The sequence below is a fragment of the Lacinutrix sp. genome, from assembly GCF_029238095.1.
Classification (GTDB): domain Bacteria; phylum Bacteroidota; class Bacteroidia; order Flavobacteriales; family Flavobacteriaceae; genus Lacinutrix.
Map to the genome: position 1 here is coordinate 1 of NZ_JAQWGS010000014.1, position 42,124 is coordinate 42,124.

A 42,124-nucleotide genomic window follows, 5' to 3' on the forward strand; every position below is an offset into this window, starting at 1 on the left:
GTACTTTACTAAATCATAATTGTTTGAAAATCAAATAATTATGATTTTTTTATTTATTTTTTTGCCGAAAAATTGCCGAATATCTCACAAATATTTTCCTATTTTCACTTTCAATAATAGCTTTTCTATTCTCTTACTTCAAGTAAATAACATTTAAACTTTAATGTGAGAAACAGTAAAGCAAAACCAAAATATATTTCTATTTTAGGCTTATTAAAAAATTACAGTTATTAATGTCATTATTTCAAACCTCAGTATTAAAGCAACATTTAAGTTTACAAGACAACGATGTTATAACCAAAGCTTATAAAAAATATACTAAGTATTTTTTAAATCCAACCATACAAGATAATATTCGCAGTTCTAAGGAAGAAGAATATCAAGGTATATTTCTAACCGAGTTGTTTGTAAATATTTTAGATTACACGCTTAAACCTAAAGCAGATTTTAATTTAGTAGCAGAATATAAAAACCAAAACAACGCACGTAAAGCAGATGGTGCAATATTAAAAAACGATATTGTTATTGGTGTAATAGAATTAAAGGCACAAATACAAAAGACTTAGAGAGCATACGCAAACAAGCATTCGACTATAAAGCAAACCAAAAAGGATGCGTGTATGTAATAACCTCTAACTTCGAGAAACTACGCTTTTATATTAATGATGCGACAGAGTTTTTAGAGTTTAACCTATTCGAGTTATCTCCAGAGCGTTTCGCTTTATTTTACTTATGCCTACAAAAGGATAATGTAATAAATAATAAACCTTTAAAAATTAAAGAAGCATCTGTAGTAGAAAAAGAGCAAATTACTAAACAATTTTATAAAGACTATTCTTTATTTAAGCGTGAACTATATAGAGATTTAGTAAAACGAAATGCCAAACAACTAAAAGCACAAGCATCTAACAATACAAATGATGCACAAACCGAAGAACAAAAAGCCGAACAACTAAAACTAGAAAAAAACGTTAAGCTTACACTCTTTAAAAAATCACAAAAACTAATAGACCGTTACCTCTTTATTTTCTTTGCAGAAGATCGTGGTTTATTACCACCAAACAGTACGCAACAAATATTAGATAAATGGAAGGCAGATGTAGATTTTGGAGACGATAGACCACTATACAACCTCTTTAAACAATATTTTAAGTTTCTAGACCAAGGAAGACAAGGCACAACCAATAGAGCCGAAATTTATGCCTATAATGGTGGTTTGTTTAAAGAAGATAAACTACTAGATAGTTTAGATATTGACAACGAATTACTATATAAATACACACAACAATTAGCAGCCTACGATTTTGAAAGCCAAGTAGATGTTAATATTTTAGGACACATTTTTGAAAACTCTTTAAACGAAATTGAAAGCGTTAATGCAGAAATTGAAGGTGGTGATTTTGATAAGCAAACATCCAAGCGTAAAAAAGATGGTGTATTCTACACACCAAAATACATTACTAAATATATAGTTGAAAATACTATTGGTAAATTGTGCGACCAAAAGAAAACCGAACTAGGCTTTAAAGAAGAAGAATATTTTAAAGGCAGAAAGAATAGAAATAAAGCAACCATTACAAAATTAGTAACCATTCTAGATGAATATAGAGATTGGTTACTACAACTCACTATATGCGACCCAGCATGTGGCTCTGGTGCATTTTTAAACCAAGCGTTAGATTTTTTAATAAAAGAACACACCTATATAGATGAGTTGAAGACTAAAGTTTTAGGTGGAGGTTTACAATTTCCAGATATAGAAAACACCATTCTTGAAAACAATATTTATGGTGTAGACCTTAACGAAGAATCTGTAGAGATAGCAAAATTATCGCTTTGGCTACGTACAGCACAACCAAGACGTAAATTAAACAATTTAAATAGTAATATTAAATGTGGAAACTCTTTAATAGATAGTAAAGCAGTTGCAGGAGATAAAGCCTTTAACTGGGAGGAGCAATTTCCTAAAGTGTTTAATCCAACAACAGAAACGTCATTGCGAGGTACGAAGCAATCTCTTGAAAAGAAAGGTGGTTTTGATGTAATTATTGGGAATCCGCCTTATGTTTTGTGTCAGCCTTCAAATACAGACGAAAAGACTTTAAGTTTTTACAAAAAATTTAAAGTTGCTAGTTATAAAATAGATTTGTTTCACTTGTTTTATGAAAACTCAATAAATTTGATTACTCAAAATGGCAAATTAGGATTTATTACACCAAATACTTTTTTAACAAACAAATATATAAAACCTCTTAGAGCCTTTATTTTAAACAATAGTTTTATTGATGAATTAATAAATTATGAAGATTCAGTTTTTATTGACGCAGGTGTAGATGTAGCTACTTTAATTCTATCAAAAAATAATTCTAAAAATGAGGCAATAAATATTTATTCAAGTAATAAAGGTCACCTAATGAGTTTGGGTAGTAAATCTCAATTAAAATGGATTGATGATCCTGAACATTCTTTCAATATTAATTTATCCACCAGTTTTACCATTAATATAGATGAATGTAAAAAGATTGAAGAGTTCTGTAGTGTTACGTTTGGTTTACAAACTAAAGACAAATCAACATATGTATCTGAATTAAAAGAAGGAGATGATTGGGAGCATTGTTATACAGGAAAAGATATAGGTAGATATTATTTAGACATATCCATATGAGTCAAATGCAGCTATTGGCTCTGGATTACCTACTTGTCTTACCACAATTTTGTTAGAATGATGTATATCCATATGCTGATGGGAAGCAGTTGTTTCAAAAAATTAAAGGTTATCAGTTAAAATCTTTACCTATTAAAGTTGCCAGTTCTCTTGAACAAAATACATACGTCGAGACTTAAAGGTCCTTCTAAATCAATAACTTCACTTGCTGCTCCTACTGAGTTTAGCACGAAATTAAAATAGTTGAAAATTCTTAAAAAATAAACAAAAACTTCTATTGATTTTGATTCACGAACACTTAAAACAATAGAAGCGATGTAAGTAAATTGCAATTGTAGAGCAGCGTTAATTGTTGTTAGCAATAGGTTTTATATACAGTAAAGCGTTTAGTTCGCCTACAATAATTACAAATAGAAAAGCATGAACTGTAAAGTTGATGCTTTTCACTTTTTATTATATCTTTACAACATCCTAAATATAATCTACAATGCTCGAGGAACTTTGGTTTAACGTACACTATGGTATTAATCATGTTTTAGATATTAATGCCTACGATCATGTTTTATTTTTAATTGTTTTAACGGTTCCGTTTATGTTTAAAGACTGGAAGCGTGTATTTCTATTAGTATCCATGTTTACTTTAGGGCATACATTGTCTCTAATTTTAGCCACTTATGGAGCTGTTAAAGTGTCTGCAGATATTGTAGAATTTCTTATACCAGCGTCTATTTTAATTGCGGCACTTTTTAATGTTTTTACTTCTGGAAAAGGCGCACAGAAAGAAAAAATAGGTTTGTTATTTATCACAACATTGTTTTTTGGTTTAATTCATGGTTTGGGTTTTGCCAGAGAGTTTAAATTATTAGTTGGTGGAGACGATAACAAATTACTAGCATTATTAGAGTTTGCTTTAGGTATTGAAATAGCGCAAATTATTATTGTGTTTATCGTACTATTTTTAGGTTACTTAACACAAACGCTTTTTAGATTTACTAAACGCGATTGGATTATGGTTGTTTCTGCAATTGTAGTTGGTTTAGTAATACCAATGTTGCTAAATAGTCCGCTATTACAATAGACTTAGCCTAAAATTATCTTAAAACTTCATTAATAGCATTGTAATTAAAATACGAACACGCTATCTTCGTTAAATTAACAGCTTAAAATGCGTGAAGGATTGAGACATTTGTTGAAGCTCTTTTTTATTTTTTTTAAAAAAAGCGACTGCCGAAAGCCTGGTTTTTAATTTTTTAAATTAAAAATACGCCCAAATTGTAAAAATTATAAATGACTAAAATTAAACAGAATAAATATGATAAAGCCTATTTAAGGATTGCAGAAGAGTGGGGAAAACTATCTCACTGTAAGCGTAGGCAGGTAGGTGCTATTATTGTAAAAGGACGTATGATTATTAGTGATGGTTTTAATGGTACTCCAACAGGTTTCGAGAATTATTGCGAAGATGATGAGGGTTATACAAAATGGTTCGTTTTACATGCAGAAGCAAATGCTATTTTAAAAGTAGCAGCTTCTACACAATCTTGTAAAGGTGCAACATTATATATTACTTTGTCTCCATGTAAGGAGTGCAGCAAATTGATACATCAAGCTGGTATAGTTCGTGTAGTATATAAAGAAGGCTATAAAGACGATTCTGGATTGCGCTTTTTAGAAAAAGCAGGAATCGTGTTAGAAAAAATAGAAGATTTAACGGCTTAAACATTTAGATTATAGAGATGAAATTAAACAAAAAATACTTGCCATTGCTTTTAGGAACTGCTATTGCTTTGGGTATTTTTATTGGAGGCTCTTTAGATTTTAATGATACTGCAGATAGTCTTTTTACCTCTAACAGTAAAAAAGACAAACTAAACAGGCTTATAGATTATATAGACCACGACTATGTAGAGGAGGTTAATACAGATAGTATTGTAGATGTTACAGTTAACGGAATATTAGAAAACTTAGATCCACATTCTGTTTATATTCCTAAAGAAAATATGCAAAGTGTTACCGAAAACATGAAAGGAGACTTTGTTGGTATTGGCATTAGTTTTTACACCCATAAAGATACTATTACTGTAATTAGAACCATAGAAAAAGGCCCAAGCGAACGTGCTGGTTTAAAGGGAGGAGACCGAATAATTACTGCAGATGGAGATTCGCTTTTTGGTAGAGATCTCACCAATGGAGATTTAGTAAAAAAGCTAAAAGGCCCAAAAAACACAGATGTTGTTTTAGAAGTTATTAGAAAAGGAGAACCAAAACCACTAAAATTTAATGTTACTCGTGGTGTCATTCCAATTGTAAGTGTAGATGCGGCTTATATGCTAACCGAAACACTTGGTTACATTAAAATAAATCGTTTTGCAGAATCCACGTATAAAGAATTTAAAAAAGAATTAACAAAGCTTAAAAAAGAAGGTGCTACAGAAATAGCTTTGGATTTAAGAGGTAATCCAGGAGGTTTTTTAGGTGTTGCTGAAAAAATTATTGACGAATTTTTAGAAAATAATAAGCTTATTCTATTTACAAAAAATAAAAAAGGAAAAATAGAAAATAGTTACGCAACACGCAGAGGTTCTTTTGAGAAAGGTCATGTTTATGTTTTAATCGACGAAAATTCGGCATCTGCTAGTGAAATTGTTGCAGGAGCATTACAAGATAACGATAAAGGTACTATTGTTGGACGTCGTTCTTATGGCAAAGGCTTAGTGCAAAGAGAAATGCAATTAGGAGATGGCAGTGCAGTTAGATTAACCGTTTCTAGGTATTATACACCAACAGGACGTTCTATACAACGCGCTTACGAAAATGGAAATAGAGATTATTTTGACGACTATTATTCTAGAATAAATAGTGGAGAGTTGTTAGATGCTGAAAAAATAGAGGTTGCAGATTCTCTAAAATTTACAACACCAAAAGGTAAAATAGTATATGGAGGAGGAGGTATTATTCCTGATGTTTTTGTTCCCTTAGATTTAGGCATGCAAAACGAAACTATAACCTTTTTACAACGTCGAGGTTATTTTAATAATTTTGCTTTCGAACAATTAGAAAAAGACAGAGCTGTTTTTAAAGACTTCTCTAAAGCAGACTATTTAATTAATTTTGAAATAACAGATCAAGTTGTAGAAGAGTTTCAAAAGTATTTAAATGTAAAAAGAAAAACGAGTATTGTTTTTATTACCTACAAAGAAGAAGTAAAACAATATATAAAAGCTGCACTTGCCAATCAGCTTTTTGGCACTGGAGCTTTTGAAGAGGTCATTAACCAAAAAGATACAATGGTAAATGAAGTGATACATTTGAGTTTAAATAAAGACTTTACAAATTAAATTTTATCGTGTACTTTAGTATGCGTTCCGTTATTCCATAACGTTAAAATATCTGTAGCTACGTGTGCTCCACTTCCAGAAGCGATAGCAAATTGACTGCGCCAACCAGCTAAAGTACCAGCAACGTATAAATTATGTGTAATTAAATGGTTTGTATTTTCTAACCAAATTCTATCCTTTTCTATGGCAGCTCTTGGGTGTGGTTTAACATAATCTTCTAGACCTTTTATTGTTAAAAGGTTAGTGTACCCAACGGCAACAACAACAAGCTTAGTTTTGTATTGGCTTTTATTTGTAGACACTAAAAAATAGTCTCCAATTTTAGTGATTTCAGAGACCTTTTCCTTTTCTATTTGGGTAATTTCAGGATATAAACGCTCTAATTGTAGTTTCCCATCACTTAAAAGATCTTTACCTAAAGTGCCAGGCTTCAAGCCTAAAACATTATTAAATAAAGCATTTTGTAGATGAGATGCTTTTTGGTGCGTAATTATTGCTACTTTTTTATCCTTTGCAAAAGGTTTTTTAAGGCCTGAACCTAAAACTAAAGCACAAGATAATCCAGCAGCTCCTCCACCAATAATTAAGGCATCTAACATTTAATTTTTGCTCTTTTCTTCAATTTTTTTTGAAATTCTTAAAATTTGAAGTAATAATATTGCGCAAAGTGCAGAAACTATTGTAATAATTGCTATCATGCTCTCGCCTTCAAGAAGACCTTCAAAATCAAGTTTTCTAGCGTTATAAATTATTAAACCAATTGCTATAATGTTAAGTATTAGTGTAAAAATTTTCATGTTGTTATATCTATTTTATCAACCGTTAGTTAATAATTATAGTAACCTATAAGTTTAACAGTTTTGTTAATTGTTGCAAAGTTAAGCAAAAAGAATTTTAACGTTATGTGCAAATAACTTGATAGCTATTGCAAGTAGTATTACACCAAATACTTTTCTAATAATACTAATACCGTTTTGTCCTATTAAACGCTCGATTCTACGAGATGTTTTTAAAACAATATAAATAACTATAACATTCATTAAAACAGCTAAAATGATGTTTTCTATTTCGTATTCTGCTCTTAATGAAAGCAAAGTAGTTAAACTTCCAGGACCAGCAATTAAAGGAAATGCCAGCGGAAAAACAGAGGCAGTTAATGGGCTGTTATCGTCATCTTTATATAATGTAATGCCTAAAATCATTTCTAAAGCTATAAAGAATAATATAAAAGAGCCAGCTACAGCAAAAGAACTCACATCTATACCAATAAGGTTTAAAATACTTTTACCTAGAAACAAGAAAGCAATTAAAATAATTCCAGCAATAATAGAAGCTTTTTCACTTTGTATGTGTCCCGCTTTTTTACGTAAATCTATAATAATTGGGATATTACCAACAATATCTATTACGGCAAACAGTACCATAAATACTGTAAATATCTCTTTAAAATCAAAATGCATAACTATTGTTTTTAAATTTTCGGCAAAAGTACTTCTTAATAAGAGATTTTCAATATTAATTTAAGATTAAATTATCTCGAAAATTTACAATACGTAAATTGAAGATTTTCGTCTTATATTTGTCCTTTATTTAGAGATTTAATTACGTATGTTTCAATTAGGAAAAACAATAGTTTCGGAAGCTATTATAGAAAACGATTTTGTGTGTAACCTATCTGCATGTAAAGGCGCATGTTGTATAGATGGAGATGCTGGAGCTCCCTTAACTAAAGACGAAACACAAATACTTGAAGATATTTATCCAAAAGTGAAACCTTTTTTAAGACAAGAAAGTATAGCTGCTATTGAGGCTCAAGGTACATCTATAACTACTGCTTTAGGTGAGTTAGAAACACCTTTAATTAATGGAGCAGATTGTGCTTATGTTATTTTTGATGAAAAAAATACAGCATTATGTGCCATTGAAGAAGCTTATAATCAAGGAGAAGTAAGCTGGAAAAAGCCCGTTTCATGCCATTTGTATCCAATACGAGTAAAAGAGTATACTGAGTTTTCTGCAGTTAATTATGATAAATGGGAAATCTGCGATGATGCTTGTAGTTTAGGAAAAGAATTACAGGTACCAGTTTATAAATTTGTTAAAGAGGCGCTTATTAGAAAGTTTGGTGAAGATTGGTATTCCGAATTAGAAAAAGTGGCTAGAACAATGCAATAATTGCTAAGCTGTTTTTAATGTGTAGGTTTCTTTTATTGGAATATCTATGGTAACTTTAGTACCAATAGCTACATTTTCATTATACAAATCCTCAATAGTTAGCCTATAACAATTGGTGTAATTTTTAGAAAAATTCTCTAGACGCTGTTTTGTTAAATCTATACCAACAGACTTTCTTTTAAGTAGTTTGTTTTCTTTAATTTTTGCAGAAGCTAACCAATTATACATTTTTATGTTTCGTTTTTAAATTTAGTATCTATCTTTATAGAAGATAAGTTTTAGTTAGTTTAAAACGGTTAAGCGATTTATAATATCAATCGCTTTTAAAGATTACGCTATTAGTCTACCACATAAAATGAGCAACGCACTGCGTTGCTCATTTTTGTTTTTTAGCATTTCTTTTTGCTCTAAATCAAGGTTTTAAATAGTAATGCTAATAAAAAGACTTAGTGTTTATTTTATGTCTTACCTAAAAAAAAGCACTAAAAATTTTTATGAAAAAAGTAATAATCCAAAAGCCCAATAAAACCCACTTGTAGACATACATTTCAACAATCAATGTTAAAAACTTTGAAAAGATTTACGTCAAACCACCTATTAAAATTATAGATTTATTTCAATCTTTGTTAGTCCCAAGAATAACCAATTTTTCGTTTAAATTTTATAATAAAAACCACAATATTATGTCTCAAGCTGTAGAGCCAATTTTACAAGAAAATAAAGATAGATTTGTAATTTTTCCTATTCAACACCATGATTTATGGGAATGGTATAAAAAATCGGAAGCTAGTATGTGGACTGCAGAAGAGATAGATTTGCATCAAGATCTTACAGATTGGACACAAAAACTTAATGATGATGAACGTTATTTTATTAAGCATGTGTTAGCATTCTTTGCTGCAAGTGATGGTATTGTAAACGAGAATTTGGCAGAAAATTTTGTAAGTGAAGTACAATATACCGAAGCTAAATTTTTCTATGGTTTCCAAATTATGATGGAAAACATACATAGTGAAACCTATTCTCTTTTAATAGATACTTATGTAAAAGATGAAAAAGAAAAAGCAGGACTATTTAATGCTATAGAAACATTTCCAGCAATTAAAAAGAAAGCAGATTGGGCTCTTAAATGGATTGAGTCTCCTAGTTTTGCCGAGCGTCTTATTGCATTTGCAGCTGTAGAAGGTATTTTCTTTTCAGGTTCGTTTTGTTCAATATTTTGGTTAAAAAAACGTGGCTTAATGCCAGGATTAACATTTTCTAACGAGTTAATTTCTCGTGATGAAGGCATGCACTGTGATTTTGCAGTTCACTTACACGAGCATCACTTAGTAAACAAAGTGTCTAAAGAGCGTATAAGAGAAATAATTGTAGATGCTCTTAATATTGAAAGAGAGTTTATTACAGAGTCTCTTCCTGCAAGTTTAATTGGGATGAATTCTAAATTAATGTCACAATATCTTGAGTTTGTAACCGATGGTTTACTTCAGGATTTAGGATGTGAAAAAGAGTATGGTACAGCAAATCCTTTCGATTTCATGGATATGATTTCGCTTCAAGGTAAAACTAACTTCTTCGAAAAACGTGTTTCCGAATACCAAAAAGCTGGTGTTCTCAACAAAGAAGAAGAAGGAAATAAATACGATTTTGGTTCAGATGATTTCTAGAATCAAATTATAAAGAAAGAATAAAGTTATTTTAATTGGTTTTATGTTTTCAGTCGCAACTAGTGCTTCAGAGTAGACAAAAACTGCCAATTTTAATATCACAATAAAAAGTTAAAAAAATAATGCGCTATTAATCAGTTTGTTACTGATTTTTAAGTAATCAATTAATTTCTTTTTCTGAGAAATGGTGTTTTCAGAAAAAACCTAAAAAAAGTGTAAAGTATGTTTGTATTAAAAAGAGACGGTAGAAAAGAGCCAATAATGTTCGACAAAATTACAGCTAGAGTGCGTAAATTATGTTACGGACTAAATGAACTTGTAGATCCAATTAAAGTAGCAATGCGAGTAATCGACGGCTTGTATGATGGTGTAACTACTAGCGAATTAGATAATTTGGCAGCAGAACAAGCCGCAACCATGACCACTGCTCACCCAGATTATGCGCGTCTAGCAGCACGTATTTCGGTCTCAAACTTACACAAAAACACCAAGAAAACGTTTAGTGAAGTCATGACAGATTTATACACTTACGTTAATCCTAGAACAGGAAAAAAAGCACCTTTATTAAGTGATGAGGTATACAACGTTATCATGGATAATAAAGAGAAGTTAGACTCTGCAATTATTTATAATCGTGATTTTGGTTACGATTATTTTGGCTTTAAAACTTTAGAACGTTCATACCTTTTAAAATTGAATGGGCAAATTGCAGAACGTCCACAGCATATGTTAATGAGAGTATCTATTGGTATTCATGCTAACGATTTAGAAGCTGCTCTCGAAACATACGAGTTAATGTCTAAAAAGTATTTTACACACGCAACACCAACACTTTTTAATTCTGGTACACCAAAGCCACAAATGTCATCTTGTTTTTTATTAACAATGAAAGACGATAGTATAGATGGTATATATGATACATTAAAGCAAACAGCTAAAATTTCGCAATCTGCAGGAGGAATAGGTTTATCTATACATAATGTGCGTGCAACAGGAAGTTATATTGCAGGAACAAACGGAACAAGTAATGGTATTGTACCAATGCTAAAAGTATTTAATGATACAGCAAGATATGTAGATCAAGGAGGCGGAAAACGTAAAGGAAGTTTTGCTATGTACATAGAGCCTTGGCATGCAGATATTTTTCATTTTTTAGATTTAAAAAAGAATCATGGAGCCGAAGAGTTACGAGCTCGTGATTTATTCTATGCCATGTGGATGCCAGATTTATTCATGGAACGCGTACAAGAAGATGGAGATTGGACACTAATGTGCCCTAACGAATGTCCTGGTTTATGCGATGTGCACTCTGAAGAGTTTAACGCACTTTACACTAAATATGAAGCTGAAGGTAAAGGACGTAAAACGATTAAAGCACGTGAACTTTGGGAGAAAATTGCAGAATCTCAAATAGAAACAGGTACACCATATATGTTGTACAAAGATGCAGCAAACCGTAAATCTAATCAGAAAAATTTAGGGACTATTCGTTCTTCAAATTTATGTACAGAGATTATGGAGTACACATCAGCAGACGAAGTTGCTGTTTGTAATTTAGCCTCTATAGCATTACCAATGTTTGTTAAGAATGGAGAATTTGATCACAAAGAATTATTCAGAATTACAAAACGTGTAACAAAGAATTTAAATAAAGTTATCGATAGAAATTACTATCCAGTAAAAGAAGCAGAAAATTCTAATTTTAGACACAGACCAGTAGGTTTAGGAGTACAAGGTTTAGCAGATACATTCATTAAATTAAGATTACCTTTTACAAGCGATGAAGCAAAACAATTAAATCAAGATATTTTTGAAACACTTTACTATGCAGCAGTAACAGCAAGTATGGAAGAGGCAAAAATAGATGGACCATACCAAACGTATGAAGGTTCTCCAATAAGTAGAGGAGAATTCCAACATAATTTATGGAATATTGAAGAAGACACTTTAAGTGGTCGTTGGGATTGGGACAAATTGCGTAAAGAAGTACTTAAAAATGGTGTTCGTAACTCGTTACTAGTTGCACCAATGCCTACAGCTTCTACGTCTCAAATATTAGGAAACAACGAATGTTTCGAGCCCTATACATCTAACATTTATACACGTCGTGTATTATCGGGAGAGTTTATTGTTGTAAACAAACATTTACTGGAAGACTTAGTAGATTTAGGTCTTTGGAACGAGGATTTAAAGAACGAAATTATGCGTGCTAATGGTTCTATACAAGATGTAGAGAATATTCCTCAAGATATTAAAGAGCTATATAAAACAGTATGGGAGCTTTCTATGAAAGATATTATAGATATGTCTCGCCAACGTGGTTATTTTATAGACCAGTCGCAATCCCTTAACCTATTTATGGAAGGTGCAACTATGGCGAAATTAACCTCTATGCATTTTTATGCTTGGAAAAGTGGCCTAAAAACTGGAATGTACTACTTACGTACTAAGAGTGCTGTAGATGCCAAAAAAGTCACTATTTCTAGAGTTGCAAAAGCAGAGCCAATTGCAGAAGTGGTTGCAGAAGAGTCTGTAGCACCTGAAAACGTTGTGCAAAAACAACAGCAAGCACTAAAAACAGCTGATAAGTTTGCTAAACAAACTGCTGAAAAACCAGAAGGCACACCAATGTCTGCCGAAGAAATGAAAGCTCTAATTGCACAAGCAAAAGAAGCTGAAGGTGATGACTGCTTAATGTGTGGTTCATAAAAGTTACAAATAACCAATCAAGTGTTAAAAAAGTACTCTGAAAAGAGTACTTTTTTTTTATTTAAGTATATTCTAAGTAAAAAAAATGCAAGCAAAAAAGCTAAAAGAAGTAGCATTAGTCTTTTTTAAACTAGGCTGTTTTGCCTTTGGAGGTCCAGCAGCACACATTGCAATGATGGAAGTTGAGGTCGTCACTAAGCGTAAATGGATGACGCGTGACTATTTTTTAGATCTCATTGGCACAACAAATTTAATTCCTGGTCCAAATTCTACCGAAATGACCATGCATTGTGGCTATGAATGTGCAGGTAAAACAGGCCTTTTTGTAGCTGGAATTGCTTTTATTATTCCTGCTACACTTATAACAGCAGTTTTAGCCTATTTGTATGTAAAATACGGAACGTTGCCACAAGTAGAGCCATTTGTATTTGGAATAAAACCAGCTGTTTTAGCGATTATAGCATCTGCTGTATTAAAGTTAGGAAAGAAGGCAGTAAAAACAATAGAGCTTACCATAATAGGAATACTAGTTTTAACTGCAAGTTTGTTGGGTGTAAATGAGGTTGTAGCACTTTTATCGGCTGGTGTATTAGGCATGTTATATTTTTATTTTAAAGGTAAGGCTAGAGGTTCTTTAAATGGTTTTTCGCCTTTATTGTTAAGCTCTACATTAGGCTTTACTTTAACTAAAATAACGGCTTTAAATGTATTCTGGGTGTTTTTAAAAGTAGGTGCTATTTTATATGGTAGTGGTTATGTGTTATTTGCCTATTTAGATGCCGAACTTGTAACCAGAGGTTGGTTAACTAGAGTAGAACTAATAGATGCCATTGCAGTGGGTCAATTTACACCAGGACCAGTTTTATCAACCTCTACATTTATTGGGTATCAATTATCTGGATTTCCAGGCGCTTTGGCTGCAACTTCTGGTATTTTTTTACCGTCGTTTTTATTTGTGTTAATATTAAATCCATTCATCCCAAAAATGCGCAATTCTAAGTTGTTACGTTACTTTCTAGATGCTGTTAATGTAGCTGCAGTTGCAGTTATGCTAGCGGTATTAATTGTTATGACCAAAGAAACAGTTTTAGGTTGGAAAGCTGTTGTTATTGCCTTAGGCGCAGCTTTATTGGTTTTTAAAACAAAAATAAGTCCTATTTGGGTTATTATTATAGGCTCAATTTTAGGCTATATTTTACTAGAATTCTTATAATTAAAAAATAAAAAAGCCACCAGATGTTTGGTGGCTTTTTTTAAATATATAAAGATGTGATTTATTATTCTGTTTCAGAAATAGTTGCAGGTTCTACAGAGCTGTCATGAGAGCCATAATACTCTTCTAAAAGGTTCATTGTAGCAGATAGTAAATCTTTAGTTTCTAATAATAAACTAAAGTATAATGTTGTATTTTTTGGACTAGATTCTTCTGTTCTTGTTCTCTCAACTTGTCTAGTAATTTTAGAAGTAACTAAATCTAACATCTCCTTTTTACGGTTAATTATGCCTCCAATTTGTTCAAAAGAGCGGGAATCGAAAGCTATTTTAGTATCATTGAATAAAATTTCTAATGCATCATCAACTTCTTTTAGCTCTTTTATTTGACTAAACTTAAGATTTTTATGGTTGTTATTGATATGTTTATGACTCGTTCTTGAGATATATTCTAAAGATTGTATCATGTCTTGCAGGTAACCTAATATATTTATATAAAAGTTACTAGCCTCCAGACTAGATTCGTCTAAGTTTTTAATGAAATAGAAAATATTATCTCTAAGTTCATCTACTTCTTCAGATAATTTTGCTACCTGTTTTTTATTCTTTTTAAGTGAACTTAAGTCTTGTTTAGCCAGACCATTTATGGCATTAGTATAAATTCGATTACCACGTTTTATTACATTGGCAATATTTGATGCGCTTTCATGAATTACACCTTGTACAGAACTGCTTTCAGCTTTAACCAAACGATCTTCTGCAATAAACGCTTTGGATTTATTATTATGGGCTATATAATTTCTTACTAATAATCCAAATGCCAATAACAAAAGCAAAGGAAACATTATTGTTAAATTTAGGTTTAGTAAAAAAGCTATTAATCCAGCAGCAGTAAATGCAATAAAAGCGGTAAAGAACCAACCTCCAATAACATTAATAACACCTGCTACACGGTAAACGGCACTTTCTGCTCCCCAAGCTCGATCTGCTAGTGAGGTTCCCATGGCAACCATAAAAGTCACATAAGTTGTAGAAAGTGGTAAACCCATTGAAGTAGCAATTGAAATTAAAACAGCGGCAACCATTAAATTTATTGCTGCGCGAAGCATGTCAAAAGCAGGAATATCTTCTTCTTTAACAGATAAAGCAATCTCAGGTTGTATAAATTGTTTTTCAATTTTAGCTTGCCACAAATCTGGCAGTAGATAAGCAGTAGCTTGGGAAGCTAAAACGGCAACACGAACAAAGATGCGTGACAAAAAATTAGGCTTAAATCGTTCTTTAGTACTCGACTGGCTTGATAAATCTATAGATGTTTTTACAACATCTTTTGCTTTACTAGAAAACCAAAGTGTAGCTACCATAATCATGCCAGCAATAAATAGTAGGATAGAAGGAGTTTCTACTTTGCCTTCTAAAAAATCCATTCGTAATGCATCTGCTGCAATACCAGAGTTTTGCCAAAATTCATAAGTTTTAAGTGCAGTTATAGGTACACCAATAAAGTTAACCAAATCATTACCTGCGAAAGCTAAGGCTAGAGCAAAGGTTCCAACAAGTATAATAATCTTGTAAATATTAATTTTAAAAACAGCAGTAAACAAGTAAGATAGTAATGTGCAAATAATTAAACTAATACTAACAATATTAACTACACTTGTTTCTAAATAATTTTTAATGGTCAATCCATTAGTGAAAGAAAAAGTTTCGTCGGCATATGGTGTGCCTTTTATGCCTTTTATAAAAATAAAATAAGTTAAACCAGTTAAAGCAATACCTCCGAATAATGCGCCTACCCAACTTGATTTGTTTTGAAAATTATAAGACAAAAGTAAACGTGTTATCCATTGTACAAAGGCTCCAATACTAAACGCTATTACTACAGAGAGTAATATACCTACTATTATTTTGGTAGCGGTATCTGTGTTAATATAATTTACTAAAGTAGAAAGGCTATCGTGGTTAGATAATATTTTAATTACAGCCATTGCAACAGCTGCTCCTAGTAATTCAAAAACAATAGAAACTGTAGTAGAAGTTGGCATTCCAACTGAGTTAAAGAAATCTAGTAGCAAAATATCTGTAATCATGACAGCCATAAAAATGATCATGATTTCACTGAACATAAACTCACTAGGATTAAAAATACCCTTTCGAGCAACTTCCATTAAGCCACTTGAGAATATTGCGCCTGTTGCTACACCTATACTAGCAACAATCATTATTGTTTTAAAGGAAACTGCCTTTGAGCCAATAGCCGAATTAAGAAAATTTACAGCATCATTACTAACACCTACAACAAGATCTGCAATGGCTAAAAGAGCCAAAGCAATAATCATATACAAATAAATATTATCCATTAGTTATGTCTAATTAGAAGAACAAATTTCATCTTTTAATTTGAACGTAGTGTTAATTTAATGTTATGTTCTATTACTTCTTTTCCCTTTTTAATAGTTACTACTTTTTAAATAATTAACAAGTTATGTTTTTAAAACTTTTTTTTATTTTTTTTAAAAATAACACTCTGTAAATCAGGGCTTTGAATAGTCAATGTTAATTTAATGTTATGTAAACGTTTGTTTAATGTAAATAAATTTATATATTTGTTATGTAAATATTAAGTAAAACCCAAAACAAATGAAAAAGATACTATCAATTTTAATGTTACTAGCAGTTGCAGTGACATTTGCACAAGAAATTAAGCCTAAATTCGAAAAACAAGGTAACCAAACAGAAGCTACTTTCTACCATGATAATGGAGAAATATCCCAAAAAGGTATGTTTAATAAAGCCAATAAATTACAAGGCACTTGGACGAGCTATGATAACCAAGGAAATAAAGTTACAGTAGGAAATTACGACAATGGTGTTAAAGTGGGTAAATGGTTTTTTTGGAATGCTAATTCTTTAAAAGAAGTTGATTATAGCAATAATGCAGTTGCTAGTATAAATGAATGGCAAAATAAAAACAGTATTGCAGATAGCAACTAGTTATACAGATACAAAAAAATAAAAAAACGCTTAGAAATTTTCTAAGCGTTTTTTGTTAAATAAATATGAGACTAAATCAAAATTTATAACTATATCCTAAAGAAAATTCTGTTCCTGGGTTTCTTAAAGAGAATGTTTGGTCTTGAGCACCAAAAGCTTCATAAAAGCTTTCTCTTTCGTCTCCCAAAATATTATTAACTTTTATATCGATAGCAGACTTTTTGTTCTCACCAAAGGTTTTATTTAATGTGAAATTTAGACTATGGAAAGGTTGTGTATAAACATCTGGTACAAAACCGTTACCAACAACTTCTAATGTTTTTCCTTGTACATTGTAAAATAAACCAGCTCTAAAACCTTTCTCATCATTTGAGTAGTCTAAACCAGCATTAATTAAAAATGGCGATTGTCCTTGGAGTTGACGTGTATCGTCAACAGATTCACCAACTCTAGCATTTGCAGTTCTTAAATTGAATTCTTGTTCGGTCATTGTTAATTTAGAATCTATAACCGAAACATTAGCATTAAATTTAAAGTTTTCTAATGAATTTAATAAGAAACCTAAGTTTTGTCTAAATTCAACCTCGCCACCAATAACTTGAGCATTTCCTAAGTTTGCAACTGTTAATTGTCTTGATGCTTGCGGAAAGAATGTTAACTCTAAGGGATCTTTAAAATCTTTATAAAAGCCACTAACTGCTATCATCTGGCCTTTCTCTCTAAAGATTTCATATCGTACGTCAAAGTTATTAATATAAGTTGGTCTTACCGTTTCGAATGTATTATTATTTAAACCACCAATAAAAAATCGGTTAGTTAAAGGATCAAAAATTTGTGCATTGGAAGCTTCTTTAAAAGAAGGTCTTGCAGTAGTACGAGAGTAGGATGCTCTTAAATTAGTCTTTTCCTTTAAAGCATAAATTAAGTTTGCAGAAGGAAAGAAATCGAATTTATCAATAGTTTTTTCTCCAATTACAGCTTCACCAGCGCTTATTCCAGTATAGAACATAGAAAATTGTTCTGTTCTTAATCCTAATACAACTTTAAGCTTTTCACTAGCATTAAATTCGTTTGAAACAAACATTGATGCCACATTAGATTCTCCTTCGTAAGAGTTTTCTGGTTGGAAGATGTTATTTGAGTCTAAGTAAGTACCATCACCAGTTGTAGTTGTCCATATATTTTCTTCAGCTAAAATAGTATTTACATCTCCATTAGTAACAATAGGAGAAGTTGTTTCAAATAAGTATTGATCTGTATTAAAATCACGATATTTAAAAGTAAAACCACCACCAAATTTTAATTTAGCGGGCTTATTAAATAGCTCATATTTTTTTTCAATTTTAGCATTTGCTACCCAGCTTTCTTCAGATAAATTTCTCCATATACGTGTTGGGTTACCAACTGAGCTAGGATCTATTTCATATTGAATATCTGCTCCATTTTCTACAATTCTTAAAGCAGTTGTTCTATGATCTTTATCTAAAACTTGGGAGAAAGAAGGAGAGAAAACCCAATCTAAATTTATATCAGAATTATTGTCTAAAGTATGACTACCAGATAAAGATAAATTAGTTATGGCTCTTTGAGTATATAAAAGCTCATCAGCAGTAGCATCTAGAAGACCAGATCCAGCACCAGCTTCGCTAATTAATAAATTAAATTTCCCAGCTGAAGATTCACCATTTTGAATGTGTAAACCTGTTAATTTGTATTTGGATTTTTCAGTTTTGAAAGTTAATCCTACAAGACCATTCATTAACACTTCATTGTGTCCAGAAGCGCCTTCTACAACACGTTGTATTGCTAAATCATTAATTAAATTACTATTAGTGTTATTACGTTCATAATTACCATCAACTCTATCTTCGTAAAAAGTAGTGTTGTTTTTGTATGAAAATGATGCTTGATATCCAATTTTGTTAGTTTCGCCTAGGTCATATTGGTTTCCTAATGTAAATCCTATATTGAAGTTGTTATTACTGTTTTCTATATCAGCTCCTAATTGTGATTCAAAACGTTTTGTAAGAGATGTTAAAAGCTGTTTGTTTTCAAAGGTAGCAGGTATAGATTGGTACCTATTTATTTTTCTGTTACGCATACCGTTGTCGTAACCAAAAACATCTGTTTTACTACCTTCGTAACTTAAGTAGTTATCTTTAAAGTGCATATTAGGGTTATAGCCTGTTCCTAAAGAAATTGAATATTCTGCCTTTGTAGGAAAATCTTTTGTTACTACATTTACAATTCCACCAGTAAAGTCTGCTGGATATTCGGCCGATGCAGATTTTAATACAATTACATTATCTATAATATTAGTTGGAAAAATGTCCATTGGGATAGTGTTTCTATCTGGATCTAAACCAGGAATGTCAACACCATTTAAAATAGATTTAGTATAACGATCACCAAGACCTCTAACATATACATATTTACCACCTTGAACAGATACACCAGGAACACTTTTTACAGCAGCAGCAATATCGCCAGCACCAATTTTTTTTATGCTTTGTGAAGAAAGCCCATCTAACATGGTTACAGATTTCATTTGTACGTTTAATAAAGCATTTTCAGTATTACGTCTAGTAGTAGTTGTTAAAACTACTTCTTCTAGTGCGTTTTCTGATGCATTTAAAGTTACTTCTAGATCTGTAACGTTATCTACTGTAATGATAACATCACTAATTTCGATAGTTTGATAGCCAACGAAAGAAAATACTAGTGTATAGGTCCCAGGATCTAATTCAAGCTCATACTTTCCATCAAAATCTGAAGTTGTACCACTAGTAGTTCCTTTTACTAAAATATTGGCAAAAGGTAATACATCATTATATTCACCATCGATTACCTTTCCAGCTACTATTCCTGTTTGAGAAAATCCAATTGCAGTTATAAAGAATACAATTAATGAAAGTATTTTTGTTATTTTTTTCATTTTTAGTAATTAATTAATACAAAGACTGCTCAAACCCATAGTTATAGGTTATGAGCAGTCTTTGTTTTTATGGGTTGTGTTTTTAGAATCCTAATCCGCCAGCAACATTAGAATATGTCCAGCTTAAGTTTGATGTTGTAGCACCTACAGTTTGTGCTCCAGCAGTTACAGCGGTAGCTTCAGAACCAAAACCAGTAACAGTAACTGTTGTTGCTTTGTTTACAAATATATCTTCTACGGCAGTTACACCTGTAGGTAATACTATTTCCCAATTACTAAATGATACTAAACCGTTATTATAGTTTGTTGCAACACCATCATTATCTAATTCAACATCTGCAGAATCTCCAAATCCGTATGCATAAACATTATTAGTAATTGCTTGGGCATTACTTCTGTAATCTGCATACTCAGAGTTTACATCTCCATTACCTATTAAAGTTAAGTTCTGTAAAGTACAAGTTCCGTTTAAAGTTCCTTCTGGTCCATCAATCTCTAATGCGTGATCAGATATAGCGTTTAATACTACAACTGCATTGTCTATAGTTCCAGAGTATGCTTGATCGATATCAAGCGCATCATCACCTTGTCCCCAAACTAATATATTTGAAGCGTTAACAGTACCTCCAAAGAATTCAACACCGTCATCTTTGTTTCCAACTACTTCAATATTATCTATAGTAGTTCCATTTCCAACTGAACCTAGAGTCAAACCATTTATTTCATTTCCTTCTCCTAATAAAGATCCTCCATGACGAATAGAAATATATCTTAATATTCCAGAGTCATCATTATCTACTGCAGGATCATCACCAGGACCATATAAACCAAAAGTGTCACTTGCAGGAATTCCTTCTATTTGTAATTCTGTAACATCACCAGGAAAAGAACCAGAAGCTCTACCTAATACAATTATTCCTCCCCAAAGACCAATGTTAGTTTCGTTTAAGTTTGTCCCAGCTGTTGATCCTATTTCAATATTATCTGCTTCTGCAGTAAAGATAATTGGTTGGGCAGCTGTACCTTCAGCCATAATTTTTCCTCCTCTTGCAACAATTAAAGCAGATGATAAAGAACCAGTACCAGCACGACCTTTAATTATAGTTCCAGGCTCGATAGTTAAAGTTACACCATCTTGCACAACAACTTTTCTATCTAAAATATAGCAGTTATCTGCTGTCCATGTTTCATTAATAGCAATACCACCAGATTTAACAATACAATCATCATCTGTTGAACCTGAATTATTGTTGTTAATTATTGTTGTTTCTTCTACTACAATAGGAGTGTCATCATCCTGTATACATCCATTAAAGACTAATGTGCTAATTGCAACTGCAGTTAATAATAATTTTTTCATTGTAAATGTTTTTAATATAGAATTAGTTTAAGTTAATTTTCTGATACAAAGAAACCACTAACTTTTAAAGTTTAGGTTAACTAGAGGTTAAACCTATTTCATTAAAAAGTTAGATAAATGTTACTTAAACGTTTCTAATTTCCTGATTAGGAAACATTAAATTAACATGAGTTTGTATATCTTGCAACTACTTAAGATTATACTATGAACTGGGAACAATTACTCTCTTTAAAACGCTTTGGCGATACAAACAAAAGACTAAGAAAAGAACAAGACGAAACACGCTTGGGTTTCGAGGTCGATTACGATCGTATTATTTTTTCTTCAGAATTTAGAAGTCTTCAGGATAAAACGCAAGTGATACCATTGTCTAAAACAGATTTTGTTCACACACGATTAACGCATAGTTTAGAAGTAAGTGTTGTAGGTCGTTCTCTTGGAAGACGTGTTGGCCAAAAGTTACTAGAAAAACATCCACAGTTGCAAAATATTCATGGTTATCAAGCGCATGATTTTGGAGCAATAGTTGCTGCAGCTGCATTGGCGCACGATATTGGTAATCCGCCTTTTGGGCATTCTGGTGAGAAAGCTATAGGTGAATTTTTTAAGTCTGGAAAAGGTTTAAATTATAAAAACCAATTAAACGAAAAACAATATCAAGATTTATGTGATTTTGAAGGTAATGCTAACGGATTTAAAATTGTTACCCAAAGCAGAGTAGGACGTGAAGGTGGTTTGCGTTTAAGTTATGCTACTTTAGGTGCTTTTACCAAATACCCAAAAGAGTCTTTACCAAAAAAGCCAACCAAGCACATTGCAGATAAAAAGTATGGGTTTTTTCAGAGTGAAAAAGAGGCATTTATTAATGTTGCTGAAGAATTAGGATTAAAAAAGCGAAGTGATAAAGATGCTAGTTATGCGCGTCATCCACTTGCGTTTTTAGTTGAGGCTGCAGACGATATTTGCTACACCATTATAGATTTTGAAGATGGTATTAATCTTGGATTAATTTCTGAAGCTTTTGCTTTAGAATATTTAATAAACTTGGTTAGAGATAATATTAAAACCGAAAAATATCACAAGCTATCTAATAAAGAAGATCGTGTAAGTTACCTAAGAGCTCTAGCCATTGGAGCCTTAATAGATGAAGCTATAGATATGTTTATGAAAAACGAAGAAGCTATTTTAGATGGTACATTTAGCGAAGCTCTATTAGATAAAAGTAAATATGAAGCACAAATTAATGACATTATTAAGTTAAGCGTCCAGAAAATTTATCAATCTACAGAAGTAGTAGATAAAGAGATTGCAGGTTATGGTGTGTTAAGTACATTACTAGAAACTTATACCTTGGCAGTTAATAATTGTTATGCAAATACAGCTTCAAATTACGACAAGCTAATTTTAAAAGGCTTGCCTAAAACTATAAAAATAGATCAAGATAGTTTGTACGAAAGACTATTAAGTGTTTGCCATTATATCTCACTGTTAAGTGATAGTCAAGCAATTATTCAGTATAAAAAAATAAAAGGATTTAGTATTTAATCGAGTTTATCTAAAATAAATTTTGTGAGATTTTTTGTGTCCAAACCAATAGATTCCTGCAGTTCAGCTACCGTTCCATGTTCTATAAAAACGTCTGGAATGCCTTTTAAGTAAATGTCGTTTTTATAGTTATGTTCTGCTGTAAATTCTAAAATAGCACTTCCAAAACCTCCTTTTACAGCATTCTCTTCTACTGTAATAATAGTATTGTGAGTTTTAAAAATACGATGCAGTAAATCTTCATCTAAAGGTTTTACAAAACGTATACCTATATGTGAAATGGTTTTTAATTTTTCATTTAAATCAATACATTCTTCAATAGTTGCTGCCATTGTTCCAAGACTAAGCACAGCAAGTTGTTTTCCTTGTTGAAGCACTTCGGCTTTTCTTATTTCAATTTTAGAAAATGGTTGTTTCCAATCTATTATAGTCCCACGACCACGAGGATAACGAATCGCAATAGGATGATTTAATCCTAACTGTGCTGTGTACATAATATTGCGTAATTCTATTTCGTTTCTTGGAGCAAAAACAATTAAATTTGGAATGCATCGTAAATAACTAATATCAAAAACACCATGATGTGTGGCTCCATCTTCTCCAACTAAACCAGCACGATCTAGGCAAAATATTACAGGTAAATTTTGGATAGCGACATCATGAATAACTTGGTCGAAAGCGCGTTGTAAAAAAGTAGAATAGATATTACAAAACGGAATCATGCCTTGTGTTGTCATTCCAGCAGCAAGTGTTACTGCGTGTTGTTCTGCAATACCAACATCAAAAGCGCGTTCTGGTAGTTGCTCCATCATAAATTTAAGGGAACTTCCAGTTGGCATTGCAGGTGTAATACCAATGATGTTTTTGTTTTGTTTTGCTAATTCTACAATGGTATGCCCAAAAACGTCTTGAAATTTAGGAGCTTGGCTAAAGCCAGATTTGGCAATTAATTCTCCTGTAATTGGGTTGAATTTTCCAGGAGCATGGTAAGTAACTTGGTTTTCTTCAGCTTGACGTAAACCTTTACCTTTAGTGGTGATAACGTGTAAAAACTTAGGGCCTTTAACGGTTTTTAGTCTTTTTAATTCTAAAATTAAAAGTGGTAAATTATGACCATCAATTGGTCCTGAATAATCGAAGTTTAAAGCTTCAAAAATATTGTCTTGCCCTTCTATTCCTTTTTTAACATTGGTTAAATACTGTTTTAGAGCACCAACACTTGGGTCTATACCAATAGCATTATCGTTTAAAATTACTAACAAATTACTGTTAGTAACTCCAGCATGGTTTAGGCCTTCAAAAGCCATTCCGCTAGCTATAGAGGCATCTCCAATTATTGCTATATGTTGTTTTTTAAAATCACCTTTTAACTGAGATGCAATAGCCATACCCAAAGCAGCAGATATTGATGTTGAAGAGTGTCCTACACCAAAACTATCAAATTTACTTTCGTTACGTTTTGGAAACCCACTAATACCATTTTTCTGTCTGTTGGTATGAAATTGTTTTTTTCTTCCAGTTAATATTTTATGTCCATAAGCTTGATGACCAACGTCCCAAATGACTTCATCTTTGGGAGTGTTAAAGACATAATGTAAGGCTATGGTTAATTCTACAACTCCTAAACTTGCTCCTAAATGGCCAGCTTTTGCAGCGACTGCTTCAATAATAAATGCTCGAAGTTCTTTTGCTAAAATAGAAAGTTCATCTTGTTTTAGTTGTTTTAGGGATTCTGGAGAATCGATGGCATCTAATAGTCGATTATGCATTAGTTGTATAAAGAAAGTGTAAAATTATTAAAAACTGGTCTTAAATTTCGTTGAATAGTCAATAAAATACGTTTAAAATTGTAATAATTGTAAGTTGGGTGTTATATTTGTGACTATTAAAAAGAAAAATTTTAAAACACTGCACAAAATTATGAAGAAAAATTACATTGTTTGCCTTTTGGCTACGGTATTTTTGTTTGCTTTTCAAATAGGACAAGCACAAAAAAGTTTATCTGAAAACGAATTTGGATCTCTTATTCAAGATTGGTTAGATAAAAACAAAGAGAACTACAATTTAACAGAAAATGACATCTCTAGTTTATTAGTAAGTGATGCCTATTACTCTAAGAAAACTAAAATTAATCATGTTTATGTTAATCAAGCATACCAAGGTATAAAAATACACAATGCGATTTCAAGTGTTGCGGTTAGAGATAACTATGTGTTTTATTATGATAATTCATTAATACCAAACATAGCTTCTAAAGTAAATACAATTACACCAGCTATTAATGCACAAGCTGCCATTAATGCTGTAGCTAATGTTTATGATTTAGGAAGTGTTACTAATTTGTCTACTATTAGTCATACTAATAATAATTATGTTTTTTCTAATGGTAACGTCTCTCAAAAAGACATTCCAGTTTCTTTAGTATTTCAACCTACATTAGATGGGTCTATTAAATTAGCTTGGGATTTAAGCATACATACTCTAAACGGACAAAACTGGTATAGTGTAAGAGTAGACGCAGTAAATGGAGAAATTATAGATACTAACGATTGGATCATTAAATGTAATTTTGGTGATGGTAACCATGCTACTCACACAAATCACAATACTAAAAAAGCAGAAACTGTAAATTTATTTAAGTCCGCATCTTCAATGATGGCTGATGGTTCATCTTACAGTGTTATTCCGCTTCCTTTTAGAAGTCCAAGTGAAACAACTGTAACTTTAGTTTCAGAACCAGCAAGTTTAAATGCTTCTCCATTTGGCTGGCATGATGTAAACGGTGTTGCAGGAGCAGAGTTTACAATCACTAGAGGGAACAATGTTTACGCTCAAGAAGATGTAAATGGTAATAATGGGTTTGGAGCAGCTCCAGATGGAGGTGCTACATTAAATTTTGATTATTCAAGTTCAAGTTTAAATCAAGAACCTTCAGGTTACCAAGATTTATCGCTTACTAACTTGTTTTATATGAACAACATCATGCACGATGTATGGTATGAGTATGGTTTTGATGAGGTTAGTGGTAACTTCCAGGCCAATAACTACGGTAATGGTGGTAGTGGAAGTGATTTTGTAATTGCAGATGGTCAAGACGGAAGTGGTTTAAATAATGCAAACTTTAGTACTCCTCCAGATGGTAGTAATCCAGGAATGCAAATGTATTTATGGAATGGTGTTCCTGCTAGTCCTCTAACTGTAAATTCAGGAGGACCATTAACAGGTAGTATTACTGCTGCAGTTCCTGCTACTGGAGCTGGAAATAACATTACAGGACCAAGTACAGTACCAGTTACTGCTGACTTGGCTTTAGTAATAGATGATAATTCTGTAGACAATACTAGTGCTCCTGATTATTTTCCAGATTTTAATGACGGTTGTGGAGCTGTAACTAATGGAACAGATTTAAGTGGCAAAATAGTAGTAATTAGAAGAGGTAATTGTCCATTTGTAGATAAAATACAAAATGCACAAGATGCTGGAGCAGCAGGTGTTATTGTTGTCAATCACAACAATCCTGCTAACGATCCAAATTATGTAGAATATGTAGGAATGTCAGGTACTACAAATCCAGCATTTACCATTCCATCTGTGTTTATTAATAATGCTGATGGAGAACAATTAATATCAGCATTACAGAATAATGAAGTTATTAATGCTACTATAGTATCAGCTCCTGTGCCAGTACAAAGAGATGGTAGTTTAGATAATGAAATTGTTGCTCATGAATATGGGCATGGTATTTCTACTCGATTAGCAGGTGGACCAAGTAATTCAGGTTGTTTAGGAAATGCTGAACAAATGGGAGAAGGATGGTCAGATTGGTTTGCACTCATGATTACTATGAAGGTTGGAGATTTGCCAGAGACTGGTAGAGGTATTGCAACATATTCAACTAGTGAGCCAGTAGATGGATTAGGTATTAGACCTTTTCAATACAGTACAGACACCTCTATAAACCCTTTAACTTATGGAGATACTAATAATACTGCCATAACTCAACCACATGGAATTGGAACGGTTTGGGCTACTATTCTATGGGATTTAACTTGGAAATATATTGAGAAGTATGGATTTGATCCAGATATTTATAATGGTACAGGTGGAAATAATAAAGTAATGCAGCTAGTATTAGATGGTTTAAAACTGCAAACATGTAATGCAGGATTTGTTAGAGGTAGAAACGGTATTTTACAGGCAGATACAGCTCTTACTGGTGGAGAAGACCAATGTATGATTTGGGAAGTTTTTGCTGCAAGAGGAGTTGGTTTAAGTGCTAGTCAAGGAAATCCACAATCTAGAACAGACCAAGTAGAGGATTTTAATTTGCCTCCAGATACTAATCCTACGCTACAAAACTGTACGAGTTTAAGTGTAGATGAGTTTAATGAGTCTAATTATTCAATTTTCCCTAATCCAACAAACAATGTGTTAAACATTAATGTTAAAAAGAATTTTGGAAAAGTAAACATTACATTAACAGATATTAATGGTAGAGTTGTAATGACTCAAGAAGCTAACCTTTCTAGATCAACAGAGCTAAATATTAGTGCTCTTCAATCTGGAATGTATATTCTTACAATTAAAGGCGAAAACATAAATACAAACGATAAGATTATTAAAAACTAGTAATCGTTTTTAAATTAATATTTAAAAGGCAACCATTTTTATGGTTGCCTTTTATATTTTTATAGAATGATAAAACCTTACGACGACACCTATTTTATGCGAAAGGCACTTCAGGAAGCAGAAGACGCCTATGCAAAAGGTGAAATTCCTGTTGGTGCAGTTATTGTAATTGAAGACCGTATTATAGCAAGAGCCCATAATCTTACAGAGCTTTTAAACGATGTGACTGCACATGCAGAAATGCAAGCTATAACAGCTGCAGCAAATTTTTTAGGCGGAAAATATTTGCAAAATTGCACACTTTATGTCACTTTAGAACCTTGCCAAATGTGTGCAGGAGCTTTATATTGGAGTCAAATTTCTAAAATAGTTTATGCTGCCAGAGATGAAGAGCGAGGTTGTATTAATTTAAAAACCAAGCTGCATCCTAAAACAATAATTGAAGGCGGAATACTAGAGGATGAAGCTTCTAAGTTAATGAAGCGTTTTTTTATTGAAAAACGAAATTTAAATTAGATTTTAAAAAAAATACAAGACGATTAACTTATTTTTTACTTTCACGTTCACGCATTTTATCTAAATTCTCTTTATTTAGCATATAGTCTTTTGGGTTTTTATCTTTCCATCTGTGCCATGAGAATAATGGAATAACAATAAAAAACAAACCTAAAACACCAAAACCAATAAGCTTTTTAGAAAAAGGGAGCTCTAGAATGAAGCCGCAAATTAAAAAAACTAAAGATGTTATGAAGAAAAACCAAATTAAATATTTCATGTTTTGTTTTATTATTAGTGCAAAATTAATCAAATTTAAGATTAAGATGATACATTAATTAATTGTCTTCTGTAAGCGGTAAGGAGTTTAGATTTTGATACAAAACCAATATACTTTTCATCTTTAATTACAGGTAAATTCCATGCACCAGAATCTTGAAACTTTTGCATTACGGTTTGCATAGAGTCCTTGTTATATATAATTTTATCTGGAGGATTATTCATTAAAGATTCAACAAGAGTCGTCTTGTACAGAGATTGATCGAACATAATTTCTCTTACATCATCCAGTAAAATAATACCAGTTAGTTCTCCCTCTTCATCCACAACAGGAAATAAATTACGTGTTGATTTTGCAACACCATGATGCAGCATATCTCCAAGAGTCATCTTTGGATGTAATACAGAAAAATGACTTTCTATTATAGCATCTAAAGTCATTAATGTAAGTACATTTTGGTCTTTATTATGTGTTAGTAACTGTCCTTTTTCTGTTAGTTCTCGTGTGTAAATTGTATAATCTATAGCGCTTTTTTTAACACTAAAAGAAATACCAACAGAGATCATTAATGGAATAAATAACTCGTAACCACCAGTAATTTCAGCAATTAAAAATATTGCAGTTAAAGGAGCATGCAACACACCTGCTATTAATCCAGCCATTCCAATTAATGTAAAATTAGTCTCACTAACATTAAAACCTAAACCAATATTATTAATCACTTTGGCAACTACATTACCAAGCGCGCTTCCCATAACCATTGTAGGAATAAAAATACCACCAACACCACCAGCAGCAAATGTTGTAGTCATGGCTACTGCTTTAAAAATAGTAATGCCAATAAGTAATAGGATAACAACCCAAATATTATCTTTAAAATCATCAAAAGGTGTTTTGCCTAAAGCTTCAACATGGTTTCCAGCCAATAAATTATTTATAAAACCAAAACCTTCACCATACAATGGCGGAATAAAATAAAGCATAATTCCTATGGCTAAACCTCCAATAATTAAACGCTGAAAAGCAGTTTTAAAACGTTCAAAAAACTTTAGAATAGCAAAATACATTTTGGTGAAGTAAATGGAGGCAAAGCCAGTTCCAATACCCAAAACTGCATAAAATAAAATATCTTTTATTTCGAATTTATCTGAAAAATTAAAATTGAAAAGTAAATCGTCTCCTAAGAAAAAATAGGATGTAATAACCGAGGAAACCGAAGCAATAAGTAATGGTAATAAGGATACAAATGTGAGGTCTAAAGCAAATACTTCCACAGCAAAAATAATAGCTGCAATTGGCGATTTAAAAATAGATGAGATTGCTCCTGCTGCAGCGCAACCAATAAGTAATGTTCTTGTTTTTCTATTAATATGAAATAGTTTTCCAAGATTAGAGCTTATTGCAGCACCAGAAGCTACTGCAGGACCAAGCAGTCCAACCGAACCTCCAAAACCTACTGTTAAAGGAGCAGCAATTAACGGGAAATAAATTTTAGACCGTTTTAAAAAGCCACTTTTTCGAGTTAACGAAAATAAAATGGAAGGAATTGCATGTTCAATTGGCTTTTTTGAAACGTATTTTACAAATAAGTAAACAAGTAAAAGGCCAATTACAGGTAATATAAAATACAACTGGTTTTGAGAAAACACAATACCTTTATCTAAAAGCGCTTCTATGGTAAATGTTATATTTTTTAGTGTTACAGCAGCTAAACCAGCTAATAAACCAACTATTGCACTTAGAATAAAAGTGAAATTTTTCTCAGAAATATTTTTATATCTCCAGATTAGAAAGCGTCTTAAAAGCGTTTTTTTTGGCATGATTTGTTACTTATTTCAAAGTAACAAAAAAATCCTGCGAGAAGCAGGATTTTTTATTTATGATTATAAATCTAATTTTAAATTTAATTCTTTTAATTGTGCTTCGTCAATAGGAGCAGGAGCGTCTATCATCACATCTCGACCAGAATTATTTTTTGGAAAAGCTATAAAATCTCTAATGGTTTCTTGTCCACCAAGAATGGCAACCAATCTATCTAAACCAAAGGCTAATCCACCATGTGGAGGTGCACCATATTCAAAAGCATCCATTAAGAACCCGAATTGTGCTTTAGCATCGGCATCACTAAAACCTAAATGTTTTAGCATAATAGCTTGCGTCGCTTTATCGTGAATTCTTATCGATCCACCACCAATTTCGTTTCCATTCAACACTAAATCGTAAGCATTGGCTTTTACTTCTCCAGGTTTAGTGTCTAGTAATTCTATTTGACCTGGTTTTGGTGAAGTAAATGGATGGTGCATGGCGTGATAATGACCAGTTTCCTCGTCTAATTCTAATAAAGGAAAATCAATAACCCAAAGTGGCGCAAATACTTTTGGATCTCTAAGGCCTAATTGTGTTGCTAATTCCATACGTAAGGCACTTAATTGTGCACGCACTTTATTGGTTTCTCCTGATAATACACAAACTAAATCTCCAGCTTTTGCACCAGTAATTTCTGCCCATTTTGCTAAATCGTCTTGATCGTAAAATTTATCTACCGAAGATTTAAAGCTGCCATCGTCATTACAACGTGAATATATCATGCCTAGAGCGCCAACTTGTGGACGCTTTACCCAATCGATTAATTTATCTATTTCTTTTCTGGTGTAGCTATTTCCACCAGGAACAGCGATACCAACAACTAATTCTGCGTTATTAAAAACAGCAAATTCTTTATGTTGTGTTACTGCATTTAATTCGCCAAACTCCATACCAAAACGAATATCTGGTTTGTCGTTTCCATATAAACGCATGGCATCATCGTATAACATTCTTGGAAATTTATTTACTTCAACACCATTAACTTCTTTAAGTAAATGACGTGTTAAACCTTCAAAAACATTTAAAATATCTTCCTGCTCTACAAAGGCCATTTCACAATCAATTTGTGTAAATTCTGGTTGTCTGTCTGCACGTAAGTCTTCGTCTCTAAAACACTTTACAATTTGAAAGTATTTATCCATACCACCAACCATTAACAGTTGTTTAAAGGTTTGAGGTGATTGCGGTAAGGCGTAAAATTCTCCTTCGTTCATACGAGAAGGCACTACAAAATCTCTTGCGCCTTCAGGAGTGGATTTAATTAAATATGGTGTTTCTACTTCAATAAAACCATTATTAGATAAATAGTTTCTTACTTCTTGAGTTACTTTTGCTCTAAATATTAAGTTGTTTTTTACTGGATTACGTCTAATATCTAAATAGCGATATTTCATTCTAATATCTTCGCCACCATCGGTTTTATCTTCAATAGTAAAAGGTGGTAAAAGTGCTTCGTTTAGAATGTTTAATTCTGAAACCAAAATCTCTATGTCACCTGTTGGTATATTAGGGTTTTTAGAGGCACGTTCTATAACAGTTCCTTTAACTTGTATTACGAATTCACGCCCTAATTTTTGTGCTTTTTCAAGCATGTCTTTAGAGGTTCTTTCTTCATCAAATACTAATTGCGTAATACCATAGCGGTCCCGTAAATCTACCCAAACAATAAAACCTTTATCTCTAGATTTTTGTACCCAACCAGATAGGGTAACTTCTGTATTTATGTGTTTTGCAGTTAATTCACCGCAATTATGACTTCTGTACATAGTGTGATTTTGTAAGTTGCAAAAGTAAAAAATCCGAAGACAATGCTTCGGGTTTTTTTAAATTTTATTATTTCTGTATTTAACCAAATATATTTTTAATCCATGTCGCCTTGATAGTTTATTTCTGTCAATGTCCCTTTCTCAAATTTAAAAATGAAAATTGACGTTTGATCAAAATTTCTTATTTTAATTAAATTAGTTTTTATTTCAGTTGCTATTTGGTTTTCAAGTTTTTCCTTTTTTATTCCAATACAAATGGAGTCTAGAAATTTAAATTGGGAATTCTTTATTTTGGCTGAAATAATTTCTTCCGCAAAGCCTTCTTTATAAAAGTGAATTGTTGTTTGCTCAAAAATTATTGTTTTATTTATAAGAGGAATTGTTTTGTTGTTTGTGTTAGTTTTAGCTGATTCTTCTCCGTTAAATATTGGGTTAAAAGCAATATCATACAAATCAGATTTCAAAAGCATTAACAAACTATCATTTTCAATGTATTGTTCTACAACAATAGTTTCATTAAATTTATTTTCTGTTACAGTTTTTGGAATTTCTTTTTGTTACAGGAAACCATTAAAATTAGAACTCCAATTAAAGTTTGTAGGTAAATTTTCATGTGTTGCTAACACTTTATATAGTAAATTTTATTACTCATATCTAGGAAAAAAATCTGGCTATAATAGGTTTTTTATTTAGTAAATAGAATTCTTCTAAAAACAAAAAAGATTCGCTTTTTTGATAGTCTAGTTTTGCCATTTAGACTAAAACTTAAAGATATATTTAGGAAAAAAGAGTTTTAAAGAATAGCCTAGAAAAATAATGAGGCCATAATTTATAATGAAAAAATCTACATAATAGCAACCTAAAATGAGTGTAAATAAACCGTAACAAAGCACAAAAAACTCTAAAAACGCAATATTTTGTTCTTTTTTAAAGGCATAATCTTGTTTTTTTTGAATGTTGACTTTAGAGTTAATATTGTATTTAGGCGTTCTAACAAATTCTGAAACTTTTCCAAAGTAGCCTTCTAAAACACCAATTACCATGTATAAAGAAATACCAACGCTTAAAGCTAAAAAAATATAAAAGTTAGGTAAGAAAAGTAATGCCTCTTTCCATTTCTTTTTTACTGCCATTAAATGACCAAAGAAAAACAAGAAAAACAAACCGCCATTTATAAATAAGCTAATAAAATAAACAATTTCAATATTATTAATAATAATGATTTCTTCTTTTGTCATCCAGAAAACAAAAGGACTTGTAATCACTAATAAAAAGACAATTATAAAAACTGAAGAGTTAAATAAATGCACACTTCCTGCTAATTTTGCCCATAAACTTGCAGGAGATTTCCATAGGTTTTTAAGGTTTTTTCTTACGCATTCTGCTGCACCTTTAGACCATCTGTACTGTTGTGTTTTATATGCATCTACAGTAATTGGTAATTCTGCTGGAGATTCCACATCAAATAAATATTTAAATGTCCAACCTTTTATTTGTGCTCTAAAACTTAAATCTAAATCTTCGGTTAAAGTATCTGCTTGCCAGCCACCAGCATCTTCAATACACGATTTTCTCCAAATACCTGCTGTACCATTAAAATTTATATAGGCTTTACTTGTTGTTCTACCCAATTGTTCTACAGAAAAATGCGTGTTAAACATAATGGCTTGTGCTCTTGTAATAAAAGAAAAATCTTTATTAATATGTGTCCATCTGGATTGTACTACGCCTATTTTTTCATCTTGAAAATAAGGTACAGCATGTTGTAAAAATTCTGAATCTGGTATAAAATCTGCATCAAAAATGGCAATAAAATCACCTTTGCAAAATTTCATACTATAATCTAAAGCACCAGCTTTAAAACCTGTTCTGTTTTCTCTTTGAATGTGTTTTATATCTATTGCTTTAGTTTGATAATAGGATACTTTATTAGAAATGAGTTGGCTGGTCTCGTCGGTAGAATCATCTAATACCTGAATTTCTAATTTGTCTTTTGGGTAGTTTAATTTACATACAGCATCTATAAGTCGTTCTACTACATATTTTTCGTTATAAATTGGTAGCTGAATGGTTACTTTTGGATACTTTTTTAGATTAGGTTTTGTATTTTTCTTTTTAGCTAAAAGCGCAAAAATTAATAAAACTATTTCTACACAGATATAAAAGAATAGTATCATGTTTAAAGCAGCCCAAAAGTAAAAAACTATTTTTCCAAGCATCATTTTTTATATTTTGTAGATAGTAATAGTGATGGTATTAAAAATAAATCTGACACAAATGCAAATAGCAAACTTGTTGAAATTATTAAACCAAAAGTAAATAAAGAATAATAACTAGATATAGTTAAAGTTATATTTTAACCACATTTTAAGTCGCATGGTTAAATAGAATAATATTGGTACTACAATTAAGGTTAAAAAAGTAGCTACAAAAAGACCATAAATCACGGTCCAAGCCAGTGGTCCCCAAAAAATAACATTATCTCCACCCATATATATATTAGGATCGAATTCACTAAATAGTGTAAAAAAGTTAATATTTAAACCAATAGCTAATGGTATTAATCCTAAAATAGTTGTAATTGCTGTTAATAAAACTGGACGTAAACGTGCTTTTCCAGCGCGAATGATTTGTGTTAATAATTCTTCTTTAGATAAGTACTCGTCCTCTTCTAAATCTAACTCGTTTTTACGTCTGTCTATTAATAACTGTGCATAGTCTAAAAGCACTACACCATTATTAACCACAATACCTGCAAGAGATATAATTCCCATCATGGTCATTAAAATAACAAAGGAAGCTCCTGTAATTACGATACCTCCAAAAACTCCAATTAAGCTCAAGAATATGGCAATCATGATGATTGTTGGTTTTGAAACCGAATTGAATTGAAAGATTAATATTAAAAAGATTAAGGCTAATCCAGTAAAAAATGCTCCCATTAAAAAGGCCATTTGTTTGTTTTGTTCTTCAATTTGACCAGTGTAATCTATTGTAATGTTTTCTGATAGGTTATCGAAATTTTTCATTTCTTCTTGAATCTGGCTAACCACTGCTACAGCATCTGTAAAACCAGGTGCTAATGCAGAATATACGGTAACTACACGTTTTCCATCTCTATGTTTAATAGCACTAAATCCAGAGTTATTATTTTGCTTTGCTAAGGTTGATACCGGAATTTCTTTTACCTGACCAGAAGCCATATCTCTAAAAATGATATTCTGATTAAAAAGCGCACTTGTGTTATAACGTAAGTCTTCGTTAAAACGAACATAGATATCGTAATCATCTCCATCTTCTTTATAAATACCAGCTTTGGCACCAAAAATAGAGTTTCGCAATTGTTGTCCTACTTGACCAGTACTTACGCCTAATTCTCCAGCTTTTTGTCGGTCTACAATAACTTGCATACCTGGTTTGCCTTTATTAACATCAATTTTTAGCTCATCGATAGCTTCAATGTTTTTTGTGTTAATAAACTCTCTTAATCTTTCGGCTGTATTAATTAATTCGTTGTAATCATCACCTTCAAGCTCAATATTTATTGGCGCACCAGCTGGTGGACCATTGGCATCTTTTTCAACCGAGATTAAAACACCAGGATAAATACCAACTAAAGATTCTTGAACTTTTTTAAGTAGCTCTTGACTGTCTGCGCCATTTCTATATTTGTACTCACGCATAGAAGCTGTAATCTTGCCTTTATGTGGCATTTCGGCAGCAGAACCACTGTCTGTTTGTGGATTTCCAGCACCTTCTCCTACTTGAGAAACAGCGCTTTCTACTAGAAAGTTATCGCCATCTTTAATATAGGCTTCGTTGTTGATAATTGCATATACTTTGGTTTCAATCTCTTTAGTAATTTCGTTCGTTTTTTTAATGTCTGTGCCTTCAGGATATTCTATATATACAATAATTTGATTAGGTGTATTGTCTGGGAAAAACTCAATTTTTGTACGTTGTTCATTACAAGACACTATGAAGGCAAATATTGCTATGATGAATAATAAAAATGTCCCTATACTTATTCCAAATGGTCTGTAAGCTTTAAGAGAACCTTTTAAAAATCTTTCATAAAAGTTTTCTAGTTTTACTAAAGTTTTATTTTGAAAGCGATTAGCCATTTTTCTAAGAATTAATCTATAGACCCAAAGCATAATAGCGGTAAACACCATAACAGAACCTAAACCTCTATATTCGCCACCAAAGATTAAAATGATAGCTCCTATAATTGCTATAATTGCTGAGATTTTTATGATACGATTTAGTGGCATGTCTTTATCTTCAGTAGTCATAAATTGAGAGACTAACACCGAGTTAAAGAAAATGGCAACTACTAATGAGGAACCTAAAACTACAGAGAGTGTTATTGGAAAATACTTCATAAACTGTCCCATAACACCTGGCCATAAACCTAGAGGAATAAATGCAGCTACAGTTGTTGCAGTAGATATTATTATAGGAAAGGCTATTTCGCCAATACCTTTTTTTGCAGCTTCTACTCGAGACATGCCTTCGTCTTCCATTAAACGATAGACGTTTTCAACAACAACAATTCCATTATCTACTAGCATACCAAGACCCATAATTAATCCGAAAAGAATCATGGTATTCATAGTATAACCTAATGCGTTTAAGATGAGCAAGGACATAAACATGGACATTGGTATAGCAAAACCAACAAATAATGCATTTTTAAATCCTAAAAAGAACATAAGTACTGTAACGACTAGTATAATACCAAAGATGATATTGTTTACTAAATCGTCTACTTGCCCTATAGTTTTTGGAGATTGGTCGTTAGTAATGGTAACACTTAGGTCTTGCGGAAACACAGTTTTTTTTGCGTTTTCTACAATAACTTCAATTTGCTCTGCAGCTGCAACCATGTTTTTTCCAGCACGTTTTTTTACATCTAGCATCACTACGGTTTCACCAAATTCTCTTGCGTAAGTGGTTTTGTCTTTAGGCTTAAAAGAAATGGTTGCAACATCTTTTAAATAGATAGGATTGTTGTTTTCGGACTTAACAACAAAATTTTCTAAATCTTTAGGATTGTCTATTTCTCCAATAATACGTATTGTACGTCGTTGTCCACTAGTTATTAAATTACCAGCAGACATCGTCATGTTTCCATTACCAATAGCTCCAGTAATATCGTTAAAGTTAACTTTAGAAGCCATCATTTTATAGACATCTACAGCAACTTCAACTTCTTTTTCTTGAGCACCACGAATGTCTACTTTTTTAATTTCGTCTAAATCCTCAATTTCATCTTCTAGATATTCACCAAATTCTTTTAGTTTTTCTACTGTATAATTTCCAGAAATATTAATATTAAGTATCGGAATTTCTTCACTCATACTTAAATCGAAAACATTAGGTTCTACTTTTGCACCATTAAAGGTTGGCCAATCTTCTCCTGAGGTTTCGCTATCTATTTCGTCTTTTACTTTTTGTTTAGCTGCTTCAACGGTAAGTTTCTCGTCGAACTCTACAACAATCATAGCGTAATCTTCTTGAGATGTTGAGGTAATCTCTACAACATTACTTACATCTTTAAGTTTGTCTTCTAAAGGATCTGTGATTAGTTTTTCTATGTCCTCTGCAGTGTTTCCAGGAAAAATAGAACTAATATAAATTTTAGTTTCTTTAATTTCTGGAAAATTTTCTCTTGGCATACTAAAGTAAGCAGATCCACCTAAAAACAAAAGAATAACTATGGCCACATACATTGTGGTTTTATTATTAATTGCCCAAGAGGATAAACCAAATTCTTTATCGACCTTTTTTTTATTTTTAGTCATTGGTCTTAGTTTTTGTTGGTTACTTTAACTGTTTGCTCATCTTTAACACTTCTAGCACCTTCTTCAATTATTTCAGCACCATTTTCTAAACCTTTTAAAACTTCAATAACATCACCTTGTGTTTTTCCTGTTTCAATAATAACACGTTTCGCGACACCTTGACCATTTTCTTTTTTATCATTAACAATGTATACATATTGTTCGCCATTAGCATTTTCTGAGATAATACTTTGTTTAATAAGTATAGCTTCGTTGTTAGTATAATCGTTTATTTTAAGTCTAGCTGTTAGATTTGGTTTTATAGTCTTATCTTTATTAGGCACTGCTATTTCTACTTTAAATGTTCGGTTTGCTGGATTAATAAAATTACCTGCTTGGCGTATTTTAGTTTGTAATGTTTTACCTAATACAGGAAATTCTACCTCAACAGATTTACCTTTTATAACATCTGTAATGTAACGTTCTGGCACATCTGTTTCTATGTACATATCGTCTAGATTTACTATACGCATCAATTGAGATTGTCCTGCTCCAACAACACTTCCTTGTTCTGTAATAACATCGTCTATAGTTCCAGAAAAAGGTGCTCTTACAATGGTTTTACCTATTTGTTGTTTAATTTGATTAACAGCTTCTGCCTGTGCCTCGTAATTAGATTTTGCTTGTAGGTATTGTATTTCACTTCCAATTTTTTGCTGCCATAATCGTTCTTGACGCTCAAACGTAGTTTTAGCTAAATTGGCTTGTATTTGTACTTGTGCTAATTGTTGGCTCATGCCACCATCATCAATTTTTGCTAAAGTTTGTCCTTTAATAACTTTTTGACCTTCTTTGACATATAAACGAGTTAATATGCCAGAATATTCTGGAAATATAACCAGATTGTTTTTTGTGCTTACGTTTCCTTGTAATTCTAAAAAGTGTGTAAATATTTTTTGTTTTACCTTAAAAGTTGTGATTAAAGGTACTTTTTTTTGAGTATCTAAAACAGCAATTTTAGCATCTAATTGCTTTAATTTTTCAGTAATCTCTTGTTGTTGTGCGACTATTTCATTTCGTTTTAGTCTTATAGTTTGTAAATTATCTGTTGCAATTACATCTGCAACCGTTTGCGTTTTATTTTGTCCACAAGCTGTTAAAAGCAGTGTTATGGATACTATTGATATTATATGTTTCATTAGTTTGATGATTTTATTGGTTGATTAGTTGTTTGTTATATTTAAAACCGTTTCTAGTTCGGCTTTGGTATTTATAATGTCTACCATGGCTTGTAACAGTTCGTTTTGAGTAGTATATAATTGTGTTTGTGCTTGCCTTAATTCGAAACTAGAGCCTATGCCTTCAAAAAATTTAGTTTGGTTTTTCTTTTCTATGCGTTCTGCAAGTGCTAGGTTTTCTTTTTTATTTTGATAATCTTCTATGGCAAATTGATAGTTGTTTTTAGCAGTTGCTATTTGAAGTTTAATTTTTTGTTCTGTTTCAGTAAGATTGTCTTCTGCAGATTCTAGGTTAATTTTAGCACGCTGAGTTTTTGCACTTTTTAATCCCGATCCAAATATTGGAATGTCTAGATTTAATCCAAATGCAGCTGTTCCTGCCCAAGCTTGATTGTTGTTTAAAAATCTAAAGTTATCGTTGTTTCCTATGTAAGAACCTGTTAAAAATCCACTTAACGTTGGTAAAGCTCTACTTTGCTCTAGTTTTACAAGTAACTCTTTAGATACTTTTTCGTTTTCAGCAATTTGGTAATCTATAGTGTTTTCAACGTTAACATCTGCTTCTAAAGTTGCTAGAGAGATATTTTTGAGTGTTAATGTTTCAAGAGCATCGGTTAATACTGTTTTTGTGTTTATTTCGATACCAAGTGTAATATTAAACATTTGGTATGCAATTGCTTTTAAACGCTCTGTTTTATTTAGGTTGCTTTTTATGCTAGATAGTGTAATTTTTAATTGTTCTACACTTTCTTCTTCACCCAAACCGTTTTCATAAATTCTGGTTGTTTCGTTTAAATTCTTTTCTAAAACAGCTATGTTTCTTTGTAGTATTTTTATGCTTTCTTCAGCTAATAATACATTGCCATATGTGTTTATTACTGCTTTTCTAATTTCTAAATCGGTTTTAATTTTAGCGTTTTTGGAAATTTCTAAAAATACTTTAGCAGACTGTAATCCTACTAGGTAAGAGCCATCAAAAAGGAGCTGATTAAGTGTTGCAGATGGTGTAATATTTTGTTTTGCACCAAAATCTACTATGTTATCACCATTAAAATCAATACCAGGAAATTGTTGTTTTATGTTATTAGTATAACTTATGTTTCCGTTTATTTGTGGTAATCCAGTTGCAATTGTCTCCCACTTTTGTTGTTTTGCGGCCTCAATATCTCGTGTTGCATTATTAGCTTGTCTGTTGTTTTCAAGTGCATAATCTATGGCCTCTTGTAAGGTAAACTCTGTTTTTTGCTCTTGCGAAAAACCTATGGCTGTAAGTAGCATAACAAGAATTAATAAAATTTTATTGGTCATTATTTTAAGATTGATTTTTTGTTATAAAGTTGTTAAGAATGGTCATCCCTTTTTTTGTTACAATAGCACGTAAATGGTATTCTAAGTAGCTTTCCATTAAATAATCCATTGTATAGTTTTCAGGTGGAAAAAACATATTGTCTTTAATGCCTGTCATTCCAGTAAAATACATTCTAGAGATAAAATCTAAATCTATAGTGTCTCTAAATAATTTGGTGTTAACACCATGAACTAAGCTTTCTCTCACAGATTTGTGCATTTTCTCAAACTGTTTGTTTTTTAATACTTCATATATTTGAGGATAATATTTTTTTAATTGGTATTGAGGCGACATTTTTTCGTTATTTAAATGTTGCATTACAAACATTTTAATATCGTATAGTTCTTCTATTGGGTTTTTAGAGGTGTTACAAATGCTATCTATTCCAGTACAAATAGTGTCGAACAAATAAAAAGTAACAGCTTCAACCAGCTTGGTTTTATTTTTAAAATGCACATAAATTGTTTTCTTGCTAATTCCCATTTCACTAGCAATATCATCCATTGTTACACTCTTAAAGCCAAGAGTAAGAAACAATTCTGTCGATTTTTGTATTATTTTTTCTTTCATTATTTGAGTGCAAATGTACACAAGGAAACTTTAAAAACAATATAAGTTTCCTAAGTTTTAGTAATTTCTTAACATAGATTTTTTTAGAGCATGAATTTATTTAGGTTTTTACATTATTTTTGTTGGATGCAAAACACTAAAGATTACCAAAGCGCATTTTTAAATTACTTGGAAACGTTTTCTAAAGTGCGTGAGCCTAAAAATTTATACGAGCCAGTTCACTACATTCTTAATCTTGGAGGTAAGCGTTTACGTCCAGTTTTAACTTTAATGAGTGCCGATATTTTTAATTGTGATTATAATGAAGCCTTAGATGCTGCACTAAGCATAGAAGTATTTCATAATTTTTCGTTAATCCATGACGATATCATGGATGCTGCACCTTTAAGAAGAGGACAACAAACGGTTCATGAAAAATGGGATACTAATACAGGTATTTTGTCTGGTGATGCGATGCTTATCATGGCTTATCAATTGTTTGAAAATTATGAGCCAGACATTTTTCAAGCGCTAGCAAAATTATTTAGTAAAACAGCTTTAGAGGTTTGTGAAGGACAACAATATGATGTAGATTTTGAAACTCGAGAAGATGTTACCATCCCTGAGTATTTAAAAATGATTGAATACAAAACAGCAGTTTTAGTTGGAGCTGCTATGAAAATGGGAGCTATTGTTGCTAAAGCTTCTGAAAAAGACCAAAATGGAATTTATGAGTTTGGACGCTTATTAGGTGTTGCCTTCCAGTTACAAGACGATTATCTAGATGCTTTTGGTAACCCAAAAACTTTTGGAAAGCAAGTAGGAGGTGATATTATCGAAAATAAAAAGACCTTTTTATACTTGAAAGCTTTACACTTTTTAGGTGCTTCAGAAAAGCTTCAGTTAGAGCAATTATTCTCTGTTAATTTAAAGGATAACCAAGAAAAAATTGAAACTGTAAAACAATTTTTTATTGCAAGTGGCTCTGCAAAAGCGACTCAAAACGAAATTGAAAACTACACAAAACAAGCGTTTTCTGTTTTAGAAACTTTAAGTATTTCTGAAGAAAAGAAAATGCAATTACAACAATTTGGTAATGCTTTAATGACACGTAAAGTCTAATTTTATAGATTTAAATACTATGAAATTACCCGAAACTTTCGACGCTTTAATAGAGGAAGCTAACACATTAGATTTGTACAAAAAACTAATACTACAACTAAATAAAGATTTTTTGTATGCAAATATAGATTTAGATTTTGATGTAGACATTTTACCATCGAGTTTAAAGTTGTTATTACACGAAACCGTTTATAGGTTAATACAAGAAAAATTTACAGAATATCTAAATTTACTCTATATAATAGATGTTCCAGAACACGCCGTTAAAGCGTTGAATGGAGATGATATTGTTGCGTTATCTGCACAAGTTTCGTTTTTAATTTTAAAACGCGAATGGCAAAAGGTTTGGTTTAGAAATAGCTATTCTTAGTCTAAGATTGTCTTGTTATAATTTTCGATTTTTAGTATATTTGTGTAAATTGTTATTTAAATGTTTTCAAAAGCT

The 42,124-nt window shown here is 31.7% G+C and carries 32 protein-coding genes; 15 read left to right on the forward strand and 17 right to left on the reverse strand.

From position 1 onward, the window contains the following. Nucleotides 1-233: 233 nt before the first annotated feature. The 5 genes from P8H50_RS04405 (at nucleotide 234) to P8H50_RS04425 (ending at nucleotide 6,003) form a co-directional block, all read left to right on the forward strand. On the forward strand, nucleotides 234-566 hold the full coding sequence (locus P8H50_RS04405) for a hypothetical protein (protein ID WP_300206004.1): 333 nt from the start codon (nucleotides 234-236) through the stop codon (nucleotides 564-566). Between the two features lie 50 nt (nucleotides 567-616). Continuing rightward, nucleotides 617-2,665: an N-6 DNA methylase gene (locus P8H50_RS04410; protein WP_300206006.1), complete on the forward strand. Its 2,049-nt coding sequence runs from the start codon at nucleotides 617-619 to the stop codon at nucleotides 2,663-2,665. A gap of 487 nt (nucleotides 2,666-3,152) precedes the next feature. Then, nucleotides 3,153-3,743, forward strand: a complete 591-nt coding sequence (locus tag P8H50_RS04415; RefSeq protein ID WP_300206008.1) for a HupE/UreJ family protein — start codon at nucleotides 3,153-3,155, stop codon at nucleotides 3,741-3,743. Nucleotides 3,744-3,952: 209 nt separating this feature from the next. Beyond that, the gene (locus tag P8H50_RS04420; protein ID WP_300206010.1) at nucleotides 3,953-4,384 is read left to right on the forward strand and encodes a dCMP deaminase family protein; all 432 of its coding nucleotides are present in this window, start codon (nucleotides 3,953-3,955) and stop codon (nucleotides 4,382-4,384) included. A gap of 17 nt (nucleotides 4,385-4,401) precedes the next feature. Beyond that, nucleotides 4,402-6,003: a S41 family peptidase gene (locus tag P8H50_RS04425; protein WP_300206012.1), complete on the forward strand. Its 1,602-nt coding sequence runs from the start codon at nucleotides 4,402-4,404 to the stop codon at nucleotides 6,001-6,003. Here P8H50_RS04425 and P8H50_RS04430 read toward each other — a convergent pair. From P8H50_RS04430 to P8H50_RS04440, 3 genes are all read right to left on the reverse strand, one after another. Then, nucleotides 6,000-6,602: an FAD-dependent oxidoreductase gene (locus tag P8H50_RS04430; protein ID WP_300206014.1), complete on the reverse strand. Its 603-nt coding sequence runs from the start codon at nucleotides 6,600-6,602 to the stop codon at nucleotides 6,000-6,002. The two genes, P8H50_RS04425 and P8H50_RS04430, sit on opposite strands and share 4 nt — an antisense overlap. Beyond that, a complete protein-coding gene (locus P8H50_RS04435) occupies nucleotides 6,603-6,800 on the reverse strand; it encodes a hypothetical protein (protein ID WP_300206016.1) in 198 nt (65 codons plus the stop codon). It abuts the gene before it with no gap. An 81-nt stretch (nucleotides 6,801-6,881) separates the two neighbouring features. After that, entirely contained in the window at nucleotides 6,882-7,463 is a 582-nt protein-coding gene (locus P8H50_RS04440; RefSeq protein ID WP_300206018.1) for a MarC family protein, read from the reverse strand. Nucleotides 7,464-7,611: 148 nt separating this feature from the next. Here P8H50_RS04440 and P8H50_RS04445 point away from each other — a divergent pair, with 148 nt between their 5' ends. Further along, the gene (locus P8H50_RS04445) at nucleotides 7,612-8,178 is read left to right on the forward strand and encodes a DUF3109 family protein (RefSeq protein WP_300206020.1); all 567 of its coding nucleotides are present in this window, start codon (nucleotides 7,612-7,614) and stop codon (nucleotides 8,176-8,178) included. Between the two features lie 3 nt (nucleotides 8,179-8,181). Here P8H50_RS04445 and P8H50_RS04450 read toward each other — a convergent pair whose 3' ends face one another. Further along, nucleotides 8,182-8,406 (reverse strand): hypothetical protein, encoded by a 225-nt coding sequence (locus P8H50_RS04450; protein ID WP_300206022.1) that lies wholly within the window; start codon nucleotides 8,404-8,406, stop codon nucleotides 8,182-8,184. A gap of 455 nt (nucleotides 8,407-8,861) precedes the next feature. On the opposite strand from P8H50_RS04450, the gene P8H50_RS04455 reads away from it, so the two are divergent. The 3 genes from P8H50_RS04455 (at nucleotide 8,862) to chrA (ending at nucleotide 13,767) form a co-directional block, all read left to right on the forward strand. Then, nucleotides 8,862-9,845, forward strand: a complete 984-nt coding sequence (locus tag P8H50_RS04455) for a ribonucleotide-diphosphate reductase subunit beta (RefSeq protein WP_300206024.1) — start codon at nucleotides 8,862-8,864, stop codon at nucleotides 9,843-9,845. A gap of 222 nt (nucleotides 9,846-10,067) precedes the next feature. Next, nucleotides 10,068-12,554 carry a ribonucleoside-diphosphate reductase subunit alpha gene (locus P8H50_RS04460; RefSeq protein WP_300206026.1) on the forward strand — a complete coding sequence of 829 codons (2,487 nt, stop codon included), beginning with the start codon at nucleotides 10,068-10,070 and terminating at the stop codon, nucleotides 12,552-12,554. A gap of 85 nt (nucleotides 12,555-12,639) precedes the next feature. Next, a complete protein-coding gene (chrA, locus tag P8H50_RS04465; RefSeq protein ID WP_300206028.1) occupies nucleotides 12,640-13,767 on the forward strand; it encodes a chromate efflux transporter in 1,128 nt (375 codons plus the stop codon). A gap of 64 nt (nucleotides 13,768-13,831) precedes the next feature. On the opposite strand, the gene P8H50_RS04470 is transcribed toward chrA, so the two are convergent. Then, a complete protein-coding gene (locus P8H50_RS04470) occupies nucleotides 13,832-16,126 on the reverse strand; it encodes an inorganic phosphate transporter (protein ID WP_300206030.1) in 2,295 nt (764 codons plus the stop codon). Between the two features lie 280 nt (nucleotides 16,127-16,406). Here P8H50_RS04470 and P8H50_RS04475 point away from each other — a divergent pair, with 280 nt between their 5' ends. Beyond that, nucleotides 16,407-16,760 carry a nicotinic acid mononucleotide adenyltransferase gene (locus tag P8H50_RS04475; RefSeq protein ID WP_300206032.1) on the forward strand — a complete coding sequence of 118 codons (354 nt, stop codon included), beginning with the start codon at nucleotides 16,407-16,409 and terminating at the stop codon, nucleotides 16,758-16,760. A gap of 76 nt (nucleotides 16,761-16,836) precedes the next feature. Here the strand turns inward: P8H50_RS04475 and P8H50_RS04480 are convergent, their stop codons facing one another. Then, nucleotides 16,837-19,695 (reverse strand): TonB-dependent receptor, encoded by a 2,859-nt coding sequence (locus tag P8H50_RS04480; protein ID WP_300206034.1) that lies wholly within the window; start codon nucleotides 19,693-19,695, stop codon nucleotides 16,837-16,839. A gap of 82 nt (nucleotides 19,696-19,777) precedes the next feature. After that, nucleotides 19,778-21,055 carry a hypothetical protein gene (locus P8H50_RS04485; protein WP_300206036.1) on the reverse strand — a complete coding sequence of 426 codons (1,278 nt, stop codon included), beginning with the start codon at nucleotides 21,053-21,055 and terminating at the stop codon, nucleotides 19,778-19,780. A 204-nt stretch (nucleotides 21,056-21,259) separates the two neighbouring features. Between P8H50_RS04485 and P8H50_RS04490 the strand changes: the two genes are divergently transcribed. Then, nucleotides 21,260-22,600, forward strand: a complete 1,341-nt coding sequence (locus tag P8H50_RS04490) for a deoxyguanosinetriphosphate triphosphohydrolase (RefSeq protein ID WP_300206038.1) — start codon at nucleotides 21,260-21,262, stop codon at nucleotides 22,598-22,600. On the opposite strand, the gene dxs is transcribed toward P8H50_RS04490, so the two are convergent. Next, complete coding sequence (dxs, locus tag P8H50_RS04495) at nucleotides 22,597-24,369, reverse strand: 1-deoxy-D-xylulose-5-phosphate synthase (RefSeq protein ID WP_300206040.1); 1,773 nt, start codon at nucleotides 24,367-24,369, stop codon at nucleotides 22,597-22,599. The genes P8H50_RS04490 and dxs overlap by 4 nt on opposite strands. A gap of 151 nt (nucleotides 24,370-24,520) precedes the next feature. On the opposite strand from dxs, the gene P8H50_RS04500 reads away from it, so the two are divergent. Together P8H50_RS04500 and P8H50_RS04505 are read left to right on the forward strand one after the other, a co-directional pair. Beyond that, entirely contained in the window at nucleotides 24,521-27,229 is a 2,709-nt protein-coding gene (locus tag P8H50_RS04500; protein ID WP_300206042.1) for a T9SS-dependent M36 family metallopeptidase, read from the forward strand. A gap of 66 nt (nucleotides 27,230-27,295) precedes the next feature. Continuing rightward, nucleotides 27,296-27,745 carry a nucleoside deaminase gene (locus P8H50_RS04505; RefSeq protein ID WP_300206044.1) on the forward strand — a complete coding sequence of 150 codons (450 nt, stop codon included), beginning with the start codon at nucleotides 27,296-27,298 and terminating at the stop codon, nucleotides 27,743-27,745. Between the two features lie 28 nt (nucleotides 27,746-27,773). Here P8H50_RS04505 and P8H50_RS04510 read toward each other — a convergent pair whose 3' ends face one another. The 9 genes from P8H50_RS04510 to P8H50_RS04550 form a co-directional block, all read right to left on the reverse strand. Continuing rightward, nucleotides 27,774-28,004, reverse strand: a complete 231-nt coding sequence (locus tag P8H50_RS04510; protein ID WP_300206046.1) for a hypothetical protein — start codon at nucleotides 28,002-28,004, stop codon at nucleotides 27,774-27,776. Nucleotides 28,005-28,045: 41 nt separating this feature from the next. Continuing rightward, nucleotides 28,046-29,824, reverse strand: a complete 1,779-nt coding sequence (locus tag P8H50_RS04515) for a chloride channel protein (protein WP_300206048.1) — start codon at nucleotides 29,822-29,824, stop codon at nucleotides 28,046-28,048. Between the two features lie 63 nt (nucleotides 29,825-29,887). Continuing rightward, nucleotides 29,888-31,636: an aspartate--tRNA ligase gene (aspS, locus tag P8H50_RS04520; RefSeq protein ID WP_300206050.1), complete on the reverse strand. Its 1,749-nt coding sequence runs from the start codon at nucleotides 31,634-31,636 to the stop codon at nucleotides 29,888-29,890. Nucleotides 31,637-31,731: 95 nt separating this feature from the next. Then, the gene (locus P8H50_RS04525; RefSeq protein ID WP_300206052.1) at nucleotides 31,732-32,106 is read right to left on the reverse strand and encodes a hypothetical protein; all 375 of its coding nucleotides are present in this window, start codon (nucleotides 32,104-32,106) and stop codon (nucleotides 31,732-31,734) included. Between the two features lie 288 nt (nucleotides 32,107-32,394). Continuing rightward, entirely contained in the window at nucleotides 32,395-33,858 is a 1,464-nt protein-coding gene (locus P8H50_RS04530) for a cellulose synthase family protein (RefSeq protein ID WP_300206054.1), read from the reverse strand. 111 nt (nucleotides 33,859-33,969) lie between these two features. Further along, the gene (locus P8H50_RS04535) at nucleotides 33,970-37,443 is read right to left on the reverse strand and encodes an efflux RND transporter permease subunit (protein WP_300206056.1); all 3,474 of its coding nucleotides are present in this window, start codon (nucleotides 37,441-37,443) and stop codon (nucleotides 33,970-33,972) included. 5 nt (nucleotides 37,444-37,448) lie between these two features. After that, entirely contained in the window at nucleotides 37,449-38,621 is a 1,173-nt protein-coding gene (locus tag P8H50_RS04540) for an efflux RND transporter periplasmic adaptor subunit (RefSeq protein WP_300206058.1), read from the reverse strand. A 24-nt stretch (nucleotides 38,622-38,645) separates the two neighbouring features. After that, nucleotides 38,646-39,968 carry a TolC family protein gene (locus tag P8H50_RS04545; protein WP_300206060.1) on the reverse strand — a complete coding sequence of 441 codons (1,323 nt, stop codon included), beginning with the start codon at nucleotides 39,966-39,968 and terminating at the stop codon, nucleotides 38,646-38,648. Nucleotides 39,969-39,972: 4 nt separating this feature from the next. Then, nucleotides 39,973-40,578: a TetR/AcrR family transcriptional regulator gene (locus P8H50_RS04550; RefSeq protein ID WP_300206062.1), complete on the reverse strand. Its 606-nt coding sequence runs from the start codon at nucleotides 40,576-40,578 to the stop codon at nucleotides 39,973-39,975. A gap of 126 nt (nucleotides 40,579-40,704) precedes the next feature. On the opposite strand from P8H50_RS04550, the gene P8H50_RS04555 reads away from it, so the two are divergent. Both P8H50_RS04555 and P8H50_RS04560 read left to right on the forward strand, forming a co-directional pair. Further along, a complete protein-coding gene (locus tag P8H50_RS04555) occupies nucleotides 40,705-41,679 on the forward strand; it encodes a polyprenyl synthetase family protein (protein ID WP_300206064.1) in 975 nt (324 codons plus the stop codon). Between the two features lie 19 nt (nucleotides 41,680-41,698). Further along, on the forward strand, nucleotides 41,699-42,049 hold the full coding sequence (locus P8H50_RS04560) for a hypothetical protein (RefSeq protein ID WP_300206066.1): 351 nt from the start codon (nucleotides 41,699-41,701) through the stop codon (nucleotides 42,047-42,049). Nucleotides 42,050-42,124: the final 75 nt, after the last annotated feature.

Bases quoted from the DNA above. Each gene is read 5' to 3' on its own strand.
- P8H50_RS04435 (WP_300206016.1), bottom strand. From the start codon at position 6,800: ATGAAAATTTTTACACTAATACTTAACATTATAGCAATTGGTTTAATA.
- P8H50_RS04445 (WP_300206020.1), top strand. From the start codon at position 7,612: ATGTTTCAATTAGGAAAAACAATAGTTTCGGAAGCTATTATAGAAAAC.
- P8H50_RS04430 (WP_300206014.1), bottom strand. From the start codon at position 6,602: ATGTTAGATGCCTTAATTATTGGTGGAGGAGCTGCTGGATTATCTTGT.
- P8H50_RS04405 (WP_300206004.1), top strand. From the start codon at position 234: ATGTCATTATTTCAAACCTCAGTATTAAAGCAACATTTAAGTTTACAA.
- P8H50_RS04450 (WP_300206022.1), bottom strand. From the start codon at position 8,406: ATGTATAATTGGTTAGCTTCTGCAAAAATTAAAGAAAACAAACTACTT.
- aspS (WP_300206050.1), bottom strand. From the start codon at position 31,636: ATGTACAGAAGTCATAATTGCGGTGAATTAACTGCAAAACACATAAAT.
- P8H50_RS04560 (WP_300206066.1), top strand. From the start codon at position 41,699: ATGAAATTACCCGAAACTTTCGACGCTTTAATAGAGGAAGCTAACACA.
- P8H50_RS04485 (WP_300206036.1), bottom strand. From the start codon at position 21,055: ATGAAAAAATTATTATTAACTGCAGTTGCAATTAGCACATTAGTCTTT.
- P8H50_RS04515 (WP_300206048.1), bottom strand. From the start codon at position 29,824: ATGCCAAAAAAAACGCTTTTAAGACGCTTTCTAATCTGGAGATATAAA.
- P8H50_RS04550 (WP_300206062.1), bottom strand. From the start codon at position 40,578: ATGAAAGAAAAAATAATACAAAAATCGACAGAATTGTTTCTTACTCTT.
- P8H50_RS04530 (WP_300206054.1), bottom strand. From the start codon at position 33,858: ATGATGCTTGGAAAAATAGTTTTTTACTTTTGGGCTGCTTTAAACATG.
- P8H50_RS04500 (WP_300206042.1), top strand. From the start codon at position 24,521: ATGAAGAAAAATTACATTGTTTGCCTTTTGGCTACGGTATTTTTGTTT.
- P8H50_RS04470 (WP_300206030.1), bottom strand. From the start codon at position 16,126: ATGGATAATATTTATTTGTATATGATTATTGCTTTGGCTCTTTTAGCC.
- P8H50_RS04420 (WP_300206010.1), top strand. From the start codon at position 3,953: ATGACTAAAATTAAACAGAATAAATATGATAAAGCCTATTTAAGGATT.
- P8H50_RS04545 (WP_300206060.1), bottom strand. From the start codon at position 39,968: ATGACCAATAAAATTTTATTAATTCTTGTTATGCTACTTACAGCCATA.
- P8H50_RS04455 (WP_300206024.1), top strand. From the start codon at position 8,862: ATGTCTCAAGCTGTAGAGCCAATTTTACAAGAAAATAAAGATAGATTT.
- chrA (WP_300206028.1), top strand. From the start codon at position 12,640: ATGCAAGCAAAAAAGCTAAAAGAAGTAGCATTAGTCTTTTTTAAACTA.
- P8H50_RS04525 (WP_300206052.1), bottom strand. From the start codon at position 32,106: ATGCTTTTGAAATCTGATTTGTATGATATTGCTTTTAACCCAATATTT.
- P8H50_RS04540 (WP_300206058.1), bottom strand. From the start codon at position 38,621: ATGAAACATATAATATCAATAGTATCCATAACACTGCTTTTAACAGCT.
- P8H50_RS04425 (WP_300206012.1), top strand. From the start codon at position 4,402: ATGAAATTAAACAAAAAATACTTGCCATTGCTTTTAGGAACTGCTATT.
- P8H50_RS04440 (WP_300206018.1), bottom strand. From the start codon at position 7,463: ATGCATTTTGATTTTAAAGAGATATTTACAGTATTTATGGTACTGTTT.
- P8H50_RS04415 (WP_300206008.1), top strand. From the start codon at position 3,153: ATGCTCGAGGAACTTTGGTTTAACGTACACTATGGTATTAATCATGTT.
- P8H50_RS04535 (WP_300206056.1), bottom strand. From the start codon at position 37,443: ATGACTAAAAATAAAAAAAAGGTCGATAAAGAATTTGGTTTATCCTCT.
- P8H50_RS04555 (WP_300206064.1), top strand. From the start codon at position 40,705: ATGCAAAACACTAAAGATTACCAAAGCGCATTTTTAAATTACTTGGAA.
- P8H50_RS04475 (WP_300206032.1), top strand. From the start codon at position 16,407: ATGAAAAAGATACTATCAATTTTAATGTTACTAGCAGTTGCAGTGACA.
- P8H50_RS04505 (WP_300206044.1), top strand. From the start codon at position 27,296: ATGATAAAACCTTACGACGACACCTATTTTATGCGAAAGGCACTTCAG.
- P8H50_RS04510 (WP_300206046.1), bottom strand. From the start codon at position 28,004: ATGAAATATTTAATTTGGTTTTTCTTCATAACATCTTTAGTTTTTTTA.
- P8H50_RS04480 (WP_300206034.1), bottom strand. From the start codon at position 19,695: ATGAAAAAAATAACAAAAATACTTTCATTAATTGTATTCTTTATAACT.
- P8H50_RS04490 (WP_300206038.1), top strand. From the start codon at position 21,260: ATGAACTGGGAACAATTACTCTCTTTAAAACGCTTTGGCGATACAAAC.
- P8H50_RS04460 (WP_300206026.1), top strand. From the start codon at position 10,068: ATGTTTGTATTAAAAAGAGACGGTAGAAAAGAGCCAATAATGTTCGAC.
- dxs (WP_300206040.1), bottom strand. From the start codon at position 24,369: ATGCATAATCGACTATTAGATGCCATCGATTCTCCAGAATCCCTAAAA.